At 75.0% G+C, this 57671-nt stretch carries 15 protein-coding genes and 1 pseudogene (1 of these 16 cut by a window edge); all 16 read left to right on the top strand.

Features of this window, described 5'->3' with window-relative positions:
- Positions 1–3256: pseudogene (locus tag ACZ6NC_RS23065) on the top strand (type I polyketide synthase) (its annotated part extends 2285 nt beyond the left edge of the window); the annotation flags it as partial.
- A 143-nt stretch (positions 3257–3399) separates the two neighbouring features.
- Positions 3400–8283, top strand: a complete 4884-nt coding sequence (locus tag ACZ6NC_RS23060) for a type I polyketide synthase (protein WP_465735612.1) — start codon at positions 3400–3402, stop codon at positions 8281–8283.
- A 43-nt stretch (positions 8284–8326) separates the two neighbouring features.
- Positions 8327–19033: a type I polyketide synthase gene (locus ACZ6NC_RS23055; protein ID WP_465735610.1), complete on the top strand. Its 10707-nt coding sequence runs from the start codon at positions 8327–8329 to the stop codon at positions 19031–19033.
- A 7-nt stretch (positions 19034–19040) separates the two neighbouring features.
- Positions 19041–25259, top strand: a complete 6219-nt coding sequence (locus tag ACZ6NC_RS23050; RefSeq protein WP_465735608.1) for a type I polyketide synthase — start codon at positions 19041–19043, stop codon at positions 25257–25259.
- Between the two features lie 190 nt (positions 25260–25449).
- A complete protein-coding gene (locus ACZ6NC_RS23045) occupies positions 25450–26400 on the top strand; it encodes a proline iminopeptidase-family hydrolase (RefSeq protein ID WP_465735606.1) in 951 nt (316 codons plus the stop codon).
- A complete protein-coding gene (locus ACZ6NC_RS23040; RefSeq protein ID WP_465735604.1) occupies positions 26397–27602 on the top strand; it encodes a cytochrome P450 in 1206 nt (401 codons plus the stop codon). Before ACZ6NC_RS23045 ends, ACZ6NC_RS23040 begins: the two co-directional genes overlap by 4 nt.
- Positions 27599–27838 (top strand): ferredoxin, encoded by a 240-nt coding sequence (locus ACZ6NC_RS23035; RefSeq protein WP_465735602.1) that lies wholly within the window; start codon positions 27599–27601, stop codon positions 27836–27838. Before ACZ6NC_RS23040 ends, ACZ6NC_RS23035 begins: the two co-directional genes overlap by 4 nt.
- A gap of 11 nt (positions 27839–27849) precedes the next feature.
- On the top strand, positions 27850–28818 hold the full coding sequence (locus ACZ6NC_RS23030) for an ACP S-malonyltransferase (RefSeq protein ID WP_465735600.1): 969 nt from the start codon (positions 27850–27852) through the stop codon (positions 28816–28818).
- 62 nt (positions 28819–28880) lie between these two features.
- Positions 28881–29129: a phosphopantetheine-binding protein gene (locus ACZ6NC_RS23025; RefSeq protein ID WP_465735598.1), complete on the top strand. Its 249-nt coding sequence runs from the start codon at positions 28881–28883 to the stop codon at positions 29127–29129.
- Positions 29126–30742 (top strand): AMP-binding protein, encoded by a 1617-nt coding sequence (locus ACZ6NC_RS23020; RefSeq protein WP_465735596.1) that lies wholly within the window; start codon positions 29126–29128, stop codon positions 30740–30742. The genes ACZ6NC_RS23025 and ACZ6NC_RS23020 overlap by 4 nt, the downstream gene beginning before the upstream one ends.
- Positions 30743–30900: 158 nt before the next feature.
- Positions 30901–32421: an AMP-binding protein gene (locus tag ACZ6NC_RS23015; protein WP_465735594.1), complete on the top strand. Its 1521-nt coding sequence runs from the start codon at positions 30901–30903 to the stop codon at positions 32419–32421.
- Entirely contained in the window at positions 32418–33647 is a 1230-nt protein-coding gene (locus tag ACZ6NC_RS23010) for a type III PLP-dependent enzyme domain-containing protein (RefSeq protein ID WP_465735592.1), read from the top strand. Before ACZ6NC_RS23015 ends, ACZ6NC_RS23010 begins: the two co-directional genes overlap by 4 nt.
- On the top strand, positions 33644–34147 hold the full coding sequence (locus ACZ6NC_RS23005) for a cobalamin B12-binding domain-containing protein (RefSeq protein ID WP_465735590.1): 504 nt from the start codon (positions 33644–33646) through the stop codon (positions 34145–34147). The genes ACZ6NC_RS23010 and ACZ6NC_RS23005 overlap by 4 nt, the downstream gene beginning before the upstream one ends.
- A 62-nt stretch (positions 34148–34209) precedes the next feature.
- Positions 34210–35493, top strand: coding sequence for a methylaspartate mutase (locus ACZ6NC_RS23000; RefSeq protein ID WP_465735665.1), 1284 nt, complete (start codon positions 34210–34212; stop codon positions 35491–35493).
- A 173-nt stretch (positions 35494–35666) separates the two neighbouring features.
- Positions 35667–46667 (top strand): SDR family NAD(P)-dependent oxidoreductase, encoded by an 11001-nt coding sequence (locus ACZ6NC_RS22995; protein ID WP_465735588.1) that lies wholly within the window; start codon positions 35667–35669, stop codon positions 46665–46667.
- Between the two features lie 20 nt (positions 46668–46687).
- Positions 46688–57205, top strand: a complete 10518-nt coding sequence (locus ACZ6NC_RS22990; protein WP_465735586.1) for an SDR family NAD(P)-dependent oxidoreductase — start codon at positions 46688–46690, stop codon at positions 57203–57205.
- The last annotated feature ends 466 nt before the right edge of the window (positions 57206–57671 follow it).

Raw genomic sequence — 57671 nt, 5'->3', positions numbered from 1 at the left:
CGTGGGCGGCCTGGAGTTCGCCGAGCCCAGGCTCGCCGTCGTCTCCAACGTGACCGGACAGCTCGCGAAGGCCGACGAGCTGCGCGACCCCGAGTACTGGGTGCGCCACGTCCGTCGGGCCGTCCGATTCGCCGACGGTGTCCGCGCCCTCGAAGAGGCCGGCGTGACCCGCTTCCTGGAGCTGGGCCCCGACGGGATCCTGACCGGTATGGCGCTGGGCTCGCTGGACCGGCCCGACGACGCCGTCCTCGTGCCGGCGCTGCGCAAGGGCCGCGACGAGGTCCCGGTCCTGCTGGCCGCCCTGGCGGGCGTGTTCGAGGCGGGCGCGGACGTCGACTGGGCGGCCGTGTTCCGGGGCACCGGCGCCCGCCGCGTCGACCTGCCGACCTACGCCTTCCAACGCGAGCGCTTCTGGCTCGACGCCGGCCCCGCGACCGCCGGTGACGCGGCGGCCCACGGCCTGGCGGCGACCACGCACCCGCTGCTCAGCGCGGTCGTCGAGCTGCCGGACTCCGACGGGGTGGTGCTCACCGGCCGGCTCGGCCTGGACAGCCACCCCTGGCTCGCCGACCACGAGGTGTTCGGCACCGTCCTGCTGCCCGGCTCGGCCTTCGTCGAGATGGCCCTGCGGGGCGCCGACGAGGTCGGCCGCACCGTCGTCGAGGAGCTGACGATCGGCGCGCCCCTGGTGATCCCGGAGCGCGGCGGGATGCGGGTCCGGGTGGTCGTCGGCGGGTCGGACGAGGCCGGCAAGCACAGCCTGTCGGTGTACTCGCAGGCCGAGGGCGTCGGTCCGGACGCCCCGTGGACCCGGCACGCCGAGGGCATCGTCGGGGACGAGGTCGAGGAAGGCGAGCTCTACGACCTGACGGTCTGGCCGCCGGAGGGTGCCGAGGAGGTGCCCGTGGCGGGCGCCTACGAGGGCCTGGTCGGCCGGGGCTACGGCTACGGCCCGGTCTTCCAGGGTCTGAAGCGCGCCTGGACCCGCAACGGCCGCGAGGTGTTCGCCGAGATCACGCTGCCCCGGGAGTCCCGCGCGGACGGCGAGGTGTTCGGGCTCCACCCGGCGCTGCTGGACGCCTCGTTCCATGCCTCCCTGTTCATCGAGCCTGGCGGCCCGAGCGTGCCCCGGCTGCCGTTCTCCTGGCACGGCATCCGGGTGTTCTCCCCCGGTGTCACCACGATCCGGGTGCGCTGCGACTCGAACGGGCCGGACACGGCCCAGGTCGACATCGCCGACGCGACCGGTGCCCCGGTCGCGGCCGTTCACCACCTGCTGGCGCCGCCGATCTCGGACGAGCAGCTGCGGGTCGCCCAGGCCGAGAACGTGGACAACCTCTTCCGGCTCCGCTGGCAGTCCGCCGTGTTCGGCGGCCCCGCCGACGACACGGGGCAGCGCTGGGCGGTCGCCGGCCGGGTCGGCGACGCCTGGGCGGCGGTGGCCCGCCGGGCCGCCGCCGGGTACGAGTCGGTGGCCGCGCTGGCCGCCGCGGTCGAGGCGGGCGCGCCCGTCCCGGACGTGGTGCTGCTGCCCTGCCTGCCCGACCCGGCCGCCGAGGCCGGGGACGTTCCGGCCGAGCTGCGGGCGGTGGCCGGGCGGGTCCTGGCCGAGGTGCAGACCTGGCTGGCCGACGAGCGGTTCGCCGCCTCCCGCCTGGTCGTGGTGACCTCGGGCGCGGTGAGCGCGGGCGACACCGCCGTGGACGTGGTGACCGGGCCGGTCTGGGGACTGGTGCGGTCGGTGCAGGCGGAGAGCCCGGACCGGCTGACCCTGGTCGACTGGGACGGCCGCCGCGGCACGCTGGCCGCCCTGCGGTCCGCCGTCGACTCGGGCGAGCCGGAGTCGGCCGTGCGGGCCGGCGCCGTCCTGCTGCCGCGGCTCGGGCGCAGCCCGGTGCCGGACGAGGAGGCCGGGGCCGGCATGTTCGGGCCCGACGGCACGGTGCTCGTCACCGGCGGCACCGGCGGGCTCGGCGCCCTGGTGGCCCGTCACCTCGTGGTGCGGCACGGGGTGCGGCACCTGCTGCTGCTCAGCCGGCGCGGCGCCGCGGCCCCCGGTGCGGAGGAGCTGCGGGCGGCGCTGGTCGAGGCGGGCGCCGAGAGCGTCGCCATCGAGGCCTGCGACGTCTCGGACCGGGACGCCCTGGCGGCGGTGCTCGCCGCGGCCCCGGCCGGCCGGCCGCCGCTGACCGGGGTCGTCCACACCGCGGGCATCGCGGACAACGGGACGATCGGCACCCAGACCCCGGAGCGGTTCGACGCGGTGCTGCGGCCGAAGGCCGACGCCGCCTGGCACCTGCACGAGCTGACCCGGGACCTCGGGCTGAGCGCCTTCGTCCTGTTCTCCTCCTCGGCCGGGCTGCTGGTCGGCGGCGGGCAGGCCAACTACGCCACGGCCAACGTCTTCCTGGACGCGCTCGCCGAGCACCGGCGCGCGGCCGGGCTGCCGGCCGTGTCGCTGGCCTGGGGGCTGTGGGCGTCCACGGACGGCATGGCCGGCCAGATGGGCGACGCCGACCTCCAGCGGATGAACCGGCTGGGCATGCCGCCCCTGGAGACCGAGGACGCGCTCAGCCTGTTCGACGCGGCGATCGCCTCCGGGGATCCGACCCTGGTGCCGATCCGGCTGGACTTCGCGACCCTGGCGAGCCGGACCGACGACCTGCCGACCGCCCTGCGCGGCATGGGCCGGGCCCCGGCGCGGCGCCGCAACCGGCGGGCCGTCACGGCGGTGGCCGCCCCCGACCGGGGCTTCGCCGCCCGGCTGGCCGAGCTCTCGGAGGCCGACCGGACCCGTCAGATCTCGGCGCTGGTGCGCGAGCACGTCGCCGGGGTGCTGGGGCACGCGTCCGGGGACTCGGTGGACCCGGACCGGGCGTTCAAGGACATGGGCTTCGACTCACTGGCCGCGGTCGAGCTGCGGAACCTGCTGAACAAGGCCACCGGCCTGCGGCTGCCGACCACCCTGGTGTTCGACTTCCCCACGCCCACCACGTTGGTCCAGCACCTGGGCACCGCGCTGGCCCCGGCCGACGCCGCCCCGAAGTCGCTGGAGGCGCAGCTCGAACTCCTTGAGGTCGCTCTGGCGCAGGCCGGTCCGGAGGAGGACCACGCCGCCGTCACCGCCCGGCTCAAGGGCCTGCTGCGCCGGTGGACGGAGCAGCAGCCCGACGGGGACGGTTCGGCCCAGCGGTTCGACGAGGCCACCGACGACGAGCTGTTCGACTTCCTGGACAACGAGCTCGGCATCGGCTGAGCGGCTCCCACCCCTCCGGGCGTCCCCGGCCGCCGCCCCCGGCGGCCGGGGACCCGGTCCGCCTCCCGCCTGCCGGGGCCCGGCCCGGGCCCCGACCCCTTCCGTTCGCCCCTCCCGACCCCTCCCAGAAGGCTGAGACAGCGATGGCGCACGACGAAAAGCTCCGCGAGTACCTCAGGCGGGCGACGGCAGACCTCCAGGAGACCCGCCGCCGGCTGCGGGAGGCGGAGGACGCCCGGCACGAACCGATAGCGATCATCGGCATGAGCGGCCGCTACCCCGGCGGGGTGACCTCCCCCGAGGACCTCTGGCAACTGGTGTCCGACGGCGCCGACGTGGTGTCGGACTTCCCCACCGACCGCGGCTGGAACACCGACGCGGTGTACGACCCCGAGCCGGGCAAGCCCGGCCGGACGTACGTCCGCCGCGGCGGCTTCCTGCACGACGCGGCCGAGTTCGATGCCGGCTTCTTCGGGCTCAGCCCGCGCGAGGCGCCGGAGGCCGACCCGCAGCAGCGGCTGCTGCTGGAGGTGTCCTGGGAGGCGCTCGAACGGGCCGGGATCGACCCGCTGTCGCTGCGCGGCAGCCGGACGGGCGTCTTCGCCGGCCTGATGCACCACGACTACCCGCGCAGCACCACGGCGGGCAGCATCGTCTCCGGCATCGTCTCCTACACCTTCGGGCTGGAGGGGCCCGCCGTCACCACGGACACCGCCTGCTCGTCCTCGCTGGTGGCGCTGCACCTGGCCTGCCAGTCGCTGCGGGCCGGGGACTCCGCCCTCGCCCTCGCCGGCGGCGTCTGCGTGATGGCGACCCCTCAGCTGTTCGTCGAGTTCAGCCGGCAGCGGGCGCTGTCCCCGGACGGCCGCTGCCGGTCCTTCGCCGCCGACGCCGACGGCGCCGGCTGGTCGGAGGGCGCCGGGATGCTCGTCCTGGAGCGGCTGTCGGACGCGCGCCGCAACGGCCACCCCGTCCTGGCGGTGGTGCGCGGCTCGGCGGTGAACCAGGACGGTGCCAGCAACGGCCTGATGGCCCCGAACGGGCCCGCGCAGCAGCGGGTGATCCGGGCCGCGCTGAAGAACGCCGGGCTGGTCGCCGCCGACGTGGACGCGGTGGAGGCGCACGGCACGGGCACCAGGCTCGGCGACCCGATCGAGGCGCAGGCACTGCTGGCGACGTACGGGCAGGACCGGCCGGAGGACAAGCCGCTCTGGCTCGGCTCGATCAAGTCCAACATGGGGCACCCGCAGGCCGCGGCAGGGGTGGCGGGCGTGATGAAGATGGTCCTCGCGCTCCAGCACGAGACGCTGCCGCGGACCATCCACGCCGGGGAGCCGACCCCGCACGTCGACTGGTCCGCCGGCCGGGTGCAGCTGCTGAACGACGAGGTGCCGTGGCCCAGGGGCGAGCGGCCCAGGCGGTTCGGCATCTCCTCGTTCGGGATCAGCGGCACCAACGCGCACGCCGTCATCGAGGAGGCGCTCCCCGACCCCGAGGAGGCCGACGAGCAGCCGCCCGCGCCCGCCCCCGTCCCGTACCTGGCCTGGCCGCTCTCCGCCCGCGGCGAGGACGCGCTGCGGGCCCAGGCCGCACGGCTCCACGCCGACCTGCTCGACCGGGCCGGCCTGGACGCCGGAGACGTCGCGTACTCCCTCGCCACCACCCGCTCGCTGTTCGAGAACCGGGCCGTGGCCGCGGGCGCGGACCGCGGCGAACTCCTCGCGGCGCTCGACCGGATCGCCACCGGCGAGGACGCGGGCGGCGCGGTGCGCGGCGGCGGCCGGACGGCCTTCCTCTTCACCGGCCAGGGCGCCCAGCGCCCCGGCATGGGCCAGGAGGCGTACGCGGCCTACCCCGCCTACGCCCGGGCCTTCGACGCGGTCTGCGCGGAGCTGGACACCCGGCTGCCCAGGCCGCTGCGCGAGGTGGTGTTCGCCCCCGAGGGCTCGGCCGAGGCCGCCCTGCTCGACCGCACGGTCTTCACCCAGGCGGCGCTCTTCGCGACCGAGGTCGCCCTCTACCGGCTGGCCGAGTCCTTCGGCGTCCGCCCCGACGTCCTCATCGGTCACTCCGTGGGCGAGATCGCCGCGGCCCACGTCGCCGGGGTGCTCTCGCTGGCCGACGCGGCAGCCCTGGTCGCCGCCCGCGGCCGGCTGATGGAGGCCCTGCCCGAGGGCGGCGCGATGACCGCCGTCCAGGCCACCGAGCAGGACGTGCTGCCGCTGCTGGAGGGCCGGGCGGCGCAGCTCGGCATCGCCGCGGTCAACGGGCCGACGTCCGTCGTCCTCTCCGGCGACGATGACGCCGTCGCCGAGGTCGCCGGGCTGCTGGCCGGCCGCGGCGCCCGCACCCGGCAGCTGCGGGTCAGCCACGCCTTCCACTCGCCGCGGATGGACGCCATGCTGGCCGACTTCGCCGAGGTGCTCGCCGGGCTGACCTTCCGGGAGGCCGCCGTCCCGGTCGTCTCCAACGTGACCGGCGCGCTCGCCGAGGGCGAGGACCTGCGCACCCCCGAGTACTGGGTGCGCCACGTCCGCGGCACCGTCCGCTTCCACGACGGGCTGCGCGCGCTGGCCGCCCTGGGCGTCTCCACCTGCCTGGAGATCGGCCCCGGCGCCACCCTCACCGCGATGGCCGGCGAGACCCTCGACGAGGACGTCCTCGCCGTCCCGCTGCTGCGCACCGGCACCCCCGAGCCGCGCGCCCTGACGGCCGCGCTCACCGCCCTGCACCTGCGCGGCGTCGACGTGAACTGGGCCGCGCCACTCGCCGGCACCGGGCGGCGCCGGGTCGGCCTGCCCACCTACCCGTTCCAGCGCCGGCGCTACTGGGCCGAGCCCGAGGACGGCGCCGACGGCGCCCGCCCGGGCCGGGGAGCCGGGGACGGCGCCTTCTGGTCCGCCGTCGAGCAGCGCGATCTCGACCACCTCGCCACCGTCCTCGACGCGGACGGCGACAGCCGCTCCTCCCTGGAGACGGTGCTCCCGCTGCTCGCCGACTGGCGCACCCGCAGCGTCGAGCACGCCACCGTCGAGGGCTGGCGCTACCGGATCGGCTGGCTGCCCCACACCGGCGGCACCGGCGGCACGCTCACCGGCAGCTGGCTGCTGGCCCTGCCCGCCGAGGGCGTGGACGAGGCGTGGGCCGAGGCCGTCGAACGGACCCTCGCCGACCGCGGCGCACAGGTCCTGACGCTGCGTGTCACCGGGGCCGGCGCCGACCGGCCGGCGCTGACCGCCCGGATCACCGAGACCCTCGCCGGGGCCGCGCCGCTGAACGGCGTGGTGTCGCTGCTCGGCCAGGACGGGGAACCCGACGCCGGGGCCCCCGCCGCCCCGCGCGGCCTCACCACCACCGTGGCGCTCGTCCAGGCCCTCACCGACCTGGACACGGCGGCGCCGGTGTGGAGCGTGACGCGCGGCGCCGTCGCCGCGGGCCGCTCCGAGGCCCTGCCCAACCCCGGCCAGGCCCTGGTCTGGGGCCTCGGCCGGGTGGTCGCCCTGGAGAACCCCGGCCTCTGGGGCGGTCTGGTCGACCTCCCCGCCACCGGCACCCCCGACGCCGCGCTGCTGGCCCGCCTCGCCGACGTGCTCGCCGACCCGGCGGGCGAGGACCAGCTCGCCGTCCGGGCGGCCGGCACGTTCGTCCGCCGCCTGGAGCGGGCGACCGCCGACACCAGCCCGCCGCGGGTCGCCTGGCGGCCCACCGGCACGGTGCTCGTGACCGGCGGCACCGGCGCCGTCGGCGCGCACGTCGCCCGCTGGCTGGCCCGGGCCGGCGCCGAGCACCTGCTGCTCACCAGCCGGCGCGGCATCGAGGCCCCCGGCGCCGCCGAACTCGCGCAGGAGCTCACCGGCCTCGGCACCCGCGTCACCGTCGCCGCCTGCGACGCCGCCGACCGCGACTCCCTCGCCGTGCTGCTGAAGGAACTGCCCGCCGACGCCCCGCTCACCGCCGTGATGCACGCGGCCGGGGTGCTCGACGACGGGACGGTGGGCTCGCTCACCCCGGAGCGGATCGCCGGGGTGCTCCGCCCCAAGATCGAGGCCGCCCGCAACCTGCACGAGCTCACGCGGGACCTCGAACTGACCGCCTTCGTCTCCTTCTCCTCGATCGCCGGCCTGCTCGGCGGCGCCGGCCAGGCCTCGTACGCGGCGGCCAACGCCTACCTCGACGCGCTGGCCGAGCACCGCAGGGCGTTGGGCCTGCCGGCGGCCTCGGTCGCCTGGGGCCCGTGGGGCGGCGGAGGCATGGCCACCCAGCAGGAGATCCAGGAACGTGCCTGGTGGCGCGGCCTGACCGAGCTGGACCCGGAACTCGCCGTGAACGCCCTGCACGAGGTGCTGGAGCGCGGCGAGGCCGTCATCGGCGTGGTCGACGCCGACTGGGCCGAGCTGGCACCCGCCTTCACGGCCGGCCGGCCCAGCCCGCTGATCGGCGCACTGCCCGAGGCGAAGGCCGCGACGGGCGGTCCGGCCGGCGGCCCGGCGGCGGGCGGCCCGGCCGACGCCTCCGCGCTGGCCCGGGAGCTGGCCGCGCTTACCGGTGGCGAGCAGCGCAGCACCATCCTCGGGCTCGTCCGCGGCCAGGTGGCCACGGTGCTCGGCCACGACGGCCCCGACGCCGTCCAGCCGGGCCGTGCCTTCAAGGACATGGGATTCGACTCGCTGACCGCCGTCGAGTTCCGCAACCGCATGAACGCGGCCACCGGGCTGAAGCTCCCGGCGACCCTGCTCTTCGACTACGCCAACCCCACCACCCTGGCCGAGCACCTGCACGGCGAACTGGCGCCGGCGGGCGTCGGCGGTGCCGGCGTGGCCGCCGAACTCGACCGGCTGGAGGCCGTGGTGGCCTCCCTCGCCCCGGAGGAGATCGAGCGGACGCAGGTCGTCTCGCGCCTCCAGGCCCTGGTGGCCCGCGTGAACGAGGCCCAGGGCACCCGGGCCGGCACGGTCGCCGACCAGCTGGAAGACGCCTCGGCCGACGAACTCTTCGACTTCATCGACAAAGAACTCGGGATCGCGTGACCAGGTTCCTGGACTCTTTATCAACAGAATTGGTGAGGCCCTGATGGGGAACGAAAAGAAGCTGCTCGACTACCTCAAGCGGACGACCGCCGACCTCGCACAGACGAAGGAGCGGCTGCGCGACATCGAGGCGGAGCCGATCGCGATCGTGGGGATGGCCTGCCGCTTCCCGGGTGACACGCGTTCCCCGGAAGACCTCTGGGACCTGGTCCTCGGCGAGACGGACGCCATCGGCGGATTCCCCCAGGACCGCGGCTGGGACGTCGGCGGCATGTACGACGCGGACGCCGAACAGGCGGCCAGCGGCTACACCCGCAGCGGCGGGTTCCTGCACGGTGCCGCCCGGTTCGACGCCGAGTTCTTCGGCATCAGCCCGCGGGAGGCCATCGCGATGGACCCGCAGCAGCGCCTGCTGCTGGAGGCGTCCTGGGAGGCGTTCGAGCGGGCCGGGATCTCCCCCGACTCCCTCAAGGGCGGCCCCGTCGGCGTCTATGTCGGGACCAATGGCCAGTCCTACTTCGGCATGAAGCTGCCCGAGGAGTCGGCGGCCTACATGACCACCGGCACCAACGGCGCCGTGCTCTCCGGCCGGGTCTCCTACGCGTTCGGCTTCGAGGGCCCCGCGGTGTCGGTGGACACCGCCTGCTCGTCCTCGCTGGTCGCGCTGCACCTGGCCGTGCAGGCGCTGCGCCGGGGCGAGTGCACGATCGCCCTGGCCGGCGGTGTCACGGTGATGGCGACGCCCGACCCGTTCATCGCCTTCGGCAAGGCGCGCGGGCTGGCGGCCGACGGCCGCTGCAAGGCGTTCGCCGACGCCGCCGACGGCACCGGCTGGAGCGAGGGTGCCGGCGTCCTCCTGGTGGAGCGGCTCTCGGTCGCCCGCCGCAACGGTCACCCCGTCCTCGCGGTCGTGCGGGGCTCCGCGGTCAACCAGGACGGTGCGAGCAACGGCATCACCGCGCCGAACGGTCCGTCGCAGCAGCGGGTGATCAGGGCGGCGCTGGCCAACGCGGGCCTGTCGACGGCCGATGTGGACGTGGTGGAGGCGCACGGGACGGGCACCACGCTGGGTGACCCGATCGAGGCGCAGGCCCTGCTGGCCACCTACGGCCAGGGCCGGACGGCCGAACACCCGCTCCGGCTGGGCTCGATCAAGTCGAACCTGGGCCACACCCAGGCCGCCGCCGGTGTCGCCGGAATCATCAAGATGGTCCAGGCGCTGCGCCACGAGGTGCTGCCCAGGACCCTGCACGTCGACACCCCGTCCACCCACGTGGACTGGGAGGCCGGCCACGTGGAGCTGCTGCTGACCCGCACCCCCTGGGAGCGCGGCGAGCGGCCGCGGCGGGCGGGCATCTCGTCCTTCGGCCTGAGCGGCACCAATGCGCACGTGATCATCGAGGAGGCACCGGCGGCCGAGCAGGTCGAGGGGGCCGTCGAGGAGTCGGGTGCGGGCTGGCCGTCGGGTGTGCCGGTGCCGTGGGTCGTGTCGGGCCGGACGGAGGCCGCGTTGCGTGACCAGGCCGGGCGGCTGCGGGAGTTCGTGGCCGGTGGTTCGGTGTCGGCGCTCGATGTCGGGTTCTCGCTGGCGTCCTCGCGGGCGGTGTTCGACCGTCGGGCGGTGGTGCTGGGTTCGGACCTGGCGGAGCTGACGGGTGCGCTGGAGGGTGTGCGGGCGGGGCGCCGGTTGGAGGGCAAGACGGCGTTCCTGTTCACCGGTCAGGGCGCGCAGCGGGTCGGGATGGGCGGCGAACTGGCGTCGGTGTTCCCGGTATTCGCGGCCGCGCTGGACGAGGTGTGTGGGCTGCTGGACGGTGAGTTGGGTGTTGCGCTGCGCGAGGTCATAGCCGGAAAGTCCGGTTCGCTGGACGACACGGTCCACACGCAGTCGGCGCTGTTCGCGGTCGAGGTCGCCCTGTACCGGCTGGTGGAGTCGCTGGGGGTGCGGGCGGACTTCGTGGCCGGGCACTCCGTCGGTGAGATCGCGGCCGCGCATGTCAGTGGTGTGTTGTCGCTGGCGGACGCGTGCAAGCTGGTGGCCGCCCGTGGCCGGTTGATGCAGGCGCTGCCGGCCGGTGGCGTGATGGTGGCCGTCCGGGCCGCCGAGGCGGATGTGCTGCCGCTGCTCAAGGGCCGGGAGGCCGAGGTCGGGGTGGCGGCGGTCAACGGGCCGACGTCCGTGGTGATTTCGGGTGCCAAGGCGCCGGTCGGCGAGGTGGTCGCGCAACTGAAGGAACGGGGCATCGCCTCGGTCCGGCTGACCGTCTCGCATGCCTTCCACTCGCCGCTGATGGAGCCGATGCTGGAGGAGTTCCGGGCGGTCGTCCGGGGCCTCTCCTTCGCCGAGCCCCAGCTCGCCGTGGTGTCGAACGTGACGGGTCGCATCGCGGCCGGCGACGAGCTGCGTGACCCCGAGTACTGGGTGCGCCACGTCCGCCAGGCCGTCCGCTTCGCCGACGGCATCCGGGCGTTGGAGGACGCCGGCGTCACCCGCTACCTGGAGCTGGGCCCCGACGGCGTGCTGACCGGCATGGCCCAGGCCTGCCTGGCCAGCCCCGACGACGCCCTCCTCGTGCCGGCGCTGCGCAAGGGCCGCGACGAGGCCCCCGCCCTGCTGGCCGCCCTGGCGGGCGTGTTCGAGGCCGGCGCGGACGTCGACTGGGCAGCGGTCTTCCGGGGCACCGGCGCACACCGCGTCGACCTGCCGACCTACGCCTTCCAGCACGAGCACTACTGGCTCAGCCCCGCGAACGACACGGGCGACGTGTCGGCGTTCGGGCTCGTCGCGACCGAACACCCGCTGCTCGGCGCGGCCGTCGACCTGCCCGACTCCGGCGGCACCGTGCTGAGCGGCCGGCTCTCCCTCGACACCCACGCCTGGCTGGCCGACCACGTGGTGTCCGGCTCCGTCGTGGTGCCGGGGACGGCGCTGATCGAGATGGTGCTCCGCGCCGGTCGGGAGGCCGGCTGCGACCGGGTGGAGGAGCTGGTCCTCGAAGCGCCGCTGGTGCTCGCGGAGCGCGGCGCCGTCCAGGTGCTCGTCCTGCTCGCCGCAGCGGGCGACGGCGGCACCCGGAGCGTGCGGATCCACTCGCGCGACGCCGATGCCGACACCGAGACGGCCTGGACCGGTCACGCCGCCGGCGTCCTCGCCCCGAGCCGGGGCGCCGCCTCCTTCGACTTCGCGGCCTGGCCGCCCAAGGGCGCCGAGCCGGTCGCCATCGACTCCGTCTACGACGACTTCGTGGCCGGCGGCCTGGCGTACGGGCCGCTGTTCCGGGGGCTGACCGCCGCCTGGAGCCGGGACGGCGAGGTGTTCGCCGAGGTCGTCCTCCCGGACGCCGCGCACGCCGACGCCGAGCTGTTCGCCCTCCACCCGGCCGCCTTCGACGCGGCCCTGCACGCGGTGAGCGTCTCCGACGCGGTGTCGGAGGGCGGCCTGCCGTTCGCCTGGTCCGACGTCGAGGTCCACGCGACCGGCGCGACGCACCTGCGGGTCCGCGTCCGGCGGGTGCCGGGCCGGGACGCGGCGGCCCTGGACCTCGCGGACGCCACCGGCAGCCCCGTCGCCTCGGTGGGTGCGCTGGCCGTCCGGCCGGTCTCGGCCGCGCAGATCAAGGCCGCGGCCGCCGCTCACCACGACTCCCTGTTCCGGGTCTCCTGGACGCCCGTCCCCGGCGGCACCGCGCAGGGCACCTGGGCGGTGCTCGGGGCGGAGGCCGCGGGCTGGGCCGGCCGGCTGGGCGTCGCCCCGGTGCCGGCCGGTGAACCGGCCGACCACGTGCTGCTCCCGGCAGGCTGGACCGTCACGTCCGACGACGACCCGGTGAGCGCCGTGCACGCCGAGACGGAGCGGGTGCTCACCGCCGTCCAGAGCCGGCTCGCGCAGAGTGGTCCCGAGGGCTCGCGGCTGGTCGTGGTGGTCCCCGGGGCCGCCGCGTCGAGCGGCGTCTCCGCGCTGGTCGGGGCCGCCGTCAGCGGCATGGTCCGCTCGGCCCAGGCGGAGAACCCGGGCCGGATCGTCCTCGTCGAGCTCGACGACGACGCGGCGTCGGCCCGTGCCCTGCCGGCCGCGGTGGCCACCGGGGAGGACCGCCTGGCGATCCTCGGCGGCGAGATCCGCACCGCCCGGCTCGCCCGCGTCGCCGTCCCCGCGGTCGGCACGGACGGGGCCGCCGAGGCGGCGGAGCAGGGCTGGGACGCGGCGGGCACCGTGCTGCTCACGGGGGCGACCGGCGGGCTCGGCGCCCTCCTCGCCCGTCACCTGGTCACCGAACACGGCGTCCGGCACCTGCTGCTGGTCAGCCGCCGAGGCGCCGCGGCCCCCGGTGCGGAGGAGCTGAGCGCGGCCCTCACCGAGGCCGGTGCCGAAAGCGTCACCGTCGAGTCCTGCGACGTGTCCGACCGGGACGCCCTGGCGGCGCTGATCGCCGCCGTCCCGGCCGACCGGCCGCTGCGCGCGGTCGTGCACGCGGCAGGCTTCCTGGACGACGGCACCATCGCGTCGCTGACCCCCGAGCGGGTGCACGCCGTGCTCCGCCCCAAGGTCGACGCCGCCTGGCACCTGCACGAGCTGACCGCCGGACTCGGTCTGACGGCGTTCGTTCTCTTCTCCTCGGCGGCAGGCGTCCTCGGCGTCCCCGGCCAGGGCAACTACGCGGCGGCCAACGCCTTCCTGGACGCCCTCGCCCAGCGACGCCACGCGGCCGGGCTGCCGGCGACCTCCCTCGCCTGGGGCCCCTGGGCCGAAGGCGGCGGCATGGTCGGCACGCTCAGCGAGGCCGACCGCGCCCGCATGGCGCGCGGCGGCATCGTGCCGCTCGGCGCGGAGGAGGGCCTCGCGCTCTTCGACGCCGCCCGCGCGGCCGGCGAGCCCGCGCTCGCCCCGATCCGGATCGACACGGCGGCCCTGCGCGCCCAGGGCGAGGAACTCGACGCGCTGTTCCGCGGCATCGTCCCGGTGGCCCGGCGCACGGCCGCGCGCGCGGTGCCGGCGGGCGGGGCCGACTCGCTGGCCGGCCGGCTCGCCGGGCTCGACCGGGAGGAGCGCGAGCGGCTGCTGCTCCAGGTCGTCCGCGCCCAGGTCGCCGGCGTGCTCGGCCACAGCTCGCCGGACGCGATCGAACCCGACCGCGCCTTCAGCGAGCTGGGCTTCGACTCGCTCTCCGCGGTCGAGCTGCGCAACGGCCTCAACACCGCCACCGGTCTGCGGCTGCCGGCGACCCTGGTCTTCGACTACCCGTCGTCCTCGGCGCTCGCGGGCCACCTCTACGAGTCGCTGGTCGGCGCCGCCGACGAGGCTTCGGACCAGGGCCGGTCCGCCGTCGCGACGGTTGCCCCGTCCGACGACCCGATCGTCATCGTCGGCATGTCCGCCCGCTACCCCGGCGGTGTCACCACGCCCGACGAGCTCTGGGAGCTGGTCGTGGAGGGCCGGGAGGCGGTGTCCGAGTTCCCCGAGGACCGGGGCTGGGACACCGGCCGCCTGTACGACCCGACGCGGGAACGCGCCGACACCACCTACGTCAACCAGGGCGGGTTCCTGCACGACGCGGCGGAGTTCGACGCGGCCTTCTTCCGGGTCAGCCCGAACGAGGCGCTGGCCCTCGACCCGCAGCAGCGGCTGCTGCTGGAGGCGTCCTGGGAGGCGATGGAGCGGGCGGGCATCGACCCGGCCTCGCTCAGGGGCAGCCGGACGGGCGTCTTCACGGGCGTGATGTACCACGACTACCCGACCAGCCACGCGATGGGCAGTGCGATCTCGGGCCGGGTCTCCTACACCTTCGGCCTGGAGGGCCCGGCGGTGTCGGTGGACACGGCGTGCTCGTCCTCGCTGGTCGCGCTGCACTGGGCGATCCAGGCCCTCCAGCGGAACGAGTGCGAACTCGCCCTCGTCGGCGGCGTGGCGGTGATGGCCACCCCCGAGGTCTTCGTGGAGTTCAGCCGCCAGCGGGGCCTGGCCCCGGACGGCCGGATCAAGGCCTTCTCGGAGGCGGCCGACGGCACGGCCTGGGGCGAAGGCGCCGGCGTGCTCCTGGTGGAGCGCCTGTCGGACGCGCGTCGGCTCGGGCACGAGGTGCTGGCCGTGGTCCGTGGTTCGGCGATCAACCAGGACGGTGCGAGCAACGGCATCACCGCGCCGAACGGTCCGTCGCAGCAGCGGGTGATCCGGGCGGCGCTGGCCAACGCGGGCCTGTCGACGGCCGATGTGGACGTGGTGGAGGCGCACGGGACGGGCACCACCCTGGGTGACCCGATCGAGGCGCAGGCGCTGCTCGCCACCTACGGCCAGGGTCGCCCGGAGGGCCGGCCGCTCTGGCTGGGCTCGATCAAGTCGAACCTGGGTCACACCCAGGCCGCCGCCGGCGTGGCGGCGATCATCAAGATGGTGCAGGCGATGCGGCACGAGGTGCTGCCGAAGACCTTGCACGTCGACACCCCGTCCACCCACGTGGACTGGTCGGCCGGGGACGTCGAGCTGCTGGCCGAGTCCCGGGTCTGGGAGAAGGCGGACGGTGCGCCGCGTCGCGCGGGTGTGTCGTCGTTCGGAATCTCGGGGACCAATGCGCACGTGATCATCGAGGAGGCTCCGGCGGCCGAGCAGGTCGAGGGGGCCGAGTCGGCCGATGAGTCGGGTGCGGGTTGGCCGTCGGGTGTGCCGGTGCCGTGGGTCGTGTCGGGCCGGACGGAGGCCGCGTTGCGTGACCAGGCCGGGCGGCTGCGGGAGTTCGTGGCCGGTGGTTCGGTGTCGGCGCTCGATGTCGGGTTCTCGCTGGCGTCCTCGCGGGCGGTGTTCGACCGTCGGGCGGTGGTGCTGGGTTCGGACCTGGCGGAGCTGGCGGGTGCGCTGGCGGGTGTGCGGGCGGGGCGCCGGTTGGAGGGCAAGACGGCGTTCCTGTTTACCGGTCAGGGTGCGCAGCGGGTCGGGATGGGCGGCGAACTGGCGTCGGTGTTCCCGGTGTTCGCGGCCGCGTTGGACGAGGTGTGTGGGCTGCTGGACGGTGAGTTGGGTGTTGCGCTGCGCGAGGTCATAGCCGGAAAGTCCGGTTCGCTGGACGACACGGTCCACACGCAGTCGGCGCTGTTCGCGGTCGAGGTGGCGCTGTACCGGCTGGTGGAGTCGCTGGGGGTGCGGGCGGACTTCCTGGCCGGGCACTCCGTCGGTGAGATCGCGGCCGCGCACGTGGCGGGAGTCTTCTCCCTGGCGGATGCGTGCAAGCTGGTCGCCGCGCGTGGCCGGTTGATGCAGGCGCTGCCGGCCGGTGGCGTGATGGTCGCCGTCCGGGCCGCGGAGGCGGACGTGCTGCCGCTGCTCAAGGGCCGGGAGGCCGAGGTCGGGGTGGCGGCCGTCAACGGCCCCGCCTCGGTGGTGATTTCCGGTGCCGAGGGATCGGTGCGCAAGGTCGTGAAGAAGCTGGAGGAGCGGGGCATCGCCTCGGTCCGGCTGACCGTCTCGCACGCGTTCCACTCGCCGCTGATGGAGCCGATGCTGGAGGAGTTCCGGGCCGTCGTGGGCGGCCTGGAGTTCGCCGAGCCCAGGCTCGCCGTCGTCTCCAACGTGACCGGACAGCTCGCCAACGGCGACGACCTGCGTGACCCCGAGTACTGGGTGCGCCACGTCCGTCAGGCCGTCCGCTTCGCCGACGGCATCCGGGCGTTGGAGGACGCCGGTGTCACCCGCTACCTGGAGCTGGGCCCCGACGGCGTGCTGACCGGCATGGCCCAGGCCTGCCTGGCCAACCCCGACGACGCCCTCCTCGTGCCGGCGCTGCGCAAGGGCCGCGACGAGGTCCCGGTCCTGCTGGCCGCCCTGGCGGGCGTGTTCGAGGCGGGCGCGGACGTCGACTGGGCGGCCGTGTTCCAGGGCACCGGCGCCCGCCGCGTCGACCTGCCGACCTACGCCTTCCAGCGCGAGCACTACTGGCTCGACGCCGGCCCCGCGACCGCCGGGTTCGTCTCCCCGGAGCACCCGTTCCTGGTCTCCTCGGTCGAACTGGCCGGTGATGAGGGTGGGTTGTTCACCGGCCGGCTGTCCGCGCAGACCACGCCGTGGCTGGCCGACCACGCCTTCGGCGGGGTGACGCTCTTCCCCGGCACGGGCTTTGTCGACCTCGCCCTGCACGCCGGCGACCGCGTCGGCTGCGGGCGCGTCGCCGACCTGGTGCTGGAAGCGCCGCTGGTGCTGCCGGAGAAGGGCGCGGCGGACGTCCAGTTGTCGGTCGCCGGTTCGGACGCGGACGGCTCGCGTCGGTTCACCGTGCACGCACGCCAGGTGGGCGCGCCGCCGGAGGTGCCGTGGACGCGGCACGCGACGGGCGTCCTCGCGGCGGCGGCCGCCCGGCCGTCCTCCGACCCGGGGGTGTGGCCCCCGGCCGGTGCCGAGCCGATCGAACTGGCCGGTATGTACGAGACGTTCGCCGACGGCGGGCTGGTCTACGGCCCGGCGTTCCAGGGCCTCACCAGGGCCTGGCGGCACGGGGACGATGTCCTGGCCGAGGTGGCGCTGCCGCAGGAGCTGGTGGCAGGCGCGGGCGGGTTCGGCCTTCACCCGGCGGCACTCGACGCGGCCCTGCACGCCCTCGGGCTGGCGCGGGAGTCGGACCGTGCGGAGCTGCCGTTCGCCTGGTCCGACGTGGAGCTGTTCGCCACCGGGGCGACCCTGCTGCGGGTGCGGCTGCGTCCGACGGCAGGTCAGGGCGCGGTCGCCCTCGACGTCGCCGACGCTCAGGGCCTGCCGGTGGCGTCGGTCGGCTCGCTGGCCCTGCGGCCGGTGTCCGCCGGCGAGGTCGGTGTGGGGGCGGGGGCGTTCCACGACTCCCTCTACCGGGTCGCCTGGACCGCGGCCCCGGCCGGGTCCGCGCAGCGGACGGGTTCCTGGGCGCTGCTGGCCGCACGGCCGGAGGATCTGGCGGGCCGGCTGGACGCCGCCCCCGCGAAGGACCTGGACGGTGCGGGCGGCGCCGAGGTGGTGCTGCTGCCGGCCGGCGCGCTGGCCGACGGGGCGGACGGCCGGGCCGTGGCCTCGCCGGAGGCCGTGCGCGCCGAGACGCACCGGGTCCTGGAGGTGCTCCAGGGCTGGCTGGCGGACGAGCGTTTCGCCGCGGCGAAGCTCGTCGTGCTGACCGGCGGGGCGGTCGCCCCGGACTCCGGCGACGAGCCGGGGGCCGGGCAGGTCATCGACCCGTCGGGTGCGGCCGTCGGCGGCCTGGTGCGTTCCGCACAGGCGGAGAACCCGGGCCGGATCGTCCTGGTCGACCTGGACGGCGACGAGGCGTCGCTGCGGGCGCTGCCCGCCGTGCTGGCCTCCGGTGAGGAGCAGGCGGCCGTCCGGGCGGGCACCGTCCTTGTGCCGCGCCTGGTCCGGGTGGCGAAGGAGCCGGCCGGCGCGGAGCCGCGGTCCCCGTGGGACGGCGAGGGCACCGTGCTGATCACCGGGGCGACCGGCGGGCTCGGGCCCGTCTTCGCCCGGCACCTGGTCGCCGAGCACGGCGTCCGGCACCTGCTGCTGCTCAGCCGCAGGGGCGCGGACGCGCCGTCGGCGCCGGAGCTCCGGCGCGAGCTGGAGGAGCTGGGCGCCGAGTCGGTCCGCTTCGCGGCCGCCGACGTCGCCGACCGGGCCGCTCTGGCCGGCGCGCTCGACGGCCTGCCCGCCGAGCACCCGCTCACCGGGGTTGTGCACGCGGCCGGTGTGCTCGACGACGCGACCGTGGGGTCCCTCACCCCGGAGCGCCTGGACGCCGTCCTGCGCCCCAAGGCGGACGCGGCCTGGCACCTGCACGAGCTGACCCGGGACCGCGGCCTGAAGGCCTTCGTCCTCTTCTCGTCGGTCGGCGGGGTCCTCGGCGGCCCCGGCCAGGGCAACTACGCTGCCGCCAACGCCTTCCTGGACGCCCTCGCCCAGCACCGCGCGGCGGCCGGACTCCCCGCCACCTCGCTCGCCTGGGGCCTGTGGGGCACCGGCGGCATGGGCGGCGGACTCTCCGACGCCGACGTGCAGCGGGCCGCCCGCTCCGGCGTCGCGGCGCTGACGGGGGAGCAGGGCACGCGCCTGTTCGACGCGGCGCTCGGGACCGGCCTGCCGGCCCTCGTCCCGGTGGCCCTGGACCTCAGGACGCTGGGCCGCCTGGGCGCCGACCAGCTGCCGGCCCTCTTCCAGGGGCTGGTGCGCCCGGCCGTCGCCCGTCGCACGGCGGGAACGACCGCCTCCGGCGCCGACGCCCTGCGGGGCCGGCTCGCCGTGGCCTCCTCCGACGACGAGCGCGAGGCGGTCCTCGTCGAGCTGGTGCGCGGCCAGGCCGCGCTGGTGCTCGGCCACAAGGACACGGATGCCATCGAGGTCGAGCGGGCCTTCGGCGAGCTCGGTTTCGACTCGCTGACCTCGGTGGAGTTCCGCAACCGCATGGGGGAGGAGACCGGCCTGCGGCTGCCCGCCGGCCTGATCTTCGACTACCCGAGCATCCGGGTCCTCGCCCGGCACCTGCGGGAGCAGCTCGCCCCGCAGATCCCGGTGTCCGCGGCCGGCGGGCTGCCCGCCGACCCGGAGGCCCGGCTGCGGCTCGCCCTGCAGACGATCCCGCTGGCACGCCTGCGGGAGACCGGGCTCATGGACAGCCTCCTCGAACTGGCCGGGCTCGCAGAGCCCGCCGGGGACGCGGCGGACGACCAGGGCAGCGACGTCGAGGACATCGACGACATGGACGCCGAGAGCCTCATCTCGATGGCGCTCAACGACACGACGCGGGAGGCGTGAGGCCGTCATGGTCCAGAACGATTCGAAGCTGGTCGAGGCACTGCGGTCCTCACTGAAGGAGACCGAGCGGCTGCGGGAGCAGAACCGCAAGCTCGTGGCGGCCACCCGTGAGCCGATCGCGATCGTCGGCATGGCCTGCCGCTTCCCCGGCGGCGCCGCCGGCCCGGACGAGCTCTGGGAGTTCGTCCGGGACGGCCGGGACGGCATCAGCCGCTTCCCCGCCGACCGCGGCTGGGACCTCGAACGGCTCCACGACCCGCAGAGCGAGCGGGCCAACACCAGCTACAGCGACCGGGGCGGCTTCCTGCACGACGCGGGGGAGTTCGACGCCAAGTTCTTCGGCATAGGCCTGCGCGAGGTGGCGGGCCTGGACCCGCAGCAGCGGCTGATGCTGGAGACCTCCTGGGAGGCGATGGAGCACGCCCGGATCCGGCCGGCCTCCCTGCAGGGCACCCGGACGGGCGTCTTCACGGGCGTGATGTACCACGACTACCCGAACAGCTTCGGCAGCGGGAACATCGTCTCCGGTCGGGTCGCCTACACCTTCGGCCTGGAGGGCCCGGCGGTGTCGGTGGACACCGCCTGCTCGTCCTCGCTGGTGGCCCTGCACCTGGCGGTGCAGGCGCTGCGCCGCGGCGAGTGCGACCTCGCGCTGGCGGGCGGGGTCACCGTCATGGCGACTCCGGGCACCTTCGTGGAGTTCAGCCGTCAGCGCGGGCTGGCGCCCGACGGGCGCTGCAAGGCGTTCGCCGAGGCGGCGGACGGCACCGGCTTCGCCGAGGGTGTCGGCGTCGTCCTGGTGGAGCGGCTCTCGGACGCCCGGCGCAACGGGCACCGGATCCTGGCGGTGGTGCGCGGTTCGGCGGTCAACCAGGACGGTGCGAGCAACGGGCTGACGGCGCCGAACGGTCCGTCGCAGCAGCGGGTGATCCGGGCGGCCCTGGCCGACGCCGGTGTGGCGCCGGCCGATGTCGACGCGGTGGAGGCGCACGGGACGGGCACCACGCTGGGTGACCCGATCGAGGCCGATGCCCTGCTGGCCACGTACGGCCAGGGTCGGCCGGAGGGCCGGCCGTTGTGGCTGGGTTCGGTGAAGTCGAACCTGGGTCACACCCAGGCGGCCGCCGGTGTCGCCGGGGTCATCAAGATGGTGCAGGCGATGCGGCACGAGGTGCTGCCGAAGACGCTGCACGTCGATGCGCCGTCCTCGCACGTGGACTGGTCGGCCGGTGATGTCGAGGTGCTGGCGGAGTCCCGGGCCTGGGAGAAGAGGGACGGTGCGCCGCGTCGTGCGGGTGTGTCGTCGTTCGGGATCTCCGGGACCAACGCGCACGTGATCCTGGAGGAGGCCCCGGCGGTCGAGTCGGACGAGTCGGCCGAGCAGTCGGGTGCGGGCTGGCCGTCGGGTGTGCCGGTGCCGCTCGCGGTCTCCGGCCGTACCGACGAGGCGCTGCGGGCGCAGGCCGAGCGGCTGCACGCGTTCGTCGCCGCGGACGGCCCCTCCCGGTTGTCCGACGTGGGCTTCTCGCTGGCGTCCGCACGGACGGTTTTCGACCGGCGCGCGGTGGTGCTGGGTTCGACGCGTGAGGAGGTGCTGGCCGGGCTGGCCGCGGTGGCCGGCGGCTCCGTGGAGCCGCGGGTCGGCGGCCGGACGGCGTTCCTGTTCACGGGCCAGGGTGCGCAGCGCCTCGGCATGGGCGGCGAACTGTACGAGGCCTTCCCGGTGTTCGCGGCCGCGCTGGACGAGGTGTGTTCGCTGCTGGACGGTGAGTTGGGTGTTTCGCTGCGCGAGGTCATCGCGGGCGCCGGCTCGGGCTCGCTGGACGACACGGCCTACACGCAGTCGGCGCTGTTCGCGGTCGAGGTCGCCCTGTACCGGCTGGTGGAGTCGCTGGGTGTGCGGGCGGACTTCCTGGCCGGGCATTCCGTCGGTGAGATCGCGGCCGCGCATGTCAGTGGTGTGCTGTCGCTGGCGGATGCGTGCAAGCTGGTCGCCGCGCGTGGCCGGTTGATGCAGGCGCTGCCGGCCGGTGGCGTGATGGTGGCCGTCCGGGCCGCCGAGGCGGACGTGCTGCCGCTGTTGAAGGGACATGAGGCCGAGGTCGGGGTGGCGGCCGTCAACGGGCCGACGTCCGTGGTGATTTCGGGTACCGAGAAGGCGGTCCGCGAGATCGCGGACCAGCTGGCGGCGGCGGGTGCCGCCGTCCAGCAGCTGACCGTCTCGCACGCGTTCCACTCGCCGCTGATGGAGCCGATGCTGGCGGAGTTCCGCGCGGTCGTGGGCGGCCTGGAGTTCTCCGCGCCCAGGCTCGCCGTCGTCTCCAACGTGACCGGCAAGCTCGCCACCGGCGACGAGCTGCGTGACCCGGAGTACTGGGTGCGCCACGTCCGCCAGGCGGTCCGCTTCGCCGACGGCATCCGGGCGTTGGAGGACGCCGGTGTCACCCGCTACCTGGAGCTGGGCCCCGACGGCGTGCTGACCGGCATGGCCCACGGCTGCCTGGCCAAGCCCGACGCGGCGCTCCTCGTCCCCGTCCTGCGCAAGGGCCGCGACGAGGCCCCGGCCCTGCTCAGCGCCCTGGCCGGTGTGTTCGAGGCGGGCGCGGACGTCGACTGGGCGGCCGTGTTCCGGGGCACCGGCGCTCGCCGCGTCGACCTGCCGACCTACGCCTTCCAGCACGAGCGCCACTGGCTGGACGCCGCGGCCGACCTGAGCGACGCGGCCGCCTTCGGGCAGGTCGACGCCGGGCACCCGTTCCTGCGGGCCGGTGTCGAACTCCCGGACTCCGGCGGGTTCGTGCTGACCGGGCGGATCGGCCTGGACACCCACCGCTGGCTCGCCGACCACACGGTGGCGGGCACGGTCCTGCTGCCGGGGGCGGCCCTGGCCGACCTGGTGCTCAGGGCGGGTCGGCAGGTCGGCTGCGAGCGGATCCGCGAACTGACCCTGACCGCCCCGCTGGTGCTGCCCGAGAGCGGCGCCGTCGTGCTCCAGGTGGTGCTCTCCGGCCCGGACGAGGACGGCGAGCGCGAGGCCCGGGTGTACGCGCGGGCCGGTGACGCGGAGGACGGCACCGCGTGGACGCGGCACGCCACCGGCGTGGTGGGGGCGGGCCTCGGCGCGCCGGACGCCGACGCCGCCGCGTGGCCGCCGCCGGGCGCGCAGCCCGCCGACGTGGCGGAGCTGTACGCGAACCTGGAGGAGGGCGGCCTGGTCTACGGGCCGGTGTTCCGGGGTCTGACGGCCGCCTGGACGCTGGACGGCGAGGTGTTCGCCGAGGTCGCCCTCCCGGACGGCGCGCACGGCGACGCCGAGCTGTTCGCGCTGCACCCGGCCGCGTTCGACGCGGCCCTGCACGCGGTGGGTCTCTCCGCGGCCGTGGGCGACGGCGGTCTGCCGTTCGCCTGGTCCGACGTCGAGGTCTTCGCGACCGGCGCGACGACGCTGCGCGTCCGGGTGCGGGCGGCAGACCCGGAGTCGGGCGGCGAGCCGGGCGCCGTGACGATCGACCTGGCCGACGGCGAGGGCCGCCCGGTGGCCTCGGTCGGCTCCCTGGTCGTCCGTCAGGTGCCGGCCGGCGGGCTCCGGCCGGTCGGCGGGGTCGGCGACGCGCTGTTCCAGCTCGACTGGGTGGCCGTGACCGCGCCCAAGTCCGTTCCCGTTCCCACCGGTTGGGCCGTGCTGGGCGGCGGGTCGGCCTTCGGGTCCGGCATGCCGGTCCACCCCGGGTTCGACGGGCTGGCCGCGGCGCTGGACGCGGGTGACGCCGTGCCCGAGGTGGTCGTCCTGCGGCAGCCGCCGGCGGCCGGACCGGACCTGGTGGAGCGGGCCCACGAGACGGCCCGGTACACCCTGGACGCACTCCGGCGCTGGGTCGCCGAACCGCGCCTCGACGGCTCCCGCCTGCTGGTCCTCACCGAGGGCGCGGTGGCGGTCTCCGCCGAGGAGGCGGTGCCCGGGCTCGCCGAGACCCCGGTCTGGGGCCTGCTGCGCTCCGCGCACGAGGAGTACCCGGGCCGGTTCACCACGCTGGACGCCGACGGCGCCGACGTCGCGCCGCGACTGCTGGCCGCGGCGGTGGCCCTCGACGAGCCCGAGCTCGCGATCCGCGGGGGCCGGCTGCTGGCCCCCCGCCTGCGCCGGGCGGGGCAGGCGGGTGCGGACGCCGGGACGCCCGTGCTCGACCCCGACGGCACCGTGCTGGTCACCGGCGGCACCGGCGGGCTCGGCCGGGTGGTCGCCCGGCACCTGGTGGCGGCGCACGGCGTGCGGCACCTGCTGCTGGTCAGCCGCAGCGGCGAACAGGCGCCGGGGGTCGCGGAGTTGCGCGAGGAGCTGACCGGGGCGGGCGCCAGGAGCGTCACCGTCGCCGCCTGCGACGTCGCCGACCGTCCGGCCCTGGCCGGGCTGCTCGCCGCGGTGCCGGCCGAGCACCCGCTGACCGGCGTCGTGCACACGGCCGGCGTGCTGGACGACGGCACCGTCGCCGCCCTGACGCCCGAGCGCCTGGAGCGGGTGCTGCGTCCGAAGGTGGACGCCGCCGTGCACCTGGACGAGCTGACCCGGGACGCCGGCCTGGCCGCGTTCGTCCTGTTCTCCTCGCTCGCCGGCACCATGGGCAGCGCCGGGCAGGCCAACTACGCCGCGGCCAACGCCTTCCTGGACGCCCTGGCGCAGCGGCGCCGGGCCGCCGGCCTGGCCGCCGTCTCGCTCGGCTGGGGCCTGTGGACGGCGACCGACGGCATGGCCGAGTCGCTCGGCGAGACCGACCGGCAGCGCCTGGCGGCCTCCGGCATCCTGGCGCTCTCCGGTGACGAGGGCCTGGAGCTCTTCGACACCGCGCTGCGCGCCGACCGGGCCGCTCTCGTCCCGGTGCGGCTCGACACGGCGCCGATCAGGGCCCGGGCGGCCGTGGTCGAGGTGCCCGCGCTGCTGCGCGAGCTGGTGCGGGTGCCGGTGCGCCGGGCCCGGGAGGCGGGTGCGGCGGGCGGCCTGCCCGCCGGGTTCGCCGGGCTGGACGCCGCCGAGCAGGAGCGGATCCTGCTGGGCATCGTCCTGAGCCGGACGGCCGTGGTCCTCGGCTACGCCTCGGCGGACGAGGCGGAGCCCGAGCGGGACTTCCTGGAGGCCGGCGTGGACTCGCTGTCGGCGACGGAGATCCGCAACCTGGTGAACAAGGCGACCGGTGCGGACCTCACCACCAGCGCCCTGTTCGACCACCGCAACCCGGTGGCGCTCGCCGCCCATCTGCGCGAGCGGCTGGCCGACGCCGCAGCCCGGGGCGGCCGGCCCGGCCCGGCCGCCGAGGCGGCGGACCGACCCGGGGAGAGCCCGGAGTCCTTCCGCGGCCTGTTCCGGCAGGCGATCCTCGGCGAGAACCTGCCGGGCGGCATCCGGCTGCTGAAGGCGGCCGGGCACGTCCGGCCCTGGTTCCACTCGCTGGCGGACCTGCGCGAGAAGACGGCCGCCGAGGGCGGTCCGGAGGCGGCGGTGTTCCCCGAGCCGGTCCGGCTGGCGCGCGGGCCGCAGGGCCCGGCGCTGGTCTGCCTGCCGTCGCCGATGGCGATGGGCGGCGCCCAGCAGTACGCCCGGTTCGCGGCCGGCTTCCGCGACGTGCGGGACGTGATCGCCCTGCCCGTCATCGGGTTCCACCCCGCCGACCGGCTGCCGGCGACCGTCCCGGCGGCGGTGGAGGCCTTCGCCGCGCACATCCTGCAGGCGGCCGGCGGGCAGCCGTTCGTGATCGTCGGCTACTCGTCCGGCGGGCAGTTCGCGCACGCCGCCGCCGAGCACCTGGAGCGCGCGGGGACTCCCGCGGCCGGCGTGGTGCTGCTCGACTCCTACCTGCCGAACACCGGCGACGACGACAACCAGTCGCACGGGTTCTGGGGTCAGATGATGGTCGGCATGTTCGACCGGGAGGACGACTTCGGCGGGTTCAACGTGACCCGCCTCGGCGCCATGGGCCGCTATGTCGAACTGATCGGCAGTGTGCGGCCGGCCGAGATGGAGACCCCGGTGCTGTTCGTGCGGCCCACGGAGTCCTTCGTGGCCGTACCCAAGGCCGGTGAGGAGGAGTGGCGGGCGGTCTGGCCGACCGCGCACACCCTCACGGAGGTTCCGGGCACGCATTTCACCATCATCGAGACCTACGCGGCGGACGCGGCCGCGTCCGTCGAGGAGTGGGTCCAGGTGGCGTGCCGTCAGTTTGCGTCCGGCCGTTGAGGAACAGCCCGGCTCTGGGGTTCGTAGGGGCCGCTTAGGGGTCTGTCCGGGGAAGGCGGCTCGTATAGCGTGCGTCCACAGGATCAGCTCCCGCGGCGCCGTCAGTACGGGCACGTCCTCCCCGGTGGACCCAGGCAGTTCAACCCGGAGGTGGGTAAATTCGCCGGACAATTCGGAGAGGAATAGAACGATGTCAAGACCAGCGAGTGCCAAGGGTGTCGTCTCTTTCGGGAAATACAAGACCTGGTACCGCGTGACCGGGGATCTGGCTTCGGGCAAGCCGCCGGTGGTGGTGCTGCACGGAGGCCCCGGCAGCACCCACGACTACCTGCTGGCGCTCACCGAACTGGCCGACTCCGGCTGGCCGGTGATCCACTACGACCAGCTCGGCAACGGCGGCTCCAGCCATCTCCCCGACCGGGGCAAGGACTTCTGGACCGTCCAGCTCTTCAAGGACGAACTGAACAACCTGCTCGACAAGTTGAACGTGGCCGACGACTACATCCTGTTCGGCCAGTCCTGGGGCGGCATCCTCGGAGCCTCGCACGCGGCCGAGCGGCCGTCCGGACTGCGCGGCCTGATCATCGCCAACTCCCCGGCCTCCTACGTCCTGTGGCTCCAGGAGATGGAGGTGCTGCGCGCCGGGCTGCCGGCCGACGTCCAGGACACGCTGCGCCACCACGAGGCGGCCGGCACGACGGACAACGAGGAGTACTTCACGGCGATGCGGGTCTTCTACGACCGGCACGTCTGCCGGGTCGTGCCCTGGCCGCGGGACTTCGTCGCCTCCTTCATGGAGATCTACGACGACCCGACCGTGTACTACACCATGAACGGCCCGAACGAGTTCCATGTGATCGGGACGCTCAAGGACTGGTCGGTCATCGACGAGGTGGACCGCATCAAGGTGCCCACCCTGCTGCTCACCGGCCGGCACGACGAGGCCACACCGGCCACCGTGCAGCCGTACTTCGACCGGATCCCCGAGGTGCGGTGGGAGATCCTGGAGAACTCCAGCCACGTGCCGCACCTGGAGGAGCCCGAGCGGTTCAAGGAGATCCTGCTCGGCTACCTCGAAGGACTTCTCCCCGCCGACGGGCTGCCCCCCGACGACGGAACGGCGCCCGGAGGACGCGGATGACGGCGAGCACGCCACGGGTACGCGCGTACCCGTTCAGTCCGGCCCGGGCCCTGGAGCTCGATCCCACCTACGCGCGGCTGCGCGCGGAGGAGCCGCTGAGCCGGGTGCGGATGCCGTTCGGCGAGACCGGCTGGCTCGCCACCCGGGCCGCGGACGTGCGCCTGGTGATGAGTGATCCCCGGTTCAGCCGGGAGCGCGCGGTCGCCGGCGACCCGCCCCGGCTGCGGGAGGTCGACGCCTCGGGCACCGGCCTGCTCGCCATGGACCCGCCCGACCACGCCCGCGTCCGCAAGATCATGGCGAGGGTGTTCACCGCCCGCCGGGTCGAGACGATGCGCGAGGACACCCAGCGGACCGTGGACGCGCTGCTCGACGAGCTGGTCGCGCGGCCCGGGGGCCGTGTGATCGACGTGGTCGAGTCGATGGCCTTCCAGATCCCGTCGGCGGTCATCGGCAAGCTGATGGGCCTGGAGGACAAGGACCAGGAGAACATCAAGGAGTGGTCCCAGGCCCTGATGTCCACGGTCGAGGGCAGCGAGGAGTCGGTCCGGCAGGCCTTCGAGGCGCTGTTCGGGTACGTCGCCGAGCTGGTGGCGACCCGCCGGGCCCACCCCACCGACGACCTGGTCGGCATCATGGTCGGGGCGCGGGACGAGGGGCAGCGCCTCAGCGAGGAGGAACTCGCCACCCACATCGTCGGGTTGATCACCACCGGCGCCGAGACCACCTCCTCGCAGATCCCGAACCTCCTGTACGCGATCCTCACCCACCCCGACCAGCTCGGCCTGCTGCGCCGGGACCAGGCGCTGGTGCCGCGGGCGGTCGAAGAGCTACTGCGCTGGATCCCGTTCAACTCGGCCGCGCTGTTCCCCCGGTACGCCATGGAGGACGTGCGGTTCCGGGACACGACGGTCCGCGCGGGCGAGTTCGTGCTGCCGTCGCTCTCGGCGGCCAACCGCGACCCCGAGGTCTTCGCCGACCCGGACCGGCTGGACATCACCCGTGAGAACAACCCGCACATCGCCTTCGGGCACGGCGCGCACCACTGCGTCGGCGCCCAACTGGCCCGGATGGAGCTCCAGGTGATGCTCGGCACGATGGTGCGGCGCTTCCCGAAGCTGGCCCTGGCCGACGACCCGGCCGCCGTCTCCTGGAAGCAGGGCCTGGTGCGCGGCCCGCTCGGTCTGCGGGTGACGTGGTGAGCGAACTTCCCGGAACACGCTGGACCATCACCGTCGACACGGCCGCCTGCATCGGCTCGTCGATGTGCGCGGCCGCTGCGCCACGCCACTTCGTCATGAAGGGCGGCAAGGCCGAACCGCCGGCGGGGACGGTCGGGCCCGACCAGACGGTGCTCGACGCGGCCGAGACCTGTCCGGCACTCGTCATCACGGTCACCGACGCAGACACGGGCCGCCAACTGGCCCCCGAGGCCTGAGAGGCACCTTCATGAACACCGCGATCAGGGCGGAGACCGCGATCGTCTTCCCCGGTATGAGCGCCTCCCCCTTCGCCGAGGTGGGCAAGTTCATGCTGATCAACCCGGCCGCCCGCGAGTTCGTCGCGCGGGCGGACGAGGCGCTCGGCTACAACCTTGTCGACCGGTTCCGGGACGACCAGGACGGCGGCGACTACTCGGAGGCCTCCCAGGTGGCCTTCCTGGTGAACTGCCTGGCCTCCGCGGAGTGGGCGGCCGGACAGCTCGGCTTCGTGCCCGAGGTGTGCACCGGCCCCAGCTTCGGCGAGAAGGTGCTCGCCGCGTACTCGGGCGCGCTCTCCTTCGAGGAGGCCGTCCGGATGACGGCGGAGGTCGCCCGCTGCATGGAGGACTGGTTCCGCACCGAGCACCAGGACGTCGTGACGCACTCCTTCCTGCGCACCCCGCAGGAGCAACTGGCGGAGCTGTTCGCCGAGTTCGACGAGCGCGGTGAGTTCCACGAGGTGTCGTGCCACGTCGACCACGACTTCCACATGGTGTCGATGCGCGAGCCGAGCCTGGAGTGGTTCCTGCCGAAGCTGCGCTCGCTGGGCGGCATGTCGCTCTACACCATGCGGCCCCCGGTGCACTGCACGGCCTTCGGCGCGCTCCGGGAGCGGGTCGAGCGGGAGGTCTTCGGCTCGCTCACCTTCCACGACCCGAAGCTGCCCGTGGTCGCGGACCAGGACGGCCGCGTCCTGACGACCGCCGCCGAGGTGCGCGCCATGCTCCTCGACAGCTTCGTCACGCCGATGCGGTGGCCCGCGGTCGTCGCCTCGCTGAAGGACCTGGGCGTGCGCACGGTGTGCGTGTCGGGGCCGGACTCGCTGTTCGGCCGCGTCGCGGTGACCCGCGACAACTTCGAGGTCGTCGCGGCCTCGCCGGCCGTCGCCATGCGCCCCCGGTCCCGCGCCCGCCGGGCGGCGGCGAACGCGGCCTGAGCCCGTACCGCCCGGCACCGCCCCTGCCCCACCCGCACCATCACCGATCAGGGAGACCACCCATGTGGGACGAGACCTTCGAAGAGATCCTGCTCACCTACCTTCCCTTCCTCGACGAGGACGAGAAGCTGGAGGCCGACACGCCGCTGCGTGACCTCGGCCTCGACTCGCTCGGCACCGTCGAGCTGCTGGCCGCCCTCGAGAACGCCTACGACGTGCGCTTCCAGGACGACGCGCTGAGCCTGGAGACCTTCCGGTCGCCCGGCGTCCTGTGGGCGGCCCTCTCCTCGTTGCTCCAGCCGGCCGCGTGACGGGCCGGAGGCCGGCGGGCGACGGCGGGCCGTCCGCGGACACACTCGCCGGGCGGTTCCTGCGCGGTCTGGCGCTCTCGCCGCAGCGCGCGGCGTTCCGGGCCGGGGCCGAGACGCGTACGTACGAGCAGACCCACGAGCTCGCCCTGCGCTGGGCGGGCTCGCTGCTCGCCGCGTCGGACGGGCGGCCGCAGGCCGTCGGCGTCCTCGCGGCCAAGGGCGTCACCGCCTACACCGGCATCCTGGCGGCGCTCTACGCGGGCGCCGCCGTGGTGCCGCTGCGGCCCGACTTCCCGCAGGCCCGGACGAGGGCGATGCTGGACGCGGCGCCGTTGTCGGCGGTCATCGCGGACGGTCCGGGCAGCGCCGCGCTGCCCGGGCTGCTCGGCCCCGGGGGCGATGTCCCGGTGCTCGTCCCGGACGACGCGGTGCTGGGCACCGGGCTGCGCCGGGTCGACGTCCGGGACCGGCACGCGCTCGACGCGCCCGTCGCCGTCCGCCCGGAGGACCGCGCCTACCTGCTGTTCACCTCCGGCTCGACCGGGCGGCCCAAGGGCGTGCCGCTCACCCACGGCAACACGGGCCACTACTTCGACCTGCTCGACCGGCGCTACGACTTCAGCCCGGACGACGTGTTCTCGCAGACCTTCGACCTGAACTTCGACTGCTCGCTGTTCGACCTCTTCTGCGCGTGGGGTGCCGGGGCGACCGCCCACTGGGTGCCGCCCCAGGGCTACCGCGACCTGCCCGGCTACCTGGCCGAGCACCGGATGACGGTGTGGTTCTCCACCCCCAGCGGCATCTCGCTGGCCCGCCGCACCGGCGCCCTCGCCCCGGGCGCCCTGTCCGGGCTGCGCTGGAGCTTCTTCGCCGGCGAGGCGCTCAAGTGCCAGGACACGGCCGACTGGCAGCAGGCGGCGCCGGGCTCGGTCGTCGAGAACCTGTACGGCCCCACCGAGTTCACCGTCACCATCGCCGCCCACCGCTGGGACCCCGCGCTCTCGCCGGGCCTGGCCGTCAACGGCGTGGTGCCGATCGGCGCCGTCCACGAGGGCCACGAGTACGCGCTGCTCGACGCGGACGGCCGGGAGGTGCCCGACGAGGGCGAACTCTGTGTCTCCGGACCGCAGATGGCGCCCGGCTACCTCGACCCGGCCGACGCCGCCGGCCGCTTCGTCGAACGCGACGGCCGGACGTGGTACCTCACCGGCGACCGGGTGCGGCGGGTCGGCGATCCGGCCGGCGGCCAACTCGCCTACCTCGGGCGGATGGACGCCCAGGTCCAGCTCCAGGGCTGGCGGGTCGAACTCGCCGAGATCGACCACGCGCTGAGCACCGTCGAGGGCGTCACCGAGGCCGTCACCGTGGACGCGGTGACGGACGACGGCACCCGGCTCGTCGTCTTCTACACCGGCCCCGAGGCGGTCCGCCCCGCCGCGTTCGCGAAACAACTGGGAGAGGTCCTTCCGCAAGGACTCCTGCCGAAGCGCTATGTACTGCTCGGTGAAATGCCCCTGAACGCCAACCGGAAAGTCGACCGCAAGGAACTGCGGAATCGCGCCGGCGCCCTGATTGCCGCCGGTAAAGAAGGCGGCGGCAGTAGGGGGAACTAGGGGTGGTGTGTCCGGCCCTCCGCTAAGTAGCGTCGTTGGGGATTGAATCCCCATTCGAGGTCCGCGTCGGTCATTTCCTGGCCGGCGCGGGCCCCGGATTCGGCGACAGGAGAATGGCGTTGGACACCCTTTCCTACGGGGATCGAATAACCGCGGAAATGCCCGCTGCCGGGAATTCCGGCCGGGCCGCACTCGTTCATGAACTGCTGGCCGAAGCGGTGGCCGACTCCGCCGGGTCCAAGGCGGTCAGCGACACCGCGGGCACCTGGACGTACGGGCAGCTCGACGGCTACGCCCAGGCATTCTCCGCCTGGCTGGCCGACCAGGGCCTGTGCCGCGGCGACCGGCTCGTCGTGCAGGTCCCCACCACCCGGGAGCTGGTCGCCATGTTCTTCGGCGCCGCCATGCGCGGCGTCGTCTTCGTCCCGCTCAACCCGGGGATGAAGAACTTCCACCTCGGGCCCGTCCTGGCGAACGCGGAACCGGCCCTGGTGCTCGTGGCCGAGGCCGCCGCGGAGAACGTCTCCACCCTCACCGGTGCGGCCGTCCGCGACCAGGACTCGGTCTGGGGCGAGGTCGAGAAGTACGCCGAGACCGGCGCCCGGACTCCGAGCGCCGCGGTCGAACCGGACGACGTGGCCGTCCTCGTCTACACCTCGGGTTCGACCGCCGCCCCCAAGGCGGTGATCTGCCCGCACGCCCAGATCACCTTCGCGTCCGCGGCCATCGAGAACGTCATCGGCTACCGCCCGGACGACGTCGTCTTCTGCCGCTTCCCGATCTCCTGGGACTACGGCCTCTACAAGGTCCTGCTCTCCGTCCTCGGCCGCTCCGAGATCGTCCTCGCCGACGGCGCCTCCGACCTGGTGCTGCTGCGCCGCATCCGCGAGTCCGGGGCCACCATCGTGCCGATCGTGCCCTCGCTGGCCGCGATGATCGTGCGCCTCGCCGAGCGCGAGGACGACCCGGCGCCCGCGGTCCGGCTCTTCACCAACACCGGTGCCGCGCTGCCGCAGGCCACCATCGACGCGCTGCGGGCCAAGTTCCCGGGCTGCCGGGTGGTCCGCCAGTACGGGCAGACGGAGTGCAAGCGCATCACCGTCATGCCGCCCGCGCGGGACCGCGAGCGCCCCGACGCGGTCGGCCTGCCGCTGCCCGGCACCGAGGTGCTCATCCTCGACGAGGACGGCCGCGCGCTGCCCGCCGGCGAGACCGGCGAGATCGTCGCCGTCGGCCCCCACGTCATGCCCGGCTACTGGCACAACCCGGAGCAGACCGCCCGGGCGTTCCGCACCGACCCCGTCACCGGCGCGCGCCGCCTGCACACCGGCGACTACGGCCGGCTCGACGAGGACGGCTACCTGTACTTCGACGGCCGGCGCGACGACATGTTCAAGCGCAAGGGCGTGCGGATGAGCACCGTCGAGATCGAGTCCGCCGCCACCGACATCGACGGCGTGCGCGCCGCCGCCGTGCTGCCCCCCGAGGGGGAGCGCGACCTGGTCCTGTTCGTCGAGACGGAGCGCGGCCGGGCCGAGGTCCTGCGCGAGCTCAACGCCCGACTGGAGGCCCAGAAGGTGCCCTCCGCCTGCTACGTCGTCGACGCGATACCGCTCACCCAGAACGGCAAGAACGACAAGAAGAAGCTCGTCGAGCTTCTCGAGGGGACCTCCAAGTGACCCGTTACGCCGACCTCGCGGAGCGCTACGGCACCCCGCTGTACGTCTACGACCTCGACCGGGTCCAGGCGGCCCGGGACGACCTCTTCGCGGCGCTCCCGGAGGGCTTCGAGCTCTTCGCCGCCGTCAAGGCCAACCCGCACCCGGAGGTCCTCCGGGCGCTGCGGGAGGGCTCCGACCACGCCTGCCGCGCCGAGATCAGCTCCACCGGCGAGCTCGCCGCCGCCCTGACCGCCGGGTTCGACCCGGCGGAGATCCTCTACACCGGCCCCGGCAAGACCGACGGCGAGCTGGACGAGGCGATCGCCAAGGGCGTGCGGATGTTCTCCGTGGAGTCGGCCACCGACCTGGAGCACATCGGCGCCGTCGCCCTGCGCCACGGCGTCGTCGCCGACGCCCTGCTGCGGATCAACAGCGTCTCGGCGAGCGCCACCACCAGCATCCGGATGACCGGCGCCCCCTCGCAGTTCGGCATCGACAGCGAGAAGCTCGTCGAGCTGATGCCGCGGCTGCGCGCGGTGCGGGGCGTCCGCCTCGCCGGCGCGCACTTCTTCCCGCTCAGCAACGCCCGCGACGAGGACTCCCTGATCGGCGAGTTCCGCAACACCGTCGCGGTCGCCGCCCAGACCTTCGCCGACACCGGCATCGAGCCGCGGTTCCTGGACATCGGCGGCGGCTTCTCCGCCCCGTACGCGGTGCCCGGCGGGCGCCCCGTCTACACCCGGCTGCGCGCCGCCCTCACCGAGATCCTCGACGAGCACTTCCCGCGCTGGCGCGAGGGGTTCCCCACGGTGGCCTGCGAGTCCGGGCGCTACCTCGTCGGCGACGGCGGCACCCTGCTCGCCGGGGTGGTCAACATCAAGGAGAGCCGCGGCCGCACCTTCGTCATCCTCGACGCGGGCATCAACACCTTCGGCGGCATGTCCGGCCTCGGCCGGCTGCTCCCCGTCGCGGTCAGCCCCGACCCGGAGGGCGCGGACACCGACGGGTGGACCAAGGCCAGCCTGGTCGGCCCGCTCTGCACCCCGGGCGACGTCCTGGGCCGCGACGTGAAGCTGCCGCCGCTGGACGGCGGCGACGTCATCGAGATCCCCAACGCCGGCGCGTACGGGCCCACGTCGAGCCTGCTGATGTTCCTCGGCCGTCCGGCCCCGACCGAGGTCGTGGTGCGCGGCACCGAGGTCGTCTCCGTCTCCCGCATCGAACACGTCAGGACGTACGCATGAGCGAGCTCACCCTGGCCGGTACCACCGCGGTCGCCGCCGGCCCCACCGCGACCGCCCTGCCCGACGCCCCCGGGCCCGGCGGCGGGACGGTCATCGTCAGCGGGCTCTCCTCGGACGCCCACACCTGGAACCTCGTCTTCCTCCAGCTCCTCATCGAGGAGCTCGGCTACGACGTCGTCAACCTCGGCCCGACCGTCCCGGACGAGCTGCTGGAGTCGGAGATCCGGGCGCACGACCCGGCCCTCGTGGTGATCAGCAGCGTCAACGGCCACGGCTACCAGGACGGGGTGCGGGTCATCCGCAAGCTTCGCGCCGTCCCGGCCCTCGCCCGCACCCCGATGGTGATCGGCGGGAAGCTGGGCATCTCCGGCGGCAGCGACGAGGCCCACCTCCGGGAGCTGGTCGAGGCCGGCTTCAACGCCGTCTTCGAGGACGGCCGCACGGAACAGGGCTCCTTCGAGCGCTTCCTCGTGACGCTGCCGCAGAAAGCGCTCAGGTGACCGAGGAGAACGCCCAGGCCCCCGCCGTCCCGGCGGGAGCCCCCGAGGCCCGGGCGGACACCGTGCCCGCGGACTTCGGCCGGTTCGTGCGCGCCGCGCACGAGGCCGGCCGGCTGGTGGTGCAGCCGCGCATGGGGTTCAGCGACCCCGCGCGGATGCGCCAGGGCCTGGCCGCCACCAGGACCGCCCGCGCCACCACCGTCGGCACCCTCACCCTCGACAGCTACACCCGGGTCGGGGACATGGCGGCCGTCGAGGAGGCGCTGCGCCTGGGTACCGGCATCAACGGCTACCCGATCGTCAACTACAGCCCCGGGCAGACCCGGGAGGTCCTCGCCGGGCTGCACGGGCCCGGCTTCCCGGTGCAGGTCCGGCACGGGTCCGCCAAGCCGTTCCACATCTTCGAGGCGCTCGTCCGGGCCGGGCTGAGCGCCACCGAGGGCGGCCCCGTCTCCTACTGCCTGCCGTACGGGCGGACCCCGCTCGACCAGTCGGTGCGGGAGTGGGACCGCTCCACCAAGCTCTTCGCCGGGCTGCGCGAGAGCGGCGTCGAACCGCACCTGGAGTCCTTCGGCGGCTGCATGCTCGGGCAGCTCTGCCCGCCCAGCCTGCTGGTGGCGATCAGCGCCCTGGAGGCGCTCTTCTTCCACCGCAACGGCATCCGCAGCATCTCCGTCAGCTACGCCCAGCAGACGCACCCGGAGCAGGACACCGAGGCGGTCGCCGCCCTGCGGGCCCTGTGCGCGCGGCTGCTGCCGGACACCGTCTGGCACGTGGTGATCTACACCTACATGGGGGTGTACCCGACCACCGACGCCGGGTCGTACCGGCTGCTCGGCGAGGCGGCCCGGCTGGCGGCGCGGTCCGGCTCGGAACGCATCATCGTGAAGACGGTCGCGGAGTCCCGGCGCATCCCCACCATCGAGGAGAACGTCGCCGCGCTGGAGTACGCCTCGGACGTGGCGGCCGACGAGGCCGCCGTCCCGGCCCTCGCCGCCGGCGGCCGGCTACCGGCCACCGACTCCCAGACCTACACCGAGGCCGCCGCCCTCGTCGACGCGGTGCTGAACCTCCACGACGACGTGGGCCAGGCACTGCTGCTCGCCTTCAAGCGCGGGTACCTCGACGTCCCCTACTGCGTGCACCCCGACAACATGGGGCGCACCCGCAGTTTCATCGACAGCACCGGGCGGCTGCGCTGGGCGACCACCGGGGCCCTGCCGATCGGGCGCGTCGCGGACGCCTCGGGGAACCGGCGGGTGACGTCCCGTGAACTTCTCGAAGCGCTCACCTACATACAGCGCACCTTCGATGACGAGGCCTTCCGCAGCCCGCTGCCCGGATAGCGGAGCCGCAGGTCCGGCCCCGGCATAGGGGCCGTTAGGGGTGTGGCCCGCCCGATTCCTGTCGTTAGTTTTGGGGCGTATTGCCGTCCGGAGCGTGGAGGGCGTACCGCCCGACGCCCCGGGGCGTCTGCCGCCCGACCCTTTCGCCTGCCAGCAACTGGATGAGTAGTGGAGTGCGCGGAATGAGCGAGTCCGAAAACTTGGTTCACCAGACGGGTGGCGCGCCGGTGCAGGACAGCAGCGCGCTGGCCCGCCGTCTGTCGGGGCTGAAGCCGGCCGAGCAGCTGCGCGCCGCGGTGGCACTGGTCGGCGAGCAGGTCGTCGCGACACTGCGGCACGCCGGCGCCCAGGTGCCGCGCACCGTGGACGAGAACCGCCCCTTCCTGGAGCTGGGCTTCGACTCGCTCGCCGCGGTCGACCTCCACGCGCGGCTGGCCGCGGCGACCGGGCTCGACCTGCCGGTCACCCTCGCCTACGACCACCCGTCGACCGCCGCGCTCGCCGCCTTCCTGCGCGGCACCGCGCTCGGCCTGGCCGAGGAGGCCGTGACCGCCGAGCGGGTCGGCGCCGACGACGACCCGATCGCGATCGTCGGCATCGGCTGCCGCTACCCGGGCGACCTCTCCTCCCCGGACGACCTCTGGCGCCTGCTGATGGACGAGGCCGAGGTGCTCGGCCCGTTCCCCAGCGACCGCGGCTGGGACGTCGAGGGCATGTACGACCCCGAGCCCGGCGTGCCCGGCAAGAGCTATGTGCGCGAAGGCGGCTTCCTCTCCGAGGCCACCCTCTTCGACGCCGAGTTCTTCGGGATCAGCCCGCGCGAGGCGGTCGGCATGGAGCCGCAGCAGCGGCTCGTCCTGGAGACCGCCTGGGAGGCCCTGGAGCGCGCCGGCATCGCCCCGGACACCCTGCGCGGCGCCCGTACCGGCGTCTTCGTCGGCGCCGAGGTGCACGACTACGGCACCCGCATCCAGGACGCCCCCGACGGCCTCGCCGGCTACCTGATGACCGGCAACACCCCGAGCGTCATCTCCGGCCGGCTCTCCTACCTGCTCGGCCTCGAAGGCCCGGCCATCACCCTGGACACCGCCTGCTCCGGCTCCCTGGTCGCCCTTCACCTGGCCGCCAACTCGCTGCGCCAGGGCGAGAGTTCGCTCGCCCTGGCCGGCGGCGTCACGGTCATGGGCAGCCCCGGCATGTTCAGCGCCTTCAGCCAGCAGCGCGGCCTCGCCCCCGACGGCCGCTGCAAGGCCTTCGCGGCCTCCGCGGACGGCACCGGCTTCGCCGAGGGCGTCGGCATCTTCGTCCTGGAACGGCTCTCCGACGCCCGCCGCAACGGCCGCCGGGTGCTCGCGGTGATCCGCGCCTCCGCGATCAACCAGGACGGCGCCAGCAACGGGCTCACCGCTCCCAGCGGCCCCTCGCAGCAGCGCCTCATCCAGCAGGCCCTGGCCAACGCCGGCCTCACCGCCGCCGACATCGACGCGATGGAGGCGCACGGCACCGGTACCACCCTGGGCGACCCGATCGAGGCCCAGGCCGTCCTCGCCACCTACGGCCAGGGCCGTCCGGCCGACCGGCCGCTGCTCCTCGGCTCCATCAAGTCCAACCTGGGCCACACCCAGGCCGCCGGCGGCGTCGCCAGCGTCATCAAGCTGGTGATGGGCATGCGGCACGGCGTACTGCCCAAGACCCTCCACGTGGACGAGCCGACCCCGCACGTCGACTGGTCGACGGGCCAGGTCGAGCTGCTCACCGAGGCCAGGCCGTGGGAGGCCGCCGAGGGGCAGCCCCGCCGGGCCGCCGTCTCCGCGTTCGGCATCAGCGGCACCAACGCCCACCTGATCATCGAGGAGGCCCCGGCGGCCGAGGACGCGGAGCCCGCGGGGGACGCCGGTGCCGAGCGGCCCGGCACGCTCACCCCGTGGCTGGTCTCCGGCCGCGGCGCCGAGGCGCTGCGCGGCCAGGCCGCCCGCCTCGCCGCGTTCGCCGCCGGCTCCGACGCCTCGCCCGCCGAGCTCGGCCACGCGCTGGCCACCACCCGCAACCAGCACGCCGACCGCGCCGTCGTCCTCGCCGCCGACCGCGAGTCCTTCGTGGCGGGCCTGACCGCGCTCGCCGAGGGCGTCTCCGTGCCCGCCACGGTGTCCGGCCACGCCGGCCCCGGCCTGCTCGCCTTCCTCTTCACCGGCCAGGGCGCCCAGCGCCTCGGCATGGGCCGCGAACTGTACGACACCTTCCCGGTGTTCGCCGACGCGCTGGACGACGCCGCCGACCTCCTGGACCTCCAGCTGGAGACCCCCCTCCTCGACGTGCTGTTCGCCGAGCCCGGCAGCCCGGAGGCCGCGCTCCTGGACCAGACCGCCTACACCCAGACCGCGCTCTTCGCGGTCGAGGTGGCGCTGTTCCGCCTGCTCGAATCCTTCGGCGTGCGCCCCGACCACCTGGCCGGCCACTCGGTCGGCGAGATCGCCGCCGCCCACGTCGCCGGCGTGTTCTCGCTGGAGGATGCCTGCGTCCTGGTGGCCGCCCGCGGCCGGCTGATGCAGGCGCTGCCGGCCGGCGGCGTCATGGCGGCGGTCCGCGCTGCCGAGGCGGACGTGCTTCCGCTGCTGGCGGGCCGCGAGCACGAGGCCGGCATCGCCGCGGTCAACGGCCCGGCCTCCGTGGTGATCTCGGGTGCCGAGGCCGCCGTGGACGAGATCGTCGCCGCGCTCGCGGACCAGGGCATCAGCGGAAAGCGGCTGACCGTCTCGCACGCCTTCCACTCGCCGCTGATGGAGCCGATGCTCGACGAGTTCCGGCGCGTGGTCCGGGCCGTCCGCTTCGACGAGCCGCAGATCTCCGTCGTCTCCAACGTCACCGGCCGCCTCGCCACCGGCGACGAGCTGCGCGACCCCGAGTACTGGGTGCGCCACGTCCGCGAGGCCGTCCGCTTCGCCGACGGCGTCCGGGCCCTCGAAGAGGCCGGCGTCACCACCTACCTCGAACTCGGCCCCGACGGCGTGCTCACTGCCATGGCACAGCCCTGCCTCCAGGACCCGGACGAGGCCCTCCTCGCCCCGGTCCTGCGCCGGGACCGCCAGGAGGAGCGCGAGCTGCTCACCGCGCTCGCCCACGCGCACACCCGCGGCCACGGCGTGGACTGGGCGCCGTTCTTCCCCGGCGCCGCCTCCCCGGGCGTCGAGCTGCCGACCTACGCCTTCCAGCGCCGCCGCTACTGGCTCGACGCGGGCACCTCCCAGAGCGACCCGGCCGCCGTCGGCCAGCTCGCCGTCGACCACCCGCTGCTCGGCGCGGGCGTCCAACTCCCGGGCTCCGACGGCATCGTGCTCACCGGACGCCTCGACACGCGCACCACCGGCTGGCTCGCCGACCACGCCATCCGCGGGCAGGTCCTGCTCCCGGGCACGGCCTTCGTGGAGCTGGCCGTCCGGGCGGGCGACCAGGTCGGCTGCGAGTCCCTGGAGGAGCTGACCCTGCAGGCCCCGCTCGTCCTCCCCGAGGACGGCGGGGTGGCGGTCAACATCGTGGTCGGGCCGGCCGACGAGACGGGCCGCCGCAGCCTGGCGGTCTACTCGCGCGCCGACGACGACGTCTCCTTCGACGCCCCGTGGACCCAGCACGCCGCGGGCGTCCTCGCCCCCGAGGCGGGCCCGGCCGCGCCGGCCGAACTCACCGCCTGGCCGCCGCAGGACGCCACCGCGCTCGACCTCTCCGGCGCCTACGCCCGGATGGCCGAGCAGGGCTACGACTACGGCCCGGTCTTCCAGGGGCTGCGCGCCGCCTGGCAGCGCGGTGACGAGATCTTCGCCGAGATCGCCCTGCCCGAGGGCGAGCAGCCCGTCGCGGCCGCGTTCGGCCTGCACCCGGCGCTCCTCGACGCCGCACTCCAGGCCGCCGACCTGGCGTTCCCCGACGCCGGGACCGGCGACGACGCCACCCTGCTGCCCTTCGCCTGGAACGACGTCACCCTGCACGCGGTGGGTGCGGACACGCTCCGGGTGCGCATCGCGGTCGACGGCCGGGAGAAGTCCTCGCTGCTGATCGCCGACGGCACGGGCCGGCCGGTCATGTCGGTCGGCTCGGTGCTGGCCCGCCCGGTCTCCTCCGCCCAGCTCTCCTCGACCGGCGCCGGGCCGCTCTACCGCTTCACCCTCAAGGAACTCGCGGTGGACGCGGGTGTGGTGCGGGAGGGTCGTTGGGTGGCGTTGGGCGCCGGGGTTTCCGGTGTCGAGGCGGTCGCGGATCTGGGGTCGGCGGCGGGTGCGGCCGTGGTGGTGCTGCCGGTGGGTGACGGCGACCTGCGGGAGACCGTCAACCGGGTCCTGGCGGTGCTTCAGTCCTGGCCGGCCGACGACCGCTTCGAGTCGTCGCGGCTGGTGGTGGTGACGGAGGCCGGTTCGCCCGCCGGTGGTGCGGTGGCGGGTCTGGTGCGGTCGGCGCAGGCGGAGGAGCCCGGGCGGTTCGTGCTGGTGGAGCTGGGTGCGGCTGATGCGTCGCTGTTGCCGGCTGCGCTGGCCTCGGGTGAGCCCGAACTCGTCCTGCGGGACGGCACGGTGTTCGTGCCGCGACTGGCGCGGGCGGAGACCGGGACCGGTTCGCCGTTCGACGCTGCCGGGACGGTGCTGGTGACCGGTGGTACGGGTGGTCTGGGTGCGATCGTCGCCCGGCATCTGGTGACCGGGCACGGGGTGCGGAGCCTGGTGTTGGTGAGCCGTCGTGGTGAGGCGGCGCCGGGCGCGGTGGAGCTTCGGGACGAACTCGTGGCTCTGGGTGCGGAGTCGGTGCTGGTGGAGGCGGCGGATGTCGCCGACCGCGAGGCGCTGGCGGCTGTGCTGGGCCGGGTGCCGCAGGAGCGTCCACTGGCGGGTGTGGTGCACACGGCCGGTGTGGTGGACGACGGGACGATCGGCTCGCTGACCCCGGAGCGGGTGGACGCGGTGCTGCGTCCGAAGGCGGACGCAGCCCGGCACCTGCACGAGCTGACCCGGGATCTTCCGCTGCGCGCTTTCGTCCTCTTCTCCTCGGCCTCGGGCACCCTCGACGGCGCCGGCCAGGGCAACTACGCCGCGGCCAACGCCTACCTGGACGCGCTGGCCCGTCAGCGCCGGTCGGAGGGTCTGCCCGCGCTCTCGCTGGCCTGGGGCCTCTGGGACACCGGCACCGGGATGGGCGGCAACCTCAGCCGCGCCGACATCGACCGTCTCAACTCCTCCGGCATGGTGGGGCTTTCGGCCGAGGAGAGCCTCGCCCTGTTCGACGCCGCGCTCACGAGCGACGAGCCCGTCCTCCTGCCCGTCCGCCTCGACCAGGCCGATCTGCGGGCCCGCGCCGACGGCGTCCCCGCCGTCCTGCGCGACCTCGTCCGCACGACGGCCCGGCGCGCCGCCGAGAAGGCCGGTGCCGCCCAGGCCGCGTCCCCGATCGCCCAGCGCCTCGCCGGGCTCTCCGCGGACGAGCGCACCCGGACCCTGCTCGACCTGGTGCGCACCCACGTCGCCGCCGTCCTGCACCACGAGAGCAGCGCGGCCATCGACAGCAAGCGCGCCTTCACCGAGATCGGCTTCGACTCCCTCTCGGCCGTCGAACTGCGCAACCGCCTCAACCAGGAGACCGGCCTGCGGCTGCCCGCCACGCTGGTCTTCGACTACCCGACCCCCCAGGCGCTCGCCGACCACATCAAGGAGACCGTGGTCGGGGCCGACACCCCGGCCGTCGAGGCCGCCCCCGCCGTGGTGCTCACCGACGACGAGCCGATCGCGATCGTCGGGATGAGCTGCCGCTTCCCCGGCGACGTCCGCTCGCCCGAGGAGCTGTGGGAGCTGCTCGCCGCCGGCCGCGACGGCATCACCCGGTTCCCCGAGAACCGCGGCTGGGACACGAAGGGCATCTACGACCCCGAGCCGGGCAAGCCGGGCAAGACCTACTCCGACGAGGGCGGGTTCCTGCACGACGCGGCCGACTTCGACGCCGAGTTCTTCGGCATCAGCCCGCGTGAGGCGATGGCCACCGACCCCCAGCAGCGGCTGCTGCTGGAGGCCTCCTGGGAGGCCATCGAGCGGGCCGGCATCGACCCGTCCACGCTCAAGGGCAGCCAGACCGGCGTCTTCGCGGGCGTGATGTACCACGACTACGCGTCCCGCCTCGGCGCCGTCCCGGAGGACCTGGAGACGTACCTGGGCAACGGCAGCCTGGGCAGCGTGGTCTCCGGCCGGGTCGCCTACAGCCTCGGCCTGGAGGGCCCGGCGGTGTCGGTGGACACGGCGTGCTCGTCCTCGCTGGTGGCCCTGCACTGGGCGATCCAGGCGCTGCGCCGCGGCGAGTGCACGCTGGCCCTCGCGGGCGGTGTCACCGTCATGGCGACCCCCGAGACCTTCACCGACTTCAGCCGGCAGCGGGGCCTCGCCAAGGACGGCCGCTGCAAGGCGTTCGCGGAGGCCGCGGACGGCACCGGCTGGGGCGAGGGCGTCGGTGTGCTCCTGGTCGAGCGGCTGTCGGACGCGCGTCGGCTCGGGCACGAGGTGCTGGCCGTGGTCCGTGGTTCGGCGATCAACCAGGACGGTGCGAGCAACGGGCTGACGGCGCCGAACGGGCCCTCGCAGCAGCGGGTGATCAGGGCGGCGCTGGCCAACGCGGGTCTCTCGACCGCCGACGTGGACGCCGTCGAGGCGCACGGCACCGGCACCACCCTGGGTGACCCGATCGAGGCGCAGGCCCTGCTGGCGACGTACGGCCAGGGCCGCCCGGAGGGCAGCCCGTTGTGGCTGGGCTCGATCAAGTCGAACCTGGGCCACACGCAGGCCGCCGCCGGCGTCGCGGGCATCATCAAGATGGTGCAGGCGATGCGGCACGAGGTGCTGCCGAAGACGCTGCACGTGGACGCGCCGTCCTCGCACGTGGACTGGTCGGCCGGTGACGTCGAGCTGCTGGCGGAGTCCCGGGCCTGGGAGAAGAGGGACGGTGCGCCGCGCCGGGCCGGTGTCTCCTCGTTCGGCATCAGCGGCACCAATGCGCACGTGATCCTGGAGGAGGCTCCGGCGGACGAGCAGGTCGAGGGGGCCGTCGAGGAGCCGGGTGCGGGCTGGCCGTCGGGTGTGCCGGTGCCGCTCGCGGTCTCCGGCCGTACCGACGAGGCGCTGCGGGCGCAGGCCGAGCGACTGCACGCGTTCGTCGCCGCCGACTCCTCCCGCCTGCTGGACCTCGGCTACTCGTCGCTGACCACGCGTACCGCGCACGCCCGGCGTGCCGTGGTGTTCGGTTCGACGCGCGAGGACGTCCTGGGCAGCCTGGCGGCGATCGCTGCCGGCAACGGCACCGGGACGGGGGTTGCGCGCTCCGAGGGCCGGACGGCGTTCCTGTTCACCGGTCAGGGCGCGCAGCGGGTCGGGATGGGCGGCGAACTGGCGTCGGTGTTCCCGGTGTTCGCGGCCGCGCTGGACGAGGTGTGCTCGCTGCTGGACGGCGAGTTGGGTGTTGCGCTGCGCGAGGTCATCGCCGGAAAGTCCGGCTCGCTGGACGACACGGTCCACACCCAGTCGGCGCTGTTCGCGGTCGAGGTGGCGCTGTACCGGCTGGTGGAGTCGCTGGGGGTGCGCGCGGACTTCCTGGCCGGGCACTCCGTCGGTGAGATCGCGGCCGCGCACGTGGCCGGAGTCTTCTCCCTGGCGGATGCGTGCAAGCTGGTCGCCGCGCGTGGCCGGCTGATGCAGGCCCTCCCGGCCGGTGGCGTGATGGTCGCCGTCCGGGCCGCGGAGGCGGATGTGCTGCCGCTGCTGAAGGGCCACGAGGCCAAGGTGGGGGTGGCGGCGGTCAACGGGCCGATGTCCGTGGTGATCTCGGGTGCCGAGGCATCGGTGCGCAAGGTCGTGAAGAAGCTGGAGGAGCGGGGCATCGCCTCGGTCCAGCTGACTGTCTCGCATGCGTTCCACTCGCCGCTGATGGAGCCGATGCTGGAGGAGTTCCGGGCCGTCGTGGGCGGCCTGGAGTTCGCCGAGCCCAGGCTCGCCGTCGTCTCCAACGTGACCGGCAAGCTCGCCAACGGCGACGAGCTGCGTGACCCCGAGTACTGGGTGCGCCACGTCCGTCAGGCCGTCCGCTTCGCCGACGGCATCCGGGCGTTGGAGGACGCCGGTGTCACCCGCTACCTGGAGCTGGGCCCCGACGGCGTGCTGACCGGCATGGCCCAGGCCTGCCTGGCCAACCCCGACGGCGCCCTCCTCGTGCCGGCGCTGCGCAAGGGCCGCGAGGAAGCCCCGGCCCTGCTCAGCGCCCTGGCGGGCGTGTTCGAGGCGGGCGCGGACGTCGACTGGACGGCCGTGTTCCGGGGCACCGGCGCCCGCCGCGTCGACCTGCCGACCTACGCCTTCCAGCACGAGCACTACTGGCTCGACGCCGTGGCGGCGGCCGGTGACGCGGCCTCCCTGGGGCAGGCCGCGACGGAGCATCCCTTCCTCGGGGCGGCCGTCGAACTGCCCGACTCCGACGGCTACCTGTTCACGGGCCGGGTCGGTCTCGACTCGCACCCCTGGCTGGCCGACCACACCGTCGCCGGTTCCGTCCTGCTGCCGGGCACGGCCTTCGTCGACCTGGCGATCCACGCGGGCCTGCACACCGGTCACGGCTTCCTGGAGGAGCTGACCCTGCAGGCGCCGCTGGTCTTCCCGGAGCGCGCCGGCTGCCAGCTGCGGGTCGTCGTCGGCGAGCCGGAGGAGACGGGCCGACGCCCGTTCTCCGTCTACTCCCGCCTGGAGGACGCGCCGGGTGAGCGCCTGTGGCTGAAGCACGCCACGGGCACGCTGACGGACGCCGCGCCGGAGGCGGCCGCGGGCCTGAGCGTCTGGCCGCCGAAGGGCGCCGAGGCGATCGCCCTGGACGGCCTCTACGCCGAACTGGCCGCGGACGGGCTGGGCTACGGCCCGGTCTTCCAGGGGCTGCGGGCCGCCTGGAAGCGCAACGGCGAGATCTTCGCGGAGATCGCCCTCCCGGAGGAGGCGCAGGTGGACGCGGCCGCCTTCGGCCTGCACCCCGCGCTGCTCGACTCCGCGCTGCACGCCACGGAGCTGCTCGACAACTCCCCGCGCGGCACCGACGGGGCCTCCCTGCCGTTCGCCTGGTCCGACGTCTCCCTGCTCACGCCGGGCGTCACCGGGCTGCGGGTGAAGGTCTCCTCCTCGGCGCCGGACGAGTCGTCGCTGGTCATCGCCGACAGTGCGGGCCTGCCCGTGATGACGGTGGGGTCGATGGTGGCGCGGCCGGTGTCGGTCGACCAGATCGAGGCGGCGCGCAGCGGTGGCGCCACCCGCACGGTGTACCGGATGGAGTGGGTGGCCGACCCGCTGGACCCCGCGGTACCGATGGAGGGCCGCTGGGCCGTGGTCGGCCCGCAGTCGGACGCCTGGGCGGCCCAGTGGGGCGTCGAGGCGGCTCCGGAGCTCGACGCGGTGGCCGGTTCGAAGGTCGTGCTGCTGCCGGCCGGCGGGCCGGACGACAGCCCCGCCGGGGTGCGGGCGGAGACGGCCCGCGTGCTGGAGGTGCTCCGGTCCTGGCTGGCGGACGACCGGTTCGAGTCCTCGCGACTGGTCGTGCTGACGGAGGCCGCGTCGCTGGCCGGTGGTGCGGTGGCCGGTCTGGTGCGGTCGGCGCAGGCGGAGAACCCGGAGCGGTTCGTGCTGGTGGAGCTGGCCGGCGGCGACGCGTCGCTGCGGCTGCTGCCGGCGGCGGTCGCCTCGGGTGAGCCCGAACTGGCCCTGCGGGACGGCACGGTGTTCGTCCCGCGGGTGGTGCGGGCGGAGACCGGGACCGGTTCGCCGTTCGACGGCACCGGGACGGTGCTGGTGACCGGTGGTACGGGTGGTCTGGGCGCGATCGTCGCCCGGCATCTGGTGACCGGCCACGGGGTGCGGAGCCTGGTGCTGGTGAGCCGTCGTGGTGAGGCGGCGCCGGGCGCGGTGGAGCTTCGGGACGAACTCCTGGGCCTGGGCGCCGAGTCGGTGCTGGTGGAGGCGGCGGACGTCGCCGACCGCGAGGCGCTGGCGGCCGTGCTGGGCCGGGTGCCGCAGGAGCGTCCACTGGCCGGTGTGGTGCACACGGCCGGCGTGGTGGACGACGGGACGATCGGCTCCCTCACCCCGGAGCGGGTGGACACGGTGCTGCGCCCGAAGGCCGATGCCGCCTGGCACCTGCACGAGCTGACCCGGGACCTTCCGCTGCGCGCCTTCGTCCTGTTCTCCTCGGTGGCGGGCACGCTGGACGGCGCCGGCCAGGGCAACTACGCCGCGGCCAACGCCTACCTGGACGCGCTGGCCCGCCACCGCTGGCTGGACGGCCTGCCCGCGCTCTCGCTGGCCTGGGGCTTCTGGGACACCGGCACCGGCATGGGCGGCAACCTCGGCCGCGCCGACGTCCAGCGCATCAACTCCTCCGGTGTGGTGGGCCTTTCGGCCGAGGAGAGCCTCGCCCTGTTCGACTCCTCGGTAGGCACCGACGAGGCGGTGCTGCTGCCCGTCAAGCTCGACCCGGCGGGCCTGCGCGCCCGCACCGGCGGCGTCCCCGCCATGCTGCGCACCCTGGTCCCGGCGGCCGAACCCCGCGCGCCCCGGGCGGCGAAGGCCGCTCCGGCCGCCGCGCCCGCGGCGGACGAGAGCCTGGAGTCGCAGCTCGCGGGCCTGTCGCAGGACGAACAGCTCCACCTGCTCCAGAACCTGATCTGCGCGCACGTGGCCGCCGTCCTGGGCCACACCTCCGCCGCCACGGTGGACCCGGCGCGCTCCTTCCAGGAGGTCGGCTTCGACTCGCTGACCGCCGTCGAACTGCGCAACCGGCTCAACAAGGCCACCGGGCAGCGCCTGCCCGCGACGCTCATCTTCGACTACCCGAGCCCGGTGGCGCTCTCCAAGTACCTGCTCACCGAACTGCTCCCGGACATCCCCGAGGTGGCCGCCGGCTCCGGCGGGGAGCTGGACGAGGAGGCGTTCCGCCAGGCGCTCGGCACCCTCTCGCTCGCCCGCGTCCGCGAGGCCGGGCTGCTCGACTCGCTGCTCGCGCTCGCCGCGCCCGGCGGGACGGCGCAGCAGCAGGACGACACCGCGCAGGCGGACCAGAGCGAATCGATCATGGCGATGGACGTCGAGGCCCTGCTGGCCGAGGCGGCCCGGCGCAGCGACTCCGAGTGACCGAGGAAGGCGTAGGAACTGTGAGTACTTCTGTCGAGCAGATAGCGGACGCGCTGCGCAAGTCGCTGCTGGAGAACGAGAGGCTGCGGCGGCGGCACGACCAGGTCACCGCCGCGGCCCAGGAGCCGATCGCCATCGTCGGGATGAGCTGCCGCTTCCCCGGCGGGGTCGGGAACGCGGACGACCTGTGGCGGCTGGTCGCCGAGGGCCGGGACGCCGTCACCGGGTTCCCCGAGGACCGGGGCTGGGACCTCGAAGGCGTCTTCGACACCGACGCCTCGCGGTCCGGCAAGACCTACGCCAAGGAGGGCGGGTTCCTGCACGACGCCCCGCTGTTCGACGCGCCGTTCTTCAGCATGAGCCCGCACGAGGCCTCGGCCACGGACCCGCAGCAGCGGATGGTCCTGGAGGCGTCCTGGGAGGCGTTCGAGCACGCCGGCATCGACGTGCACACGCTGCGCGGCAGCCAGACCTCGGTGTTCGTCGGCGTCATGGCCGCCGACTACCACGCGCGGCCCGGCACCGTCGCCGAGGGCGCGGAGGGGTTCCTGGTCGTCGGCACCGACAGCAGCGTCGTGTCGGGCCGCGTGTCGTACAGCCTGGGCCTGGAGGGCCAGGCCATCTCGATCGACACCGCGTGCTCGTCCTCGCTGGTGGCGGTGCACCTGGCGGCCCAGTCGCTGCGCCAGGGCACCTCCATGCTGGCGCTGGCCGGCGGTGTGACGGTGATGTCGACGCCGCGCACCTTCGTCGAGTTCAGCCGCCAGCGCGGCCTGGCCCCCGACGGCCGCTGCAAGTCCTTCGCCGAGGCCGCCGACGGCACCGGCTGGTCGGAGGGCGTGGGCATGCTCGTCCTGGAGCGCCTCTCCGACGCGCGCCGGAACGGGCACCGGGTGCTGGCCGTCGTCCGGGGCTCCGCCCTCAACCAGGACGGCGCCAGCAACGGGCTCACCGCGCCCAACGGCCCGTCCCAGCAGCGCGTCATCCGCGCCGCGCTCGCCAACGCCCGGCTCTCCGCGGCCGAGGTCGACGCGGTGGAGGCGCACGGCACCGGCACCCGCCTCGGCGACCCGATCGAGGCGCAGGCGCTGCTCGCCACCTACGGCCGGGAGCGGCCGCAGGGCCGGCCGCTCTGGCTCGGCTCGATCAAGTCCAACATGGGGCACACCCAGGCCGCGGCGGGCGCCGCGGGCATCATCAAGATGGTGCAGGCGATGCGCCACGGGGTGCTGCCGAAGACCCTGCACGTGGATGCGCCGACCTCCCAGGTGGAGTGGGAGGCGGGCGCCGTCGAGCTGCTCGCCGAGGCCCAGCCGTGGGAGAAGGCGGACGGCGCACCCCGCCGGGCCGGCATCTCCTCCTTCGGCATCAGCGGCACCAACGCGCACGTGATCATCGAGGAGGCCCCGGCCGAGGAGGACGGCGCCGCCCAGGAGGCCCCGGCCCGCGGCGACGCGGCGCCGGCCGGCACCGACGGGCCCCGGGCGTGGACGGCCGAGGGCACCGCCGCGCTGCCGTTCGTGCTCTCCGCCCGGGACGAAGCCGCCCTGCGCGCCCAGGCCGAGCGCCTCCTGCACCACCTGGAGGAGGCCGGCGCCCCCGGCCTGCCGGACACCGCATACTCCCTGGCGCTGTCCCGCGCGGCCCTGGAGCACCGGGCCGTGCTGACCGCCGCCGACGCCGAGGCCCTGCGGGCCGGCCTGCGCGCCCTCACCCGGGGCGAGGAGTTCGCGGGGCTGGCCCGCGGTGTGGCCGGGCGCGAGCCCCGCACCGTCCTCGTCCTGCCCGACCACGGCGGCGCCCCCGGCGCCGGGCCGGCCGCCTGGGTGCCGCTCGCCCGCGGCCTGACCGCGGCCTCCCCGCTCTTCGCCGAGCAGCTGCGGACGGTGGCCGGCGAGCTGCGCGGCCACACCGGCTGGGACCTGACCGCGGTGGTCGAGGGAGCGCCGACGGCGCCGACCCCGGACCGCCCGGACGTCGCCCGCGCCGGCGCCTACGCCGTCCAGGTCGCGCTCGCCGCCCTGTGGCGCGCGCACGGCCTGCGTCCCACCGCCGTGCTCGGCCACGGCAGCGGCGCGATCGCCGCCGCCCGGCTGGCCGGGGCGATCGCCCCGGAGGAGGCGGCGCGGCTCGCCGCGGACGCCACCGCCGAGCTGCCGGCCGGGCCCGGCGCCGGCTCGGCCGCCGTCCAGCTCCACCTCACCCGGACGGACGAGGAGTACGCCCGGGCGGTGCACACCCTGGTCGAGAACGGCCACACGCTCTTCGTCGGCGCCGGCCCGGCCGCGCTGCCCGCCGCCACCGTCCTGGAGGCGGCCACCGCCGACGTCCCCACCGCCGTGATCGCCCCGCCGGGGCCGGGCACCCCCGCCGAGGGCTTCACCGAGGCGCTCGGCCGGGCGCACACCCTGGGCGTCGCGGTGAACTGGCAGGCCTTCCACGCGGGCCGCGGCGCCCACCGGGTGGACCTGCCGACCTACGCCTTCCAGCACGAGCGCTACTGGCCCGAGTCCGTGGCCGACACCGGTGACCCGGCCGCGCTCGGCCTGGCCGCGGCCGACCACCCGCTGCTCGGCGCCGCGATCGCCATCGCCGACGCGGACGAGGCGCTGCTCACCGGGCTGCTCAGCCTGGAGACCCAGCCGTGGCTCGCCGACCACGCCGCCGGCGGCACGGTGCTGCTGCCCGGCACCGCCTTCGTCGAGATGGCGATCCGGGCCGGCGACCAGGTCGGCTACGGCCTGCTGGACGAACTGACCCTGACCGCGCCGCTGGTCCTGCCCGCACAGGGCGGCGTGCAGATCCAGGTCTCCGTCGGAGCCCCCGGCGACGGCGGCGGCCGACCCGTCCGCATCCACGCCCGCCCCGACGACCGGTCGGTCTCCGCCGGCGCGGGGGAGCGGCCGTGGACCGTCCACGCCACCGGCACGCTGCTGCCGGGGCAGACCGGTCCGTCCTTCGACCTGACCGCCTGGCCGCCGAAGGGCGCGGCCGAGATCGACGTGTCGGACGCCTACGCGCGGATGACCGAGCAGGGCTACGGCTACGGGCCCGCCTTCCAGGGGCTGCGCGCCGTCTGGCGGCGCGGTGACGACGTCTTCGCCGAGGTCGCCCTGCCCGAGGAGGTCCGCGACCAGGCCACCCGCTTCGGCCTGCACCCGGCGCTGCTCGACGCCGCCCTGCACGCCGCCGGCCAGGGCGCCGAGGCGGCGGACACCGCGCTGCGCCTGCCCTTCGCCTGGAGCGGTGTGCGCCTGCACGCCGCCGGGGCGTCCGCGCTGCGGGTCCGGCTCACGGCCCGGGGTGCCGAGGCGATCTCCCTGGAGCTCGCCGACCCGAGCGGCGCGCCCGTCGCCTCCGTCGACTCCCTCGCCCTGCGCACCGTCACCCCCGAGCAGCTCTCCGCCGCCCCGGCACCCATGCACGACGCGCTGTTCCGGCTGGACCGGACACAGCTCGCGGTGGACGCGGGTGTGGTGCGGGAGGGTCGTTGGGTGGCCTTGGGTGCCGGGGTTTCCGGTGTCGAGCCGGTCGCCGACCTGGAGTCGGCGGCGGGTGCGGACGTGGTGCTGCTCCCGGTCGGCGACGGTGACCTACGGGAGACCGTCAACCAGGTCCTGGCGGTGCTTCAGTCCTGGCTGGCCGACGACCGCTTCGAATCCTCGAAGCTGGTCGTGCTGACGCAGCCCGGTTCGCTGACCGGCGGCGCCGTGGCGGGTCTGGTGCGCTCCGCGCAGGCCGAGGAGCCAGGCCGGTTCGTCCTGGTCGAACCGGCCGACGGTGACACGTCCCTGCTGACGGCGGCCGTCGTCTCCGGCGAGCCCGAACTCGCGCTGCGCGACGGCGCGGTGTTCGCTCCGCGCGTGGTCCGCGCCGAGAGCGGCACCGGCTCGCCGTTCGACGGCACCGGAACCGTCCTCGTCACCGGCGGCACGGGAGGCCTCGGTGCCGTCATCGCCCGCCACCTGGTCACCGCGCACGGCGTCCGCCACCTCGCGCTGGTCAGCCGCCGCGGCGACACCGCCCCCGGCGCAGCCGGCCTGCGCGAGGAACTGCTCACCCTCGGCGCCGAATCCGTCCGGCTGGAAGCCGCCGACGTCGCCGACCGTGAGGCCCTGGCCGCCGTCCTCGACCGCGTCGGAGCGGCTCACCCGCTGAGCGCCGTCATCCACACCGCCGGCATCGTCGACGACGGGACGATCACCTCACTCGACCCGGAGCGGGTCGACACCGTCCTACGCCCCAAGGCCGACGCCGCCCGGCACCTGCACGAGCTGACCCGCGACCTCGGCCTCAAGGCCTTCATCCTCTTCTCGTCCATCGCCGGCACCCTCGACGGCGCCGGCCAGGGCAACTACGCCGCGGCCAACGCCTACCTGGACGCGCTGGCCCGTCAGCGCCGGTCGGAGGGTCTGCCCGCGCTCTCACTGGCCTGGGGCCTCTGGGACACCGGCACCGGCATGGGCGGCCACCTCTCCCAGACCGACCTCGACCGCATCGCCGCCGGGGGCGTCCTCGCGCTCACGGCGGAGAAGGGCGTGGCGCTCTTCGACGCGGCCTTGGCCTCCGAGGAGCCGGTGCTGCTGCCGGTCCACTGGGACTTCGCCGCCGTCCGGCGCTCGGCCGAGCCCGTGCCGGCAATGCTGCGCGGCCTGGTCCCCGTGGCCGCCCGCCGGGCCGCCGCCGGAGCCGGCGCGTCCGACAGCCTGCGCGACCGTCTCGTCCGCATGGCGGCGGACGAGCGCGACACCTTCCTGCTCGACCTGGTCCGCGCCGAGGTCGCGGGCGTGCTGGGCCACGGCGGCAAGGACGCCGTGGAGCCGCAGCGCGCCTTCAAGGAGCTCGGCTTCGACTCCCTCGCAGCAGTGAGCCTGCGCAACCGGCTCAACCAGGAGACCGGCCTGCGGCTGCCCGCCACGCTCGTCTTCGACTACCCGGCCTCCGACGTGCTGGCCCGCTTCCTGCGGGACGAACTCGTCGGCGCCGAGGAGGAGCCCGGCGCCGAGTCCGGCCCCGCCGTCGTGTTCTCGGACGACGAGCCGATCGCGATCGTCGGGATGAGCTGCCGCTTCCCCGGCGACGTCCGCTCGCCCGAGGAGCTGTGGGAGCTGCTGGCCGCCGGCCGCGACGGCATCGGCGGATTCCCCGAGAACCGTGGCTGGGACACCGACGCCATCTACGACCCGGAGCCGGGCAAGCCGGGCAAGACCATCAGCCGCGAGGGCGGGTTCCTCTACGACGCGGCCGACTTCGACGCCGAGTTCTTCGGCATCTCCCCGCGGGAGGCGCTGGCCCTCGACCCGCAGCAGCGGCTGCTGCTGGAGGCGTCCTGGGAGGCGATCGAGCGGGCCGGCATCGACCCGTCCTCGCTCAAGGGCAGCCAGACCGGTGTCTTCGCCGGCGTGATGTACCACGACTACGCCACCCGGCTCGGCGCCGTCCCCGAGGACGTCAGCGGCTACCTCGGCAACGGCAGCCTGGGCAGCGTGGTCTCCGGCCGGGTCTCCTACAGCCTCGGTCTGGAGGGTCCGGCGGTCTCCGTCGACACTGCCTGCTCGTCCTCGCTGGTCGCCCTGCACTGGGCGATCCAGGCGCTGCGCCGCGGCGAGTGTGACCTCGCGCTGGCGGGCGGGGTCACCGTCATGGCCACCCCGGACACGTTCATCGACTTCACCCGCCAGCGCGGCCTGGCCGCGAACGGCCGCTGCAAGCCGTTCGCCGAGGCGGCGGACGGCACCGGCTGGGGCGAGGGCGTGGGTGTGCTCCTGGTGGAGCGGCTCTCGGAGGCCCGCCGCAAGGGCCACCAGGTCCTCGCGGTCGTACGGGGTTCGGCGGTGAACCAGGACGGTGCGAGCAACGGGCTGACGGCGCCGAACGGGCCCTCGCAGCAGCGGGTGATCAGGGCGGCGCTGGCCAACGCGGGTCTCTCGACCGCCGACGTGGACGTGGTGGAGGCGCACGGCACCGGCACCACCCTGGGTGACCCGATCGAGGCGCAGGCCCTGCTGGCCACGTACGGCCAGGACCGCCCGGAGGGCCGGCCGCTCTGGCTGGGTTCGGTGAAGTCGAACCTGGGCCACACGCAAGCCGCCGCCGGTGTCGCCGGAATCATCAAGATGGTGCAGGCGATGCGGCACGAGGTGCTGCCGATGACGCTGCACGTCGACAGCCCGTCCTCGCACGTGGACTGGGAGGCCGGGGACGTCGAGTTGCTGGCGGAGTCCCGGGCCTGGGAGAAGAGGGACGGTGCGCCGCGCCGGGCCGGTGTCTCCTCGTTCGGCATCAGCGGCACCAACGCGCACGTGATCCTGGAGGAGGCTCCGGCAGCCGAGCAGGTCGAGTCGGCCGAGTCGGCCGAGCGGACCGCCGAGGGACAGTGGCCCGAAGGCGCCCTGGTGCCGCTCGCGGTCTCCGGCCGTACGGACGAGGCGCTGCGGGCGCAGGCCGAGCGGCTGCACGCGTTCGTCGCCGCCGACTCCTCCCGTCTGCTGGACCTCGGCTACTCGTCCCTGACCTCGCGCACCACACACCCCCACCGCGCGGTGGTGCTCGGTTCGACGCGGGAGGCGGTGCTGGCCGGGCTGGCCGCGGTGGCCGAGGGCGGCTCTTCGGATCTGGCGGTCACGGGCCGGGCCGGCGTCGGCCGGACGGCGTTCCTGTTCACCGGTCAGGGCGCGCAGCGGGTCGGGATGGGCGGCGAACTGTACGAGTCCTTCCCGGTGTTCGCGGCCGCGCTGGACGAGGTGTGTGGGCTGCTGGACGGTGAGTTGGGTGTTGCGCTGCGCGAGGTCATAGCCGGAAAGTCCGGTTCGCTGGACGACACGGTCTACACGCAGTCGGCGCTGTTCGCCGTCGAGGTGGCGCTGTACCGCCTGGTGGAGTCGCTGGGGGTGCGGGCGGACTTCCTGGCCGGGCACTCGGTGGGTGAGATCGCGGCCGCCCACGTCGCGGGTGTGTTGTCGCTGGCGGACGCGTGCAAGCTGGTCGCCGCCCGCGGCCGGTTGATGCAGGTGCTGCCGGCCGGCGGCGTGATGGTCGCCGTCCGTGCCGCCGAGGCGGATGTGCTGCCGCTGTTGAAGGGACATGAGGCCGAGGTCGGTGTCGCAGCGGTCAACGGGCCGACGTCCGTGGTGATTTCGGGTGCCGAGACGGCGGTCGGCGAGGTGGTCGCCCAGCTGGAGGAGCGCGGCATCGCCTCGGTCCGGCTGACCGTCTCGCATGCCTTCCACTCGCCGCTGATGGAGCCCATGCTGGAGGAGTTCCGGGCGGTCGTCCGGGGCCTCTCCTTCGCCGAGCCCAAGCTCGCCGTCGTCTCCAACGTGACCGGCAAGCTCGCCAACGGCGACGACCTGCGTGACCCGGAGTACTGGGTGCGCCACGTCCGTCAGCCCGTCCGATTCGCCGACGGCATCCGGGCGCTGGAGGACGCCGGCGTCACCCGCTACCTCGAACTCGGCCCCGACGGCGTCCTGACCGGCATGGCCCAGGCCTGCCTGGCCAACCCCGACGACGTCCTCCTCGCCTCGGTGCTGCGCAAGGGCCGCGACGAGGCCCGGACCTTCCTCGCCGCCGTCGCGGGCGCCCACGTCAGCGGCTTGGGGCTCGACGGCGAAGGCCTCTTCCAGGGGTCCGGCGCCCGCCGGGTGGACCTGCCGACCTACGCCTTCCAGCACGAGCGCTACTGGCTCGACGCGGCGCCCGCCGCCGTGGACGCCTCCGCCCTGGGCCTGCGGCCGACCACGCACCCGCTGCTCGGCGCGGCCGTCGAACTCCCGGACTCCGACGGCGTCGTGCTCACCGGCCGGCTCTCCGTGGCCACCCAGCCCTGGCTCGCCGACCACGCGGTGGCCGGCACCGTCCTGCTGCCGGGTTCCGCGTTCGTGGAGCTGGCCGTCCGGGCCGGTGACCAGGTCGGCTCCGGCCGGCTCGACGAGCTGACGCTGACCGCCCCGCTGATCCTGCCCGAGCACGGCGCGGTCCGGATCCAGGTGGCGGTCGGCGCACCGGACGAGGAGGGGCGGCGGCCGGTCCGCGTGCACGCGCGGCCCGAGGGCGCGGGGCCGGACGACGAGTGGACGGTCCACGCGAGCGGCGTCCTGCTGCCCGGCGACCAGCCCGCCGAGGAAGGGCCGGACCTGACGGTCTGGCCGCCCGAGGGGGCCGAGGAGCTGCCCGTCCTGGACGCCTACGACGAACTGGCCGGGCAGGGCTACGGCTACGGCCCGGTCTTCCAGGGCCTGCGCAAGGCCTGGCGGCACGGCGACGACGTGTTCGCGGAGGTGGAGCTGCCCGAGGAGGCCCACGCGGACGGCGCGGTCTTCGGTCTGCACCCGGCCCTGCTCGACGCGGCGCTGCACGCCACGCTGCTGCCGGGTGCCACGGTGGACGACGACCCGGCCGCCGGTCCGCGGCTCCCGTTCTCGTGGAACGGCGTGACGCTGTTCTCGGCGGGTGCCACCGCCCTGCGGGTCCGGCTCCGGGTCTCCGGGCCCGAGGTGGTCGCCGTCGACGCCGCCGACCCGTCCGGCGCACCGGTCGTCTCGGTGCGCTCCCTGGTGGCACGCGCCGTGCCGGCCGAGCAGCTCGCTCCGACCGGGGGCACCGCCGCCGGGGCGATGTACCGGATCTCCTGGCGGGCGGCGGCCGCGCCCGCCACCGTCCCGGACGCCCGCTGGGCCGTCCTCGGTGCCGGCCCGGCCGCCGACGAGCTCGGCGCCGGCGTCGACACCTGGGGCGAACTCGCCGAGCTCACCCAGGCGTTGGACGAGGGCGACACCGCGCCCGAGGTGATCGTCCTGCACGACCCGGCCGGCGGCGAGGCACGGGCCGTCGTCCGCCGCACCGCCGAGACGCTCGCCCGGCTGCTCGCCGACGACCGGTTGGAGGGCGCCCGTCTGGTCGTCCTCACCGGGGGCGCGGTGGCGGCTGCCGCCGGTGACGCCGTGCCGGATCTCGCCCACGCACCGCTGTGGGGCCTCCTGCGCTCCGTCCAGGAGGAGTACCCGGAGCGGCTGACCCTGGTCGACACGGACCGGGTGGACGGCTTCGGGCTGCTGCCCGCGGCCGTGGCGCTCGGGGCGCCGGAGGTGGCCGTCCGCGACGGCGCGCTGCTGGTCCCGCGCCTGGTCCGGGCCGAACCGCCGGCGACCGGCGGTGCGACCGGAGACGCTGCCGACGACTCCGAGCCGGCCTTCGACCCCGACGGAACGGTGCTGGTCACCGGCGGCACCGGCGGCCTGGGCACCGTCCTGGCCCGCCACCTGGTCTCCGGGCACGGCGTGCGGCACCTGCTGCTGCTCAGCCGGCGCGGGGAGCGGGCCGCCGGAGCACCGGAGCTCCGCGAAGAACTGCTGGAGCTGGGTGCCAAGAGCGTCACCGTCCGGGCCTGCGACGTCACCGACCGGGCGGCCCTGGCCGAGGCGCTGGACGCGATCCCCGGCGCGCACCCGCTCACCGGGGTGCTGCACACGGCGGGCGTCCTGGACGACGGGACCTTCGCGTCCCTGACGCCGGAACGCTACGACGCGGTGCTGCGGCCCAAGCTCGACGCCGCCGCCCACCTGGACGCCCTGACGGCCGGTCACCCCGTCCGCACGTTCGTCCTCTTCTCCTCGCTGGCCGGCACCGTGGGCAGCGCCGGCCAGGCCAACTACGCCGCCGCCAACGCCTATCTGGACGCCCTGGCGCAGCACCGCAGGGCCGCCGGCCGGCCCGCCGTCTCGCTGGCCTGGGGCCTGTGGGAGTCGGGCGACGGCATGGGCGAGGGGCTCGGCGAGACCGACCGGGCGCGGATGTCGCGTTCGGGGGTCACCGCGCTCCCGGTGGCGGAGGGCCTCGCGCTCTTCGACGCGGCCCTGCGCTCCGACGACCCCGTCCTTCTCCCCGTCCGCCTCGACACCGCGCCGATCCGGGCACGGGCCGCGGCGGAGGGTGTTCCGCACCTGCTGCGCGAACTGGTCCGGGTGCCGGTGCGGCGCGACCGCCGGGCCGCCGGGAGCGGGCGGCAGGGCGGGGCCGACGGCCTCGTCCAGCGGCTGTCGGCGCTCACCGAGGAGGAGCAGCTCGCCCTGCTGCTCACCCTGGTCCGGACGCATGTCGCCGCGGTCCTCGGCCACGCGGGCCCGGAGGCGGTCGACGCCGAACGGGGCTTCTCCGAGCTGGGCTTCGACTCGCTGGCGGCGGTCGAACTGCGCAACCGCCTCGGGGCGGCCTGCGGGGTGCGGCTCCCGTCCACGCTGATCTACGACCAGCCGACCTCGGCCGCCGTCGCCGCGTACCTGCGCGGCGAACTGGTCGGGACGGCCGGTGCGCCCAGCCTGGAGGACGAACTGGCCCGCCTGGAAGCCGTCCTGGGCGCCGCCACCCCCGACGGGGCCGAGCACGCCCGGATCGCGGCCCGGCTGCGGGCGCTCAGCGCCCGTTGGGCCGACGGCCCGGGCGCCGAGGAGAACGGAACGGAGCCCGCCGCCGAGGCCGCACTCGAAGCAGCCTCCGCCGAGGACCTGTTCGACATCCTCGACAACGAACTGGGCGTCTGACCGGCCGCCCCTGCAGGACCTGCCTCCCCGAGGCCGGGTCGGACCGTCGCCCCCACCGACGGTCCGGCCCGGCAGAGCCCGTGCCACCGGAGCCTTCCCCGTGCGCTCCGGTGGCACGGGCCTTTTCGTGTGCCCCGGGGGGTGGCCCCCGGCCGGGGAGGCGTGCGGGCCGGACGAGCGGGGCAGCATCCGTCCCCTCTCCTCTCCGCCCCTCGTCCTCCGGCTCTCCACCCCTCTGTCCCCCGGCCGGCAGGGGAACGGCCACTGCCGGGCACCCTCTCCGCGCGCCCGCCGACCCTCCCCCGACTACCCCGGCCCCCCGAACCGCCGCCACCCCAGCCCCCGGCCACACAAAGAAGCGTGGGGGGGGGGGGGGGGGCGGGGGGGGGGGGGGGGGGGGTTGTGGTGTTTTTTCCTTTTACCCCCCCCCCTTTCAACAGGTTTCTTCCCCCCCCCCCCGCGGTCC

The organism is Kitasatospora sp. NPDC041988 (assembly GCF_055588525.1).
This window is presented reverse-complemented; position numbering and strand designations above follow the sequence as displayed.

Excerpts from the sequence above, each read along its gene's own strand:
- ACZ6NC_RS23015 (WP_465735594.1), top strand. The coding sequence starts at position 30,901 with ATGCCCGCTGCCGGGAATTCCGGCCGGGCCGCACTCGTTCATGAACTG.
- ACZ6NC_RS23050 (WP_465735608.1), top strand. The coding sequence starts at position 19,041 with ATGGTCCAGAACGATTCGAAGCTGGTCGAGGCACTGCGGTCCTCACTG.
- ACZ6NC_RS23025 (WP_465735598.1), top strand. The coding sequence starts at position 28,881 with ATGTGGGACGAGACCTTCGAAGAGATCCTGCTCACCTACCTTCCCTTC.
- ACZ6NC_RS23030 (WP_465735600.1), top strand. The coding sequence starts at position 27,850 with ATGAACACCGCGATCAGGGCGGAGACCGCGATCGTCTTCCCCGGTATG.
- ACZ6NC_RS23055 (WP_465735610.1), top strand. The coding sequence starts at position 8,327 with ATGGGGAACGAAAAGAAGCTGCTCGACTACCTCAAGCGGACGACCGCC.
- ACZ6NC_RS23040 (WP_465735604.1), top strand. The coding sequence starts at position 26,397 with ATGACGGCGAGCACGCCACGGGTACGCGCGTACCCGTTCAGTCCGGCC.
- ACZ6NC_RS23005 (WP_465735590.1), top strand. The coding sequence starts at position 33,644 with ATGAGCGAGCTCACCCTGGCCGGTACCACCGCGGTCGCCGCCGGCCCC.
- ACZ6NC_RS23045 (WP_465735606.1), top strand. The coding sequence starts at position 25,450 with ATGTCAAGACCAGCGAGTGCCAAGGGTGTCGTCTCTTTCGGGAAATAC.
- ACZ6NC_RS23060 (WP_465735612.1), top strand. The coding sequence starts at position 3,400 with ATGGCGCACGACGAAAAGCTCCGCGAGTACCTCAGGCGGGCGACGGCA.